55 protein-coding genes and 1 riboswitch (1 of these 56 only partly in view) are annotated in these 57,671 nt (G+C 37.7%); of the genes, 46 read left to right on the top strand and 9 right to left on the bottom strand.

The window, feature by feature from the left end; genetic code table 11:
- From phnC (BMSHG_RS15580) to BMSHG_RS15560, 5 genes are all read left to right on the top strand, one after another.
- On the top strand, positions 1-781 hold the 3' portion of the coding sequence (gene phnC / locus BMSHG_RS15580; protein ID WP_019155384.1) for a phosphonate ABC transporter ATP-binding protein. The gene continues 2 nt to the left of window position 1, outside the view; the window shows 781 of its 783 coding nt (coding positions 3-783); its start codon straddles the left edge of the window (only 1 of its three bases is visible, at position 1); the stop codon is at positions 779-781.
- Positions 774-1,589, top strand: coding sequence for a phosphonate ABC transporter, permease protein PhnE (phnE, locus tag BMSHG_RS15575; RefSeq protein ID WP_019155383.1), 816 nt, complete (start codon positions 774-776; stop codon positions 1,587-1,589). Before phnC (BMSHG_RS15580) ends, phnE (BMSHG_RS15575) begins: the two co-directional genes overlap by 8 nt.
- Positions 1,590-1,605: 16 nt before the next feature.
- Positions 1,606-2,409 carry a phosphonate ABC transporter, permease protein PhnE gene (gene phnE / locus BMSHG_RS15570; RefSeq protein WP_019155382.1) on the top strand — a complete coding sequence of 268 codons (804 nt, stop codon included), beginning with the start codon at positions 1,606-1,608 and terminating at the stop codon, positions 2,407-2,409.
- 254 nt (positions 2,410-2,663) lie between these two features.
- Entirely contained in the window at positions 2,664-3,311 is a 648-nt protein-coding gene (locus BMSHG_RS15565; protein ID WP_019155381.1) for an alpha/beta hydrolase, read from the top strand.
- Positions 3,312-3,343: 32 nt separating this feature from the next.
- A complete protein-coding gene (locus tag BMSHG_RS15560) occupies positions 3,344-4,114 on the top strand; it encodes a citryl-CoA lyase (RefSeq protein WP_019155380.1) in 771 nt (256 codons plus the stop codon).
- A 56-nt stretch (positions 4,115-4,170) separates the two neighbouring features.
- Here the strand turns inward: BMSHG_RS15560 and BMSHG_RS15555 are convergent, their stop codons facing one another.
- The 3 genes from BMSHG_RS15555 to BMSHG_RS15545 form a co-directional block, all read right to left on the bottom strand.
- Positions 4,171-4,836, bottom strand: coding sequence for a 3-oxoacid CoA-transferase subunit B (locus tag BMSHG_RS15555; RefSeq protein ID WP_019155379.1), 666 nt, complete (start codon positions 4,834-4,836; stop codon positions 4,171-4,173).
- Positions 4,836-5,504 carry a 3-oxoacid CoA-transferase subunit A gene (locus tag BMSHG_RS15550; protein ID WP_019155378.1) on the bottom strand — a complete coding sequence of 223 codons (669 nt, stop codon included), beginning with the start codon at positions 5,502-5,504 and terminating at the stop codon, positions 4,836-4,838. Before BMSHG_RS15550 ends, BMSHG_RS15555 begins: the two co-directional genes overlap by 1 nt.
- A 149-nt stretch (positions 5,505-5,653) precedes the next feature.
- Complete coding sequence (locus tag BMSHG_RS15545; protein WP_019155377.1) at positions 5,654-8,491, bottom strand: BTAD domain-containing putative transcriptional regulator; 2,838 nt, start codon at positions 8,489-8,491, stop codon at positions 5,654-5,656.
- Between the two features lie 429 nt (positions 8,492-8,920).
- On the opposite strand from BMSHG_RS15545, the gene BMSHG_RS15540 reads away from it, so the two are divergent.
- The 7 genes from BMSHG_RS15540 to BMSHG_RS15510 all read left to right on the top strand — a co-directional run bounded on the left by BMSHG_RS15540 (position 8,921) and on the right by BMSHG_RS15510 (position 14,651).
- On the top strand, positions 8,921-9,904 hold the full coding sequence (locus BMSHG_RS15540; RefSeq protein WP_019155376.1) for a VOC family protein: 984 nt from the start codon (positions 8,921-8,923) through the stop codon (positions 9,902-9,904).
- A gap of 44 nt (positions 9,905-9,948) precedes the next feature.
- The gene (locus tag BMSHG_RS15535; RefSeq protein WP_019155375.1) at positions 9,949-11,190 is read left to right on the top strand and encodes an LLM class flavin-dependent oxidoreductase; all 1,242 of its coding nucleotides are present in this window, start codon (positions 9,949-9,951) and stop codon (positions 11,188-11,190) included.
- A gap of 27 nt (positions 11,191-11,217) precedes the next feature.
- Positions 11,218-12,030, top strand: a complete 813-nt coding sequence (locus BMSHG_RS26315; protein ID WP_019155374.1) for an alpha/beta fold hydrolase — start codon at positions 11,218-11,220, stop codon at positions 12,028-12,030.
- A 94-nt stretch (positions 12,031-12,124) separates the two neighbouring features.
- Positions 12,125-12,688, top strand: a complete 564-nt coding sequence (locus BMSHG_RS15525; protein ID WP_019155373.1) for an NADPH-dependent FMN reductase — start codon at positions 12,125-12,127, stop codon at positions 12,686-12,688.
- A gap of 60 nt (positions 12,689-12,748) precedes the next feature.
- The gene (locus BMSHG_RS15520; RefSeq protein WP_019155372.1) at positions 12,749-13,045 is read left to right on the top strand and encodes a hypothetical protein; all 297 of its coding nucleotides are present in this window, start codon (positions 12,749-12,751) and stop codon (positions 13,043-13,045) included.
- A 64-nt stretch (positions 13,046-13,109) separates the two neighbouring features.
- Positions 13,110-13,520 (top strand): DoxX family protein, encoded by a 411-nt coding sequence (locus BMSHG_RS15515; protein WP_392397253.1) that lies wholly within the window; start codon positions 13,110-13,112, stop codon positions 13,518-13,520.
- Positions 13,521-13,574: 54 nt separating this feature from the next.
- The gene (locus tag BMSHG_RS15510; protein WP_019155370.1) at positions 13,575-14,651 is read left to right on the top strand and encodes a maleylacetate reductase; all 1,077 of its coding nucleotides are present in this window, start codon (positions 13,575-13,577) and stop codon (positions 14,649-14,651) included.
- 295 nt (positions 14,652-14,946) lie between these two features.
- On the opposite strand, the gene BMSHG_RS15505 is transcribed toward BMSHG_RS15510, so the two are convergent.
- A complete protein-coding gene (locus BMSHG_RS15505; RefSeq protein ID WP_019155369.1) occupies positions 14,947-16,038 on the bottom strand; it encodes a DUF1648 domain-containing protein in 1,092 nt (363 codons plus the stop codon).
- Positions 16,039-16,053: 15 nt separating this feature from the next.
- On the bottom strand, positions 16,054-16,446 hold the full coding sequence (locus BMSHG_RS15500; RefSeq protein ID WP_019155368.1) for a GntR family transcriptional regulator: 393 nt from the start codon (positions 16,444-16,446) through the stop codon (positions 16,054-16,056).
- Positions 16,447-16,641: 195 nt separating this feature from the next.
- Between BMSHG_RS15500 and BMSHG_RS15495 the strand changes: the two genes are divergently transcribed.
- On the top strand, positions 16,642-17,457 hold the full coding sequence (locus tag BMSHG_RS15495) for a class I SAM-dependent methyltransferase (protein WP_019155367.1): 816 nt from the start codon (positions 16,642-16,644) through the stop codon (positions 17,455-17,457).
- Positions 17,458-17,532: 75 nt separating this feature from the next.
- On the opposite strand, the gene BMSHG_RS26310 is transcribed toward BMSHG_RS15495, so the two are convergent.
- Together BMSHG_RS26310 and BMSHG_RS29295 are read right to left on the bottom strand one after the other, a co-directional pair.
- Positions 17,533-18,348, bottom strand: a complete 816-nt coding sequence (locus tag BMSHG_RS26310; protein WP_019155366.1) for a Ppx/GppA phosphatase family protein — start codon at positions 18,346-18,348, stop codon at positions 17,533-17,535.
- Positions 18,330-18,455 (bottom strand): hypothetical protein, encoded by a 126-nt coding sequence (locus BMSHG_RS29295; RefSeq protein WP_262362276.1) that lies wholly within the window; start codon positions 18,453-18,455, stop codon positions 18,330-18,332. The genes BMSHG_RS26310 and BMSHG_RS29295 overlap by 19 nt, the downstream gene beginning before the upstream one ends.
- A gap of 169 nt (positions 18,456-18,624) precedes the next feature.
- On the opposite strand from BMSHG_RS29295, the gene BMSHG_RS15485 reads away from it, so the two are divergent.
- Complete coding sequence (locus BMSHG_RS15485; protein WP_019155365.1) at positions 18,625-20,811, top strand: RNA degradosome polyphosphate kinase; 2,187 nt, start codon at positions 18,625-18,627, stop codon at positions 20,809-20,811.
- A gap of 205 nt (positions 20,812-21,016) precedes the next feature.
- The gene (locus BMSHG_RS15480) at positions 21,017-22,147 is read left to right on the top strand and encodes an MGDG synthase family glycosyltransferase (RefSeq protein WP_034658951.1); all 1,131 of its coding nucleotides are present in this window, start codon (positions 21,017-21,019) and stop codon (positions 22,145-22,147) included.
- Positions 22,148-22,362: 215 nt separating this feature from the next.
- On the opposite strand, the gene BMSHG_RS28280 is transcribed toward BMSHG_RS15480, so the two are convergent.
- Positions 22,363-22,512, bottom strand: coding sequence for a hypothetical protein (locus tag BMSHG_RS28280; RefSeq protein WP_019155363.1), 150 nt, complete (start codon positions 22,510-22,512; stop codon positions 22,363-22,365).
- A 321-nt stretch (positions 22,513-22,833) separates the two neighbouring features.
- Here BMSHG_RS28280 and BMSHG_RS15470 point away from each other — a divergent pair, with 321 nt between their 5' ends.
- From BMSHG_RS15470 to BMSHG_RS15455, 4 genes are all read left to right on the top strand, one after another.
- Positions 22,834-23,679 carry a PHP domain-containing protein gene (locus BMSHG_RS15470; protein ID WP_019155362.1) on the top strand — a complete coding sequence of 282 codons (846 nt, stop codon included), beginning with the start codon at positions 22,834-22,836 and terminating at the stop codon, positions 23,677-23,679.
- Between the two features lie 3 nt (positions 23,680-23,682).
- Positions 23,683-24,315, top strand: a complete 633-nt coding sequence (locus tag BMSHG_RS15465; protein ID WP_019155361.1) for a DapH/DapD/GlmU-related protein — start codon at positions 23,683-23,685, stop codon at positions 24,313-24,315.
- A gap of 90 nt (positions 24,316-24,405) precedes the next feature.
- Positions 24,406-25,026, top strand: a complete 621-nt coding sequence (locus BMSHG_RS15460; RefSeq protein ID WP_019155360.1) for a class I SAM-dependent methyltransferase — start codon at positions 24,406-24,408, stop codon at positions 25,024-25,026.
- A 123-nt stretch (positions 25,027-25,149) separates the two neighbouring features.
- A complete protein-coding gene (locus BMSHG_RS15455) occupies positions 25,150-25,851 on the top strand; it encodes a GntR family transcriptional regulator (RefSeq protein ID WP_019155359.1) in 702 nt (233 codons plus the stop codon).
- 464 nt (positions 25,852-26,315) lie between these two features.
- Here BMSHG_RS15455 and BMSHG_RS15445 read toward each other — a convergent pair whose 3' ends face one another.
- Entirely contained in the window at positions 26,316-26,960 is a 645-nt protein-coding gene (locus BMSHG_RS15445) for a GntR family transcriptional regulator (protein WP_235776385.1), read from the bottom strand.
- 460 nt (positions 26,961-27,420) lie between these two features.
- Between BMSHG_RS15445 and uxuA the strand changes: the two genes are divergently transcribed.
- The 27 genes from uxuA to BMSHG_RS15305 all read left to right on the top strand — a co-directional run bounded on the left by uxuA (position 27,421) and on the right by BMSHG_RS15305 (position 57,370).
- Positions 27,421-28,488, top strand: coding sequence for a mannonate dehydratase (uxuA, locus tag BMSHG_RS15440; RefSeq protein WP_019155356.1), 1,068 nt, complete (start codon positions 27,421-27,423; stop codon positions 28,486-28,488).
- Positions 28,489-28,498: 10 nt separating this feature from the next.
- Positions 28,499-30,109, top strand: coding sequence for a mannitol dehydrogenase family protein (locus BMSHG_RS15435; protein ID WP_019155355.1), 1,611 nt, complete (start codon positions 28,499-28,501; stop codon positions 30,107-30,109).
- Between the two features lie 182 nt (positions 30,110-30,291).
- A complete protein-coding gene (locus BMSHG_RS15430) occupies positions 30,292-30,984 on the top strand; it encodes a GntR family transcriptional regulator (protein ID WP_019155354.1) in 693 nt (230 codons plus the stop codon).
- A 212-nt stretch (positions 30,985-31,196) separates the two neighbouring features.
- On the top strand, positions 31,197-32,213 hold the full coding sequence (locus BMSHG_RS15425) for a C4-dicarboxylate TRAP transporter substrate-binding protein (protein WP_019155353.1): 1,017 nt from the start codon (positions 31,197-31,199) through the stop codon (positions 32,211-32,213).
- 20 nt (positions 32,214-32,233) lie between these two features.
- Entirely contained in the window at positions 32,234-32,701 is a 468-nt protein-coding gene (locus BMSHG_RS15420; protein WP_019155352.1) for a TRAP transporter small permease, read from the top strand.
- Positions 32,702-32,726: 25 nt separating this feature from the next.
- The gene (locus BMSHG_RS15415) at positions 32,727-34,007 is read left to right on the top strand and encodes a TRAP transporter large permease (protein ID WP_019155351.1); all 1,281 of its coding nucleotides are present in this window, start codon (positions 32,727-32,729) and stop codon (positions 34,005-34,007) included.
- A gap of 222 nt (positions 34,008-34,229) precedes the next feature.
- Positions 34,230-34,985 (top strand): SDR family NAD(P)-dependent oxidoreductase, encoded by a 756-nt coding sequence (locus tag BMSHG_RS15410; protein WP_019155350.1) that lies wholly within the window; start codon positions 34,230-34,232, stop codon positions 34,983-34,985.
- A 51-nt stretch (positions 34,986-35,036) separates the two neighbouring features.
- Complete coding sequence (gene uxaC, locus BMSHG_RS15405; protein ID WP_235776397.1) at positions 35,037-36,431, top strand: glucuronate isomerase; 1,395 nt, start codon at positions 35,037-35,039, stop codon at positions 36,429-36,431.
- A 93-nt stretch (positions 36,432-36,524) separates the two neighbouring features.
- A complete protein-coding gene (locus BMSHG_RS15400; RefSeq protein WP_019155348.1) occupies positions 36,525-37,472 on the top strand; it encodes a sugar kinase in 948 nt (315 codons plus the stop codon).
- 32 nt (positions 37,473-37,504) lie between these two features.
- On the top strand, positions 37,505-38,149 hold the full coding sequence (locus tag BMSHG_RS15395; protein WP_019155347.1) for a bifunctional 4-hydroxy-2-oxoglutarate aldolase/2-dehydro-3-deoxy-phosphogluconate aldolase: 645 nt from the start codon (positions 37,505-37,507) through the stop codon (positions 38,147-38,149).
- Between the two features lie 296 nt (positions 38,150-38,445).
- Positions 38,446-39,807 carry a hypothetical protein gene (locus BMSHG_RS15390; protein WP_148346949.1) on the top strand — a complete coding sequence of 454 codons (1,362 nt, stop codon included), beginning with the start codon at positions 38,446-38,448 and terminating at the stop codon, positions 39,805-39,807.
- 151 nt (positions 39,808-39,958) lie between these two features.
- Entirely contained in the window at positions 39,959-40,384 is a 426-nt protein-coding gene (phnG, locus tag BMSHG_RS15385) for a phosphonate C-P lyase system protein PhnG (protein WP_019155345.1), read from the top strand.
- A 13-nt stretch (positions 40,385-40,397) separates the two neighbouring features.
- Positions 40,398-40,991, top strand: coding sequence for a phosphonate C-P lyase system protein PhnH (gene phnH / locus BMSHG_RS15380; protein ID WP_019155344.1), 594 nt, complete (start codon positions 40,398-40,400; stop codon positions 40,989-40,991).
- The gene (locus BMSHG_RS15375; RefSeq protein ID WP_019155343.1) at positions 40,991-42,109 is read left to right on the top strand and encodes a carbon-phosphorus lyase complex subunit PhnI; all 1,119 of its coding nucleotides are present in this window, start codon (positions 40,991-40,993) and stop codon (positions 42,107-42,109) included. The genes phnH and BMSHG_RS15375 overlap by 1 nt, the downstream gene beginning before the upstream one ends.
- Positions 42,106-42,951 (top strand): alpha-D-ribose 1-methylphosphonate 5-phosphate C-P-lyase PhnJ, encoded by an 846-nt coding sequence (locus tag BMSHG_RS15370; RefSeq protein WP_019155342.1) that lies wholly within the window; start codon positions 42,106-42,108, stop codon positions 42,949-42,951. Before BMSHG_RS15375 ends, BMSHG_RS15370 begins: the two co-directional genes overlap by 4 nt.
- Positions 42,952-43,797 carry an ATP-binding cassette domain-containing protein gene (locus tag BMSHG_RS15365; protein ID WP_019155341.1) on the top strand — a complete coding sequence of 282 codons (846 nt, stop codon included), beginning with the start codon at positions 42,952-42,954 and terminating at the stop codon, positions 43,795-43,797.
- Positions 43,798-43,832: 35 nt separating this feature from the next.
- Complete coding sequence (phnM, locus tag BMSHG_RS15360) at positions 43,833-45,011, top strand: phosphonate metabolism protein PhnM (RefSeq protein ID WP_019155340.1); 1,179 nt, start codon at positions 43,833-43,835, stop codon at positions 45,009-45,011.
- Positions 45,012-45,165: 154 nt separating this feature from the next.
- Positions 45,166-45,864 (top strand): phosphonate C-P lyase system protein PhnL, encoded by a 699-nt coding sequence (locus tag BMSHG_RS15355; protein WP_019155339.1) that lies wholly within the window; start codon positions 45,166-45,168, stop codon positions 45,862-45,864.
- A gap of 259 nt (positions 45,865-46,123) precedes the next feature.
- On the top strand, positions 46,124-47,158 hold the full coding sequence (gene phnD, locus BMSHG_RS15350) for a phosphate/phosphite/phosphonate ABC transporter substrate-binding protein (RefSeq protein WP_019155338.1): 1,035 nt from the start codon (positions 46,124-46,126) through the stop codon (positions 47,156-47,158).
- A 26-nt stretch (positions 47,159-47,184) separates the two neighbouring features.
- The gene (phnC, locus tag BMSHG_RS15345; RefSeq protein WP_019155337.1) at positions 47,185-47,973 is read left to right on the top strand and encodes a phosphonate ABC transporter ATP-binding protein; all 789 of its coding nucleotides are present in this window, start codon (positions 47,185-47,187) and stop codon (positions 47,971-47,973) included.
- Positions 47,963-48,748, top strand: coding sequence for a PhnE/PtxC family ABC transporter permease (locus BMSHG_RS15340; RefSeq protein WP_019155336.1), 786 nt, complete (start codon positions 47,963-47,965; stop codon positions 48,746-48,748). Before phnC (BMSHG_RS15345) ends, BMSHG_RS15340 begins: the two co-directional genes overlap by 11 nt.
- On the top strand, positions 48,748-49,608 hold the full coding sequence (locus BMSHG_RS15335; RefSeq protein ID WP_019155335.1) for a PhnE/PtxC family ABC transporter permease: 861 nt from the start codon (positions 48,748-48,750) through the stop codon (positions 49,606-49,608). Before BMSHG_RS15340 ends, BMSHG_RS15335 begins: the two co-directional genes overlap by 1 nt.
- A gap of 795 nt (positions 49,609-50,403) precedes the next feature.
- Complete coding sequence (nhaC, locus tag BMSHG_RS15325; RefSeq protein WP_019155333.1) at positions 50,404-51,828, top strand: Na+/H+ antiporter NhaC; 1,425 nt, start codon at positions 50,404-50,406, stop codon at positions 51,826-51,828.
- Positions 51,829-51,972: 144 nt separating this feature from the next.
- A complete protein-coding gene (locus tag BMSHG_RS15320) occupies positions 51,973-53,448 on the top strand; it encodes a protein adenylyltransferase SelO (RefSeq protein WP_019155332.1) in 1,476 nt (491 codons plus the stop codon).
- A 115-nt stretch (positions 53,449-53,563) separates the two neighbouring features.
- Positions 53,564-53,651, top strand: a riboswitch (cyclic di-GMP riboswitch).
- Positions 53,652-53,700: 49 nt separating this feature from the next.
- On the top strand, positions 53,701-54,210 hold the full coding sequence (locus BMSHG_RS15315; RefSeq protein WP_019155331.1) for a hypothetical protein: 510 nt from the start codon (positions 53,701-53,703) through the stop codon (positions 54,208-54,210).
- Between the two features lie 158 nt (positions 54,211-54,368).
- Positions 54,369-56,732 (top strand): polyprenyl synthetase family protein, encoded by a 2,364-nt coding sequence (locus tag BMSHG_RS15310; protein WP_019155330.1) that lies wholly within the window; start codon positions 54,369-54,371, stop codon positions 56,730-56,732.
- Positions 56,733-56,749: 17 nt separating this feature from the next.
- On the top strand, positions 56,750-57,370 hold the full coding sequence (locus tag BMSHG_RS15305; protein WP_019155329.1) for a pyroglutamyl-peptidase I: 621 nt from the start codon (positions 56,750-56,752) through the stop codon (positions 57,368-57,370).
- The last annotated feature ends 301 nt before the right edge of the window (positions 57,371-57,671 follow it).

Here is a 57,671-nt window from a genome sequence, read left to right as displayed (position 1 = left end):
GATAGAGTTTATTAATGTTGAAAAAGTCTACCCGAATGGAACAAAAGCATTACAAAATATCAACTTGAAAATTGAGCAAGGTGAATTCGTTGCGGTCATTGGTCTATCAGGTGCGGGAAAATCAACGTTAATTCGTTGTGTTAATCGGATGCATGATATTACAGGCGGTGAACTGCTTGTTGATGACATCAATGTTTCTAATCTGAAAGGAAAACAAGTCCGTCGTTTCCGTAGAAGAATTGGGATGATATTTCAATCCTTCAATCTTGTCACAAGAACAACCGTTTTAAAGAATGTGCTTGTATCATTTGTTCCCGATAATCCATTATGGAGAAAAATTACAGGTCTATATACAAAGGAACAGAAAAGAAAAGCACTAGAAGCTTTAGATAAAGTTGGAATTCTTGATAAAGCTTATGTTCGTGTTGATCAATTATCAGGTGGGCAACAGCAACGTGTGGCATTGGCCCGTACACTTGCCCAAAATCCCGATATCATTTTAGCGGATGAGCCGATTGCATCCTTAGATCCTGTGACGTCAAAATTAGTTATGGATGACTTTAAGAGAATTAATAAAGAGCTGAATATCTCTGTTATCATGAATATTCACCATGTTGAAGTAGCGTTAGAGTATGCGGATCGAATCATTGGAATTCGTAAAGGGGAAGTGGTCTTTGATGGTGAGGCATCCAAGGTCTCAGACGACATTCTTCATGACATTTATAGCGGTAATATTGAAGAATTGAAGGCGGCATTAGAGGAGAGTCATGCACATGTATGATAAAATTTTTCCTCCGAAAAAAATCGAATTATCGAACGGTAAGGTCGTATTAGAAAAAAGATCTCGTACCCCGCTTATTCTGTTGCTAGTCATTATTGCTGTCTATTATGCTGCTCAAATTACAGGTTTTAGTTTTGAGATTCTTTTTAAGAGAATTTATCAGTTTTTTATTATTATTTCAGAAATGCTTAAACCAAACTGGGGCTATATTGATGGCATTTGGCCAGAGTTGATGTCAACGCTCAAGATGTCGTTATTCGGTTCTGTTGCGGGAGCAATCATTGCTTTACCAGCAGCATTACTTGCTTCTGCCAATATTATCAAAAATAAAGTGATCGTATCAATTTGTAAGACGGTACTTAGTCTACTTAGAACGATGCCAACGCTTGTAACAGCATTAATCGCAACATATGTCTTTTCTTTACCTGCAACAGCAGGAACGATCGCAATTTTTCTTTTTACAATTTCCTATGTTGGGAAGTTAATGTACGAAGCAATTGAAAATGTCGACATGGGTGCCTTTGAAGCGATGGAGTCCATTGGGATGACACGAATTGAAGCATTCCGCTATGCGATCATTCCTCAAATACTACCTGGATACCTTTCTACATCATTGTTCTGTTTTGAAGGAAATGTCCGTTATGCGGCCATTCTTGGTTATGTAGGAGCAGGTGGAATTGGAAAATTGATTAATGAAACGATTGGCTGGCGTGATTATTCAAGTCTTGGAATGATCGTATTAATGTTGGTCATTACGGTATATACAATTGAGACCATTAGTGAACACTTTAGGAAAAAGTTAATTTAAAGGAGTAGTTCGGGGTATGACGACAATAGAAAAGCAGTTACTACAAGCACCTCGCAATCATCGATATGTCCTAACAGTTGTAGCCATCGTTCTTATTCTTTTAGCATGGTCTGTAACTGAATTAAGTCTTAAATTGGACAGCAATGGAATGAAGATTGCGTCAAATATAATAGGTGGACTCTTTAACCCAGATTTAGAATTTTTGTTCGACCTTTCAAATAAAGGTGTTTTATATTTACTATGGGAAACCCTTGCTATTGCTTTATTGGGAACATTAGTGGGTGCTGTTTTGGCGGTACCATTGGCCTTTTTATCCGCTTCTAACATTGTCCCAAAGCCAGTTGCTTGGATCATTCGCTTAGTATTAATTTTTATCCGTACCATTCCTGCTCTTGTTTATGGCTTGATGTTTATCCGCGTAACAGGACCAGGACCCTTTGCTGGTGTGTTAACGATCGGAATTACCTCCATCGGAATGTTATCTAAATTGTATGTGGATGCAATCGAAGAGTTGGATGTAAAAGTGTTGGAATCCATGACCTCCATCGGTTGTACAACCTTTGAAAAAATTCGTTACGGGATTATTCCTCAGTTGGCATCGATCTTTCTTTCGGTTATGATCTATCGTTTTGATATGAATATGCGTGAAGCATCAATCTTAGGTTTAGTAGGTGCTGGTGGAATTGGTGCCCCGCTCATTTTCGCAATGCAGGGCTATAAGTGGGAACAAGTTGGTTCGATCTTAATCGGATTAGTCGTTCTTATTTTAATCATCGAATTTATTTCAAATAAACTTCGTGCGAAACTAGTAAATGGATAAGATTCTTTATAAAGACATTTGGGGTTATACATATCCCAAGTGTCTTTTTTATTGTCTTCTTTTCACTATAACTAGTGATCTTTAAAGATAAAATATTGAAATGAATAAATATCGATACGATTTTATGTTTGTGATGTAGCAGATATCCAATTTTAATAGAAATACATAAACCGTGTAAGAAATTTGTTAGCTCAGTTGCGTAAACTTAAATTAACTGTTGGAATGTATGAGAGAAATTTATAGAGGTGATTTACATGAATGTCCACATGCAAGAGCCAATTCATTATTTCGGGGAAGATTTTTCAAAGGCAAAGACACATGTGCTCTCTCTTCATGGAAGAGACCAATCTCCGGAAACCATGATTGAAATTGCTAAGCGAATTGCACTTGACAGGGTACACTACGCCGTTCCAAAGGCTTTTCAAAATAGTTGGTATCCAGGAAGGTTTATGGATCCATTAGAAAAAAATGAACCATTTTTATCTTATGCGTTGGATGTATGTAGTTCAATTATAGATCAATGGATAAAACAAGGTGTTCCTTCAGAGAGAATTGTGTTGATGGGTTTTTCCCAAGGAGCGTGCTTAGTATCGGAATATGCCATTAGAAACCCTAAACGGTACGGTGGTGTATTGATTTTTACTGGTGGGCTGATTGGACCAGAAGGTACAGAATGGTCAGCTAAAGGAAAGTTTAATGGTACTCCTATTTTCTTAGGGACAAGTGATGTAGATGAATGGGTACCGATAGAGCGTGTTCATGAATCGGAAGCTATCTTCGCTAAGTTAGGGGCAAAGACGGATAAACGGATTTACCAAGGGATGGGGCATTTAGTAAATGACGAAGAAATTGCTGCTGCTCGTATCATTATGAAAGAGACTTTGCTGACAAAGGAACAATAGAATTTAATCATTAGACAGGGGGAAATAAAAAAATGAAATTTCAAACAAAAATTGGTAAATCAACAGAAGATACTATTCGAGTACATGGTTATGATCTTGCAGACGATTTGATAGGAAAAATCACACTTGCTGATATGGCATTTCTAGGGGCAAAACATCGTATTCCCACTGAACAGGAATCGAAGATGTTGAATGCCATTTTAGTTGCTATTTGTGAACACGGTTTTACTCCTAGCTCTCTATCGACAAGATTGACCTATCTTGGGGCACCAGAAGCTGTTCAAGCGGCAGTGGCAGCAGGCCTATTAGGTGCAGGGACCGTATATTTAGGAGCGATGGAATATGTAGCTGAAATGCTACAAAAAACCTTTGTAGAGTATGGTGATGATAAAAGTATAGAAGAGCTAGCTTCAATTATCATTCATGATAGAAAAGAAAAAGGGCTTCTATTACCTGGCTTCGGGCACCATATTCATAAAGTAGAAGATCCTAGAACAGAAAAATTACTCGAAATTGCTAAGGAAACGAGGTTCCTCGGTCGACATTCCCTACTATTACTAGAAATTCACAAACAATTTTGTGAATCAAAAGGCAAAAAAATCACGCTAAATGCTGTGGGTGTGATTGGTTCCATTATGTCTGATATGGGAATTGACTACCGTGTTGTAAAGTCATTTGCTGTAGCCTCACGTGCCGTGGGATTAGTCGCCCATTTGGTCGAAGAAATGGAAAGAGGTAGAAAAGACAGTATTGGTCAGCAAGTATTTAAGTATGTGGAGGATAACACGGATTATCGAGATTGAAAAAAATAATAAGGTCGTTCACGCTTTAAGGTGAACGACCTTATTCATTAATTCTACTAAACTTCCATTCGCTTCAGATTTTTATCTATCATCAATATTGGTTCCGTAACATTTTGTATTTCTTCTACCGTAAAACCAGGGGCAATTTCCTTTAGCAAAAGCCCGTTAGGAGTAACATCAATAACAGCCAAATCGGTATAAATCCGATCTACACATCGAAGAGCTGTAACAGGATAATCTAATTGATTGACGATTTTAATATCTCCATTTTTACTAGTATGTGTCATGGCAATGAAGATTTTCTTAGCTCCAATGGCAATATCCATAGCACCGCCAATGCTGCCAAGCTTTACACCTTTTATTTTCCAGTTGGCTAGGTCGCCTTTTTCTGACACTTGCATACCACCTAAAATAGCTACATCAATATGCTTTCCTCGTGCCATGGCAAAAGAATCAGCAGAATGGGAGTAACTGCCACCGGGAACCAGGGTGACAGGTTCCTTTGAGGCATTCACTAAATCCGGATCTTCCTCACCAGGTTTTGCTTTTTCCCCCATGCCAAGTACACCTTGTTCACTGTGGTAGATAATTTCGGCATCAGAGGCGACGTAATTACTGACTAAAACGGGAATTCCTATGCCAATATTCACGATGTCTCCTGTCTGAAGATCCTTGGCAATCCTTTGGGCAATTTGCTCTCTCGTCAATTTGCATTTTTCCATCATAACCCACTCCTTTTGACCACGCGCTGAACAAAAATTCCAGGAGTCACGATCGTCTCCGGATCCAACTCTCCAACTTCGACGATCTCATCGACTTCTGCGATCGTTATTTTGCCTGCCATGGCCATAACTGGATTAAAGTTACGGCCTGATTTGTTATAAACCAGATTGCCCCAACGGTCTGCTTTCTTTGCCTTAATGAACGCATAGTCCCCTCGAATTGCCTGTTCCAAAATACAAGAAATACCGTTAATTTCTCGTTCCTCCTTCCCAACTGCAACATCTGTTCCAACCCCAGTTGGCGTAAAAAAAGCCTCAATACCAGCTCCGCCAGCTCTGATTCGTTCAGCAAATGTTCCTTGAGGAATCAATTCGAGACCAATTTTGCCCTGATTGTATTTTTCGATAAAAACATAGCTTTGTTTGTTATTAGGAAATGAGCATGTTAGTTTTGATAGACGGTCGTGTAAGATTAGCTTCGCAATGCCTTCATGCTCATACCCAGGATTGTTACTGACTCCGAAGATATCCTTTGCACCTTGTCTGTAGAGGGCAAGTATCAATTCGTATGCTACTCCCGCTCCACCAAAACCACCAAATAATATCGTGCTGCCATCAGCTATATCGGCTACTGCATCATCGATCGATTCATATATTTTATTAATCAATAGGATTCTCCTCCATCCATCGCTTGTTTATAATCTCAATATTAAGGAATGATTCTTACAAAATACTTACAAATGATGATGGGTGGAGTGAAGTGAAAATAAAAAAAGGTAGAACACTTCGTACTACTTAATAATATCTTTTGCTAATTTCACGATGAATGCGTATATTTCCGAAAAAGGGATTGAACTTTCTCGCCAACCGGTATTCCAAGTTCGTTTTCTATAAAATTTTTATACTGCTCGGATACTTTTTTTGCCTGTAAAGGAAAATTCTTTATTAGTAAACGCTCCATATACTCTACATAGATGGTTTCATTATATGGATCTTTTTTGATGAGTTTCTCATAATACTCGATTCCAGCCTTAAACTCGCCATTTTTCCAATGAAAATCTGCGAGTTCCTGAAGGATGGATAAAAATAGGGAACGTAGTTTATGTCTCTCTTCCTCTAAAAAATCATGATAAGGATATCCTTCAAAGAAATCTCCTTGATAGAGCGCTTCAGCTCTTTTCAATTGTTTTAATCGATCGTTTTCTGTAAAGACATTCCTTTGTTCAACCAGTTGAGTGAATTCATCAACATCTAAATACACCTCATCGAGGCAAAAAGAGTAATGTTCCATATGGCGTTTAATAAAAGAGGAATCCCTTCTGGCTTTGATAGTGGGTTCTAACGATTTTCGTAGATCAGATAAAGACACGTAGAATTGGTTTTTTACAGACTCAAAAGTGCCATCTGGAAAAACTTGATCGATAAGGCTGTCTTTACTAATCTTTTTGTTACGGTTAGCAATAAAATATTGTAAAATCTGTAAGCTTGATTTTCTCTTTATCGAAATAATTTTATCCTCATATTTTATTTCAAAATTCCCAAGTGTATGAAGAGAAAGTTTGTACTCACCAGACCTTTTCTCGCTGACCTTTATTTTATTATCGACCTCTGAGCTCGTTTCAAATTTCAACCAATAATAATTCTTTTCTTCGGTGGTAAGGTCAACTTCTTTTTGCAATTTTGCAGCAAGAATTGAATTTCCTAATTCTTGATATACTTGAATTTGTAAGGCTTTCACCAGATATTTTAAGAAGTCAGAATAAGTTAGGTATAAAAGAGATCTAGATAAAGAACTTTCCGCTTCATGAAAATTTTTTAATTTCATATAAGTGAGCGCAAGTTGATAATAGATCCATCCAAGATCATATTCAATATTAAATTCTAGAGCGATAGACTCTGCCTTTCTTATCCAATTTAAGGATTCTTGATAATCTCCCTTTAAACGATAATACTTTCCCATTGAACAATAAGGGTAAATAATCGAACAATCATAGCGCTGACCAGACAGTTTTAATGTCTCTGTCAATAAATGTTCCCCTTTTGATAGCTCGTTTTGTTCTAGAAATACTTCTGAAAGAATCCATGTTGCCATATGGTGAGGATGAAAGTTTCCGTTTTTGTCTGGGTATGATAAAGCTTGTTTTGAGAACTGGATCGCTTTATCCAATTGACCTTTGTACAAAGATATTAGTGCCCTAAGTGAAAGATTAATCGAAATTAATTCATGATCCTTATTTTTTATAGAGTGTAAAAGAGAATCGCTACAAAGCTGTTCCGACCTTTCGATATCTCCTGTATAAAAGTTTAATCCCGCCAATAGATGTTGAAGATCTGCGAGCAATAGTGAATTTATTTGTTTCGTATCATCAATTTTCTTTTGTAATAGTGGAATTAAATCTTTACTTATTTCTAAGGGCATACATCTTATTAGGTAAAGCATGATGCTTGAAGCAGAAAAGCCTTCTGATGAAATCTCCTCTAATAATCCATCTATCAAGGTTAAAAACTGTGAAGATTCGTACTGTCTTCTCATATTGGTCATTAGTTTTGCCCCGAGTAAGTAATCCATGCCTGCAAGAGCGTGGGTAAAAGCAAGAAAATGCTCTCTCTTTTGTTCGTAAATATGCGAAATACGGCGATGAAAACCAATTATATCTGATTTTATAAAATATTCAGATAATTTATTGTGTAAAAAAGCACGAAAAATCGTATGGTACTTAATTGTTCCAACATCATTTTTATAGATAAATAGATGGTTTTCTAATAGGTGGTTAAGTATCTGTTCTGAATTGGTAATATTGAGGTATTGATTGATCGTATCAGCATTCAGTTCGGTAAATAAGCAAGTCTTATAAAGAAATGTTTTAATTTCTTCTGTTTGAGAAGCAAGGATTTCTGATGCTAAGTAATCATAAATATCAGGTGTGCCCCTAAACTTAATCCAAAAAAAAGGACGTTCTGAAGTATTCACATCTTTAATTAAATCTTTTAGAAGCTGTAGACTCGCAGCCCATCCTCCCGTTTTATTGTAAATCAACTCGATTTCATCATTTTGTAGACTGATATGGTGTAACTGGACAAAGAACTGTTCAATTTCTTCTTTTGTAAAAGACAATTGGCAAGTTCCTAATTCAAGCAAGCGATTTTGGAGCTTTAATTGGACCAGCTTTAAATTTGGCCTAATCCGACTTGTAATGATAAATGTTACATGGGGAGATGCGTGCTTAATAAGCACAGTTAAAATACCTTCAATTTCTTCACATTCATTAATAGACTGATAGTTATCCAAAACAATAATCAATTTTTTTGGCCAGGTAGAGAGAATCGTAGATATGTTTCTGAGTTCCATGTCAACATTTTCTATTGGAGCATCATATACGTTATAGTCGACTGAAATATGCCTTAATATGGCGGTTTTAAAATAGGATATAAAAATTTGAGGGTCGCTGTCCAGGTGAGATAGCTGGTACCATATTGCTGGAATATCATTTTCTACGATAAAGCTTGATATCAAGGTTGTTTTCCCATACCCACCCTCACTTGTTAGACATATTAGAGAACGGTCTAAGTTGTTTTCCAGTAAGTAAAATAGTCGTTCTCTTACTAGATATGGTGTGTAATAAGGGACTCTTAGTTTGGATTCGAGAAATTCCACATTTTATTCCTCCCTCTTAACGTAAGTCAAAACATTGTATCAAATTACATGATCATTCAACTCATTTTAAGTTCTTAGATTTATTTCAATAGGGATAACAAAAATAGGAGAGATGTTTTATCGATAGGAGGTTAGTTGTAAGTATAAAAAATTTAGTTGATTAGTGCTCTTTATCCTAAATTTGAATGCGCTTACATGTCACTATAAATAGTATAAGTAAGTTGGTTAGATGTCAATAGAAATGGATAAGACTTACAATCAATTTGGCTTATACATGGTGAAATCAATTCAGTTGAGATAATAATTTAAAAATTCGGATAATTGTAAGTTGCATGTAATATTTTAGTTAGCTCAGTTCTTTATAGTGTTTTTAATGGATTTATTGGACACGAGTAAATCCAGTTAAACCTAAATCATAGGAGGAGAAAAATGGAAAATTTAAGTGGGATTATTCGAGGTATTCATCACGTGACTGCTGGAGTGGAAGGTGCACAGGAAGACGTTGATTTCTTTGCAACCATTGTAGGACAGCGCTTAGTCAAGCAAACCGTATTAATGGATGGCGACGTACCAATTTATCATTTCTATTATGGGAACCAAAAAGCTGAAATTGGAACAATTATGACATCGTTTCCATTTAAACAATCTGGGGTTTATGGAAGAAGAGGCTCAGGACAAATTAGTATAACAGGTTTCACGGTACCAGAGGGATCATTAGATTTTTGGAAGAATCGTTTTGAGCAAAAGAATGTTGAACATGGAGAAATCGAAGAAAGATTTGGACAAAAACGTCTATCATTTTTCCATCCATGTGGATTAGGTTTTGAACTGGTAGAAGATCCAAATGATCAAAGAGAAGCATATATATCAGAGGAAATATCAGAAGAGTATGCTGTCAAAGGATTCCATAGTGTAACCATGTCTATTCGTGAAGTGGATGAACAAATGCGATTCTTCACGGGACCTATGGGATTCAGGCTAACAGGGCAGGATGGTCAATACTATCAATTAGAAATAAATGAGGGCGGAGCAGCGAAAACTATCAATTTTAAACATGAGCCAGATCTTCCACAAGGGAGTTGGATTAATGGTGCAGGTATTGTCCATCACGTTGCCTTCGCTGTTGCGGATGATGAAGAAATGAATAAAGTAAGACATTTTATTGAAGGCCTTGGGTACACAGATATTTCGGAAATTAAAGACCGTCATTACTTTCACTCCTGTTATGTAAGATCACCTGGTGGTATTTTATGTGAGTTTTCCACCTCAGATATTGGCCTAGCAATCGATGAATCTATCGAAGACTTAGGTTCTACTTTATTGTTACCACCTTGGAAACTAGATGAAAAGGAAGAAATTTTTGATTATCTTGAACCAGTGGTAAATCCTCAAATTCAGAAGATTAATAAATAGAATATTTATATTTAATGGTATGTAAAGCTGAGGAGGGAAATCTAGTGAAATTTATCTTTATGAACCTAATGCCATATCGTGATTTACCTGAGAATTTTGAAAAGGATTATGAAAGCGTATACATCTCTATACCAAGAACATTATATGATCCTGTAAAGGGCCATGAAATGTATAACGATTATATTGAACAGTATGAACTGGCCATCGATTTAGGTTTTGATGCAGTTGGAGTGAATGAGCATCATAGTAATGGATATGGGATGATGCCATCGCCGAATATCATTGCAGGAACACTTGCTAGAAAGGTGAAAGATTCTGAGAAGGCATGTCTTCTTATATTGGGAAATAGTTTGGCGCTTTATAATCCTCCAATTCGTGTGGCAGAAGAATTTGGGATGTTAGATGTGATTACGGGTGGGCGCTTAATTGCAGGTTTTCCTGTTGGAACGTCGATGGATACCAACTATGCATACGGCGTTTCCCCGGCAGAGTTAAGGCCACGATATTATGAGGCACATGATCTAATTAAAAAAGCATGGACAACGGATGAGGTGTTCCATTTCAACGGGAAATACAACCAACTCCGTTATGTAAATGTTTGGCCACGTACGCACCAAAGTCCACATCCACCCATCTGGATTCCAGGTGGTGGGGCGAGCATTGAGACTTGGGATTGGGTTGCAGAAAATGATTATAACTATTCTTATCTAAGCTTTTATGGGCATAAGTTTGCCCAAGACAAATTTGATAAATTTTGGGCGAGACGCTTAGAAAAAGGCTACGATATGAATCCATATAAAACCTCCTTTGTTCAATTAATTTGTATCTCAGAGACAGACGCAAAGGCTCAGGAAGAGTATGAGGAGCACATCAATTACTTCTTTGAAAAATCATTTCATGTATCGCCAAGATATGCAGAGGCTCCAGGTTATCGTTCTCCAAGAAGCGTTGCAGCTGGGATGAGGAGTCAGTATGGTTCAGAAGGAGCCGGAGCACAGTTAAGAAAAGGATTAAATTGGCAACAGCTAATTGAGCAAGGATTTATTATAGCTGGTTCGCCAGAGAGTGTGCGTGACCAACTTAAAGAGGCTTCTAAAAAACTGCATGTGGGGAACATCATTGCTTTATTGAATCATGGATCAATGCCACATGAATTAGCTTGTAAAAATATTGAATTAATGGCGAAAGAAGTTATGCCTCATTTACGTGATATGTGGGATGAGCAATGGCCTGTTACGAATTGGCCAGAAATTCAATTGAATAAAAACAAAGAGGTAATGAAATAAAAGCTTTGACTAAGGAGGAGTGAAAGTATGTCTTCACCAAAAATAGAGACGATCACGGTAAGAGATAACATAACTGCCAAGGTTCTTATAAAGGGCGAAGGGCAACCTGTAGTATTTCTTCATGGAGCAGGTGGAAATGTTTGGGATCCATATTTAGAAGAGTTATCTAAGCATTACAAAGTGTATGCTCCTTTTATTCCTGGTCACGGTGGATCTACAGGAAATGACCAGTTGCAAGGTTGGTGGGATTTAGTCCTTTATTATTATGAGCTATTTGACGTACTTGGACTTGAGTCGGTGAATGTGATTGGGCATTCTTTTGGGGGGATGCTTGCTGCAGAACTGGCATCAACTGATCCAAAGAGGGTTAAAAACCTAGTTCTTATTTGTCCGGTAGGCCTATGGATTGACGAAACTCCGGTGACAGACGTGTTCTCATTAGTTAATACACCGGATGTATTATTAACTAAAATGTTTGCTGATGTTAATTGTGAAGCTGCTAAAGCCTTTTCAACTTTGCCAGAGGATGAAGAACAAAGAATTGAAGCGATCGTAGAGAACCTTATAGCTTTAACGGAAGCTGGTCGGTATATGTGGCCAATCCCTGAAAAAGGACTAAAGCGTAGAATTCATAGACTTACTGCGAACACATGCATTATTTGGGGAGACAAAGATGGGCTTGTTCCTGTTGATTATGCGTATGAGTTTCATAAAAAAATCCCAGGCTCAAGAGTAGAAATTATAGAGAATACTTCTCATTACCCGCAGGCCGAAAAATTAGAAGACGTATTAAATACAACAATTAAGTTCCTTTCTTCAACACCTGTAGCAAATAAATAACTTTGTTTAGAAAAAAGAAGGTTGGTTCATTCGTGAGTGAAATGTACTTGAACGAGTCTACCTTCTTTTTAATATCGATTCGGAGTGGATATACATGAGATTACTCGGCATTTCGGGAACCATAACTGGATCAAAAACACTTACGATTGTAAAAAAAACACTTGAAGAAATACAGTGTAATCATCCAGATATTAAGGTAGAGTTACTGGATATGAAAAAGTTTGATGTGCAGTTCTGTGATGGTCGTGTTCCGGCTGCTTATACTGGGGATACAAAAAAAGTCATAGACTTAATTGCAGCAGCTGATTTTTATATTATCGGAACACCTATTTTCCAAGGATCTATCACAGGCGTGCTGAAAAATTTATTTGATTTAGTGGAGCCAAGTGTCTTTCGTAATAAAGTAATGGGATTTGTTGCAACTGGGGGCACATATCAACATTATTTAGTCATAGAAAATCAATTAAAACCGATCGCAGGATATTTACGAGCATATACAGCACCAAGCTATGTTTATGCTCATAAAAATCATTTTTTTGAAAATAATTTGGTCGATGTGGATGTATTAAAGCGTATCTCAAAGTTAGCAAATGAAGTTGTGTTCATGCAGAAATCTTTAAAGACAACGTCTGAAACAATAGCAGAAGGAAGGAACTAACCTCATCATTTATTTTCAAATGTGAATTGAAAACGTTTATCCGGTGAAGGGGGGAGTTAAATGGTTTCAATCACGAATGACATCATTCATTTAGCGGATTTTTCCTTTATTCAATTCTGTATTCGTAAATATGGGGTGAATAGAGGTGTTTATAATACGATTGATCTTTGGTTTTACAAAAATGGGCTCGTGGATATTCTAGTGCGCCGTAGAAATATATTAATTTTTCTCGAATCTCTTACAGAGCCCAAAAATCCACGTTTGAAGTTTGGAAGTGGAGGTTTAACGATAAAACTACAACAATACTGCTATACAGCAGTGATGAAAAATGCCTCTAGCTATGAGGGGAATATTTAATTAAGGCTCTTTTTTCAAACATTGTTGCTATTGATCTATAAAATCAAATAGAACATTGAAAGGAATGAGTAGTAAGGTGGTAGATATAGGGATATTAATCATTCGTTTGGTCATTGGAATTTTGTTTATTGGACATGGTTCTCAAAAGTTGTTTGGCTGGTTTGGTGGCAATGGCTTAACTGGAACAGGTGGTTGGTTTGATTCGATTGGTATAAAGCCTGGTGTAACGATGGCCCTACTCGCAGGATTAGCAGAATTTGTTGGAGGAATAATGTTTGCTATCGGGCTTTTAACCCCCTTATCAGGGATCTTGATTGCTGGAACTATGATTGTTTCGGTGGTGAAGGTACATGGTGCAAATGGATTATGGGCTCAAGCAAATGGATATGAGTATAACTTAACGTTAATAGCCGTTTCCGTTGGTATTGCTTTAATTGGACCAGGTCAATATGCCCTTGACTCATTATTTTTCTAAATAGATTGGAGCTAGTTAAATGATCTTGAGTGCCTGTTGAAGGAGGGAAGAGAATTGGAGAGTTTCGTATATGAAGTTCAGGCAAATAGAGTCATATTTGGGACCGGAAAAATAAAAAAGGTTCAATTTGAATTAAAGAAATTAGGTCGGAAAAGGGGATTAGTTATTTCGACGCAAGAACAGAGTGAACTAGCAGAAAAAGTGCAAAGCTTACTTAGCAATTTATGTGGCGGAGTATATACGAAAGCCCGTCAACATGTTCCTTTGGACACAGTTGAAGAGGCACTGAAACTTGTGAGGAAACAGAATGTAGATAGTCTTATTCCTGTAGGAGGTGGTTCATCAATCGGTCTCGCTAAAGCAATTGCATTACATACTTCCTTTCCTATAGTGGCCATTCCGACAACCTATGCTGGATCAGAAATGACACCTATTTGGGGGATTACAGAGAATGGACTGAAAAAAACAGGAAAAAATTTAGTGGTGAAGCCGAAGTCGGTTATTTACGACCCTGAACTCACCTATACACTTCCTTCACGTTTGACTGTAACGAGTGGTATGAATGCAATAGCACACTGTGTTGAAGGGCTGTATGCAGAAAACGCAAACCCGATCATGTCCCTTTTAGCGGAAGAAGGCATACGCACACTAAGTTTGAGCCTTCCGAAAATATTAGCTGATCCACTCGACACAAATGCTCGCTCCAAAGCACTATATGGATGTTGGTTAGGAGGGACTGTTTTAGGGTCTGTAGGGATGGCTCTCCATCACAAGTTATGTCATGTCCTTGGCGGAAGTTATAATCTCCCCCACGCAGAAACGCATACAGTCATACTACCACACGTTATTTCGTATAATGCAAATGGAGCCCCTGAAGCGATTAAAGTGATTGCAAGGGCAATCGGGTGTGATGAAAATGATGCACCAGGTGCGTTATTTGATTTAATGAATTCTCTCGAAGTTCCCATTTCATTGAAAGAGATTGGTATGAAAGAAAGCGATCTAGACGTTGCAGCGAAAATAGCAACAGAAACCCCATACTATAATCCAAGTCCGATTAATGAACGAGCGATCCGGCAATTACTAGAGCGAGCATATAAAGGCATACGACCACAACTAGTGAACATATGAAAGATATAACCATCTATACAAAATAGGAATGAAAACTTCAATTTTTTTTACAGAAAGGCTCTTTTCGCAAACATTGCTGTTTTTGGAAAATAATAAGTTCATAAAATGCCTATATCTTCTCGTAAAGACTAAAAAGAGAGGAAGCGAAAAGTGCCGTCGCACATTTAATGTATAGCAGTAACAGTGACATATGGGTAAAAACCGGCTTCTGGGTTTTTACGAGAAAAACCACAACCTATACGAAAACAGCGTACTGAAAAGATGCTCTCCAATTAGAGAACATCTTTTCTAGATTTTATAAAAATGAAAACAGAAGAATCACAATAAGTGGTACAAGAACAATGAGATATCCAAGCGGATTAGCAAAATTGATCGTCCAACCAACGCCAAAACGCTTTTCCACAAAGATCGATGGATCATTTTTATTGAAATAAAAGAGTCCGCCTTTCCAATAGGAATCTTCATTGGCATCCATGATTTTTTCTTCTATTTGTGGTGAATGGTTTTTATCAGAAAATCCAACTTTGACCGCAAATACAATCGTTCCCATTAGAACAAGGAATAGAAATCCAAGTGGGATTAAAAACATAGCTGTTGATGAAACGAGATCAGGGTGAATCGTTTGTAGTTGAAAAAAGCTTAACATCATCGAGAGAAGAAAGCTAACAAAAAACATGAGCCAGCTAGAGTATTTCCGTAAACTAAGTTGTCTTTGTCTCGACATTACAGTACTTTCTGCGCTTAGTTTAATCCCCGACTTTTTGGTTCCTAAATGAATTCCTAAAAACATGATCTGCATCATAAAAAGAGTGAGGGGAAGAGTGAGAACTGACATGAAAGTTTTATCTGTAAAAGCATCTGCTTCCCCGTTAATTCCCCAATGTGTTGGAATTTGCTGTGGCAATAAATCGTATTGAAGAAAGGTATAAACCATTACTCCGATTGTGATCACCATCGGTAGTAAATATACTGGCCACGGCAGCATTTCATCCTTGGCGCGTGCTGATAAATCAGCGATTTTAATGCTCTTTATGTTTTCCAACCATTGCTTATCTCTTTTTAGACGAAGCGCTTTTCCATGAAAGTAAAAATAGAGAGAAAAGCTAAATAGAATAATCGTAAACTCAAGAATGGTTCCAATGATGACAATTTGTTCTTGGGTAACGGGCTGTAGTAGAGCCCAAAGAGCATATCCCCCTAGAAGAATCGCTGATACACCCCCAACCATCAGCGAGTATTTCTTCTTATACGATAACAGCGTTTTGTTTTGTAAGTGTTGTTCTGGAATCGTGACTCCGAAAATGATGGAACGGTTTACTAAGAAAGGAATTGTTGTTTGAATAGCTGCGATAATAATCGCTATAAAAAGAAAGATGGCTAAAGTCATTCTGGTTCCTCCTTGTTAGTTGATTTCTTTATTGCTTTTTTTAAATTCCTCAATCACCGTTGCAACTAGCTCTTTTATTTGTAAGGTCGTCATGCCTGTAACGATGGATTCTGCAATAAGATGTTTATATTCATCTTTGAGCTTTATGTGTACGTTTTCATTGAAGTCTTGTGGTGAAGAAATGATGGCACCGGATTTCGGTACGATTTGAATAATGCCTTTTTGTTCTAAATAATGATAGCTCTTATTGACGGTGTGCATATTAATACCAAGATCTGCCGCAAAGTTCCTGACAGACGGAAGTGATTGTCCAGATTGAATATTACCTCGTGCAATACCATCAATAATTTGATTGGATATCTGTAAATAAATAGGGATTTCTGAATCCGACTCGATCCGAATAATCATATAACTCCTCCAATCTGTTCTATATATATTATAACAGAATTGTTCTATAATGTATAGATCAGTTCTGTGAAGGGAATGTCAGTTTCATTAAATAAAAGAGTTGCAATTGAAACTTGTTATTTGCGTCTTTTGTAAAATACAATGGTGATACAACCATTACAACATTCACATTTTTGGTTCGAGAGGAGTAAGTCTATGTCAGAAGCAAACCTTCATAATATCGAACGATTTACTGGTTTTGGAAATCTATACGATCAAAATCGTCCAAGTGCGCCAAAAGAGGTCATAAAAATTTTAACCAATTATTTAAAGGATAAACCGAACCTAGTTGCTGATGTCGGTTGTGGTACAGGGTTATCTTCTTTTATTTGGTTGGGGATTGCTGACAAGATAATAGGAGTAGAACCTAATGATGATATGCGTCAAGTAGCTGAAGAGCGTTGGGAAGAATCAGGGAAGCCAATGAACCTACAATTCATTAAGGGATTATCTCATGAACTAGGGTTAGCAGATGGCAGTGCAGATATCATTACATGTTCCCAGTCTTTTCATTGGATGGATCCGCAGTCTACTCTAAAGGAGTTTGCGCGAGTGCTTCGTCCAAACGGGATATTTGCAGCATATGATTGTGATTGGCCGCCAACATGTGATTGGCGTTTGGAAGAACATTACCTGAAATTATATGCTTATGTTGAGGAGCGGCTTGCCGAATTGCTTCCGAACGAAAGTCGGGCCCATCGATGGAGCAAAGAAAAACATTTGCAACAAATTCAGCAATCTGGCTTATTTTCATTTGCAAAGGAGATCGTCTTTCATAACTGGGAGCAATGTGATGCAGAGCGTTATGCCAATATCGCCCTTAGCCAAGGTGGATTGCAAACTGGATTGAAACTAGGTGAAAAAGATCTTAAGGTTGCATTCGAAGATTTTCGTCATCATGTGAAAGAGGTATTCTGCGGAGAAACGAGAAAGATCCTATTTAGCTATCGCATGCGGGTAGGATTTAAGTAAGTGTTGTTGATAAAAAAAGGGTGCGTAAACATTCTTACGCACCTCTTTCAAGTCCTTATAACTGCGATCCATTCCTCATCCTATCTTATGCTCGTCACATGCTACATTCAATCTTTCTTTCAAAATTCCATCTCGAATCGATCTATCGTTGAAAATAAAATGAGGGGTTTGAACAACTTCCATTAAAGTTAAAAATGTCATGATGCCAGGGATTATAATGTCTTTTCGTTTCTTTGATAGCCCCTTGATTTTGGTGCGTTCTTCAACGGATAATGAAGATAATTCCAAAATGATTTTATTTATATCATCAAATGTAAGTGTGTATTCATTTGTGTCCTGTGCTTTCTGATAAATTCTTCCTAGATTCCGTGCAGTTCCACCAATTCCGATAATCGGGTAATGGACATTACGTAACCAAGGGAGACTTTGAAATTGGGCCAGAAGATAAGCACGAAGTTCCGCAAGTTGTTTCGTTGTAACTTGATCCCCGAAATTAAATTTAGAATTCAAAGATACAGCACCGAATGGAAAACTATAATATTCTACTAAGTTTCGTTTGTGGAAGAGTGTGATTTCGGTACTTCCACCACCTATATCAATGGTAATACCATCATTTAAATCGATGGAATCGATGACACCTAGATACCCGTAATAAGCTTCTTCATACTCACTTAACACTTTCATTGAGATATCGGTTTCTTTTTTTATTTCGGATAAAATCTCTTCACGGTTAGAAGATTGTCTAATCGCTGCAGTGGCAAATCCAATCACTTCATATATGTCAAAAGTTTTCATTACATCATGAAAATCCTTTAAGGTGGAAATAATAAGCCGGATTCCTTCTTCGGATAATTCTCCGTCTTTCATATAATTTATAAGTCGAGCTGCCATTTTTTCTTTTTTATTTCTTTATAATGACCGACACTGTCGATTTGATATATCGCTAATCGAATAGAGTTGGAGCCCATATCAATTAATGCCACAACTTTATTTTTCAATGTATAGAACACTTCCTTTAGAAAATGATTATCTAACTATTATAACTATATAAATGCTAGAAAAAACATATTGTCAAAAATTAAATAAAAAAAACACACATAATTTACAATTTTTTTACATTAATAGTGTAGTGTAATGTTGTTAGAAAGAAAAAAGGGGATGGGATTAATGCAAAAAGCAGACGAAAGCTCTGTAGCAGTTAACTTAAATAATCCTGATCATTATAATAATAGGGAGATAAGTTGGTTAAATTTCAATTATAGAGTATTAGAAGAAGCTCTTGATGAGCGCAATGCTTTATTAGAAAGATTTAAATTTTTATCGATATTTAGCTCTAATTTGGACGAGTTCTTTATGGTCCGTGTCGCTGGCTTACTTGACCAAGTGAAGGCTGGCTATAATAAGCCTGAAAATAAAGCGGGGCTAACACCTAAGGAACAATTAAGTGCCATTTCAGATATAGCACATGCTCTAGTAAGGGAGCAAGACCAGGCCTTTTTGTATCAGCTAACACCATTATTAGCAGGAGAAAATGTGAAATTTGTATCGATTGATGAGGTCTCTCCTCAATGCTTGTCGTTTTTAGAGGAATTATTTGATGAGCAAATTTTTCCCGTATTAACTCCTATGGCAGTCGATGCCTATCGACCCTTCCCAATGCTTTTAAATAAATCACTTAATTTAGCAGTGGTGATTGAAGAAACCATTGCTGAGAAAAAGAAGCATTTCCCTTTTGATGGGAATTTGGTCATTGTCCAAGTTCCTGCAGTTATTAATCGTTATATTGAACTTCCCTCAGAGAATGATGAAAGAGTTTTTATTCTTTTAGAAGAAGTGATTTCCCAATTCATGAATAAGCTGTTATTAGGTTATGAAGTCAAATCTGTAACGCCTTTTCGTATTACACGTAATGCGGATCTAAATATTCATGAGGACGAAGCAGAAGATTTGCTACATGAAATTGAAGAAGAATTAAAAAAACGCAAGTGGGGTGCGGCAGTCCGCCTAGAAGTACAATATCAACGTAGTGATGAAAAAGTGATCGACTATTTAATAGAAGAATTAGAGATTCATAGAAATGACGTATACTTTATACAAGCACCGCTTGATTTAACGTTCTTATTTTCATTTATAAAAACCATTGAGGCGACTCATGAACATTTATGTGCAACATCGTTTATCCCTCAACCGTCACTTGATTTAGAAGGAGATGGAAGCATTTTTCAAATTATTCAACAGCGTGATGTATTGCTTCATCATCCTTATGACTCATTTGAACATGTTGTTGATTTTATTTCGCAGGCTGCAGATGATAAAGATGTTCTCGCTATTAAGCAGACGCTTTATCGAGTCAGTGGTGATTCGCCTATTATTAACAGTCTTAAACGTGCGGCCGAGAATGGAAAGCAAGTTACCGTTTTAGTGGAGTTAAAAGCACGTTTTGATGAGGAAAATAATGTTCAATGGGCGAAGGAACTAGAAATGGCAGGATGTCATGTAATTTATGGAATGACTCATTTAAAAACACATAGTAAAATTACACTAATTGTAAGACGTGAAAATGGAGTCATTCAAAGATACGTTCATTTAGGAACAGGAAATTATAATGATGCTACTGCTAAAATATATACTGATTTAGGTTTGCTTACCGTAAATCATAAAATTGGAATTGATGCGACGAATTTCTTCAATTTCCTTAGTGGATATATGGTTAAGCCAACGTTTCATCATATCGCTGTTGCTCCTTTTGGAATACGGGATACTTTTATTCAACTGATTGATGAAGAAATCGACTACCATAAACAGTTTGGCAATGGTCGAATCATCTTAAAGATGAATTCACTATCAGATAAAAAAATTATCATGAAATTATATGAAGCGTCAATTGCTGGAGTGAAAATCGATTTAATTGTTAGAGGCATTTGTTGCTTACGACCAGGAATTAAAGGTGTTAGTGAGAATATTAAGGTTCGTAGTATTGTGGGAGCATTCTTAGAACATACAAGGATTTATTGCTTCCATCACAACGGTGCAAATCGAGTATTCTTATCTTCCGCCGATTTGATGACGCGCAATATGGAGAATCGTGTCGAGATTTTATTCCCTATTTTAGAAGATCATCTGAAAGAACGTGTACATGATATGCTGGATCTTATGCTAAAAGATAATTGCAAGGCACGTGAACAAGACTCCACTGGTGTTTATCATTATGCAAAAAGAGCAGAAGGTGAACTGGAAATAGATAGCCAGCAAATCCTCTGTGAAAGAGCCTATAAGAATAAAAAACAAATTGAAAGTAAAGAATCAAGTTGGTCTTTTAAGAGCTTTTTGTCTACGTTGTTTCCAAAAAATTAATAAGAGAAGGCAGCCCTGAATAGTAGAATGGCTGCCTTTTTTCCTATCTTCATTTCCTGTGCATTTCTTAATTTAACAATTTCTTAAAATGGCCTCCATATTTTTTTGCTACATTAAAAGTAGTTATTTACTTAGCTAAACGCTAATTATCCCATTTTTCTTAACATTAATCCGATAGAACAAGAAAGGGGAGTTATATAGATTGATGAGAAAGCCAAAAGTGTTAATTTTGACTGCTAATTATGGTAATGGGCATCTTCAAGTGGCACATGCACTTCAAGAACAATTTGCACTTAAAGATCGTGCGGATGTCAGTGTGAGGAATATTTATCAAGAAACGAATCCTCGCTTAAATGAATGGACAAGAAAATTATATTTAAAAAGTTTTACAAAGAGTGGCAAACATCTTTATCGACTTTTTTACTATAGCAGCCAGGAAATTACTAAACGCCCAAATATCCTATTGTTTCCTTATGGATATTCGACTTTGAATAAGATCGTAGAGGAAGAGCAGCCGGATGCCATTATTAATACTTATCCATCCTATGCAGTTGAATACTTTTCAAAGAAAACAAATAAGATGATCCCCACTTTCACTGTTGTCACAGATTATTGCCTCCATCATGCGTGGATCCAACCTTCAATTGAGAAATATTACGTTGCAACACAGCATCTTCAAACCATTTTAACGAACAATGGTGTTGAACGACGCAAAATAGCCATTACTGGAATCCCAGTTGGAAAACAATTTGAAGAATCGTTGTCTCGTCCTTTTCTTTTCAATAAATATCAATTAAACCCCCATTTAAAAACGGTCCTCATTGTCGCAGGTGCCTACGGTGTATCAAAGGAAATAAAATATATTTGTGAAGAATTGCAGCAAAACAAGCATCTGCAAGTTTTAGTTGTATGTGGGAAAAATGAGCAATTATATGCTCAGCTCCGGGAGAAATATCAATTGGAAAGTAATGTTCGTCTTTTCAAATATGTTACCAATATGGATGAATTATTTGATGTGGCCACATGTGTGATCACAAAACCAGGTGGAATTATTTTATCAGAGGCTACTGTCAAAAATGTCCCTATTGTCTTACTTGGAGCAACCCCAGGTCAGGAAAAAGAAAATGCTTTGTTTTTTCAAAATGCAGGTGCAGCTATATTTTGTGAAAAATGGGGTCAAATTGCAGAAGAAACAGAGAATCTTGTCATGAATGAGGAAAGACTCAAGGAAATGAAATCATCATTAGCAGAAATTGCGGTTCCAGATGCTGCGAATACGATTGTTGAAGATGTTTTGGATTGCTACTTGTGGAAAAAAGAGAAAATCATGCGATAGAAATGTGAGGGAGGAATCAAAAGGTGGATACGTCAACACATATCATGACAGGAGTAGGCTTAACCTATTGGTGATAATTGCGCCGGTTTTTCGTTTTATTGCGCCCCTTTCGGGAATAATTGCGCTCTTTTTTAGCGTAATTGCGGACCCAATCGGATTCTAACGAAATGAAAGACCTTCACAAAAAAAATGTGAAGGTCTCTCAATATATGAAATTACTCGTTTGTTTCTTCTGTTTCAGTTTCTGCAGGTGTTTCTGTTTCATTCTCCTCTGTATCTACCTCATTTTGGTCTGCGCATGCTGTTAGAACTCCAGTCAAAAGGAATGCTGCCAGCAATGATAAAGAAAGTTTCTTGAATTTCAAAAGAATCACCTCATTAAGTAAGTTTTTTGGTACTTCCTTATTGTAAAACCGAATTATTAATTGAATTTTAAATGAATTCGAATTTCTGTAAATTATTTCCGGTAACTACGTCCTAAATTATAAATAAACTCACGTATGACTTAGCGCCTATAAGCGGCTCAGGTTCTAGTTATAAGAAGCAAATTTTGGACAATGGGTTGAAATCTTTCTTAACAATCCCTTAAAAAGAAATTAACCTCCGCTTAACCATCCGTACTTGGCACCAAGTTATTCTTGAATTAAGTATCGTACGAGTTTTTTATATAAGAGGAGGTAATCGTCATGAAGGTCGAATTCCATTGTCATACCAATATTTCTGATTGTCCATTGTCGATCGAAGAAGTTATGAAACTAGCACTTGAAGAAAACGTGAGTCATTTGGCCGTGACAAACCATGATACAACGAAAGGCCTTGAAGAAGCGATTGAAGTAGGAAAGAAGTTTGGAGTGGAAGTAATTCCTGGAATTGAAGTGTCAGGCTATGATTTTGAAAGGGAAAGAAGGGTTCATATATTAGGTTACTTCATTGAGCCTGGACATACGGCGATTGAAGAGGTTTGTGGTCCACTCGTGGAACAAAGGCATGAAGCGTCAAAGGAAATGGTCCAGAGACTTATTGAGGGAGGATATAACATCAGTTGGGAAAGATGTCTTGAAATTGCTCATGGTGGGACGGGAGTATATAAACAGCACATTATGCAAGCATTAATTGAAAAAGAATATACTGATTCGATATACGGTCCACTTTATCAGAAATTATTTAATCGAAAACCACCGGGAATGGCTTTTATCCCAATGAAATATATAGACGCTAAAGAAGCTGTACGAATGATTCGGCGGGCGGGTGGTGTTCCAGTACTAGCACATCCTGGACAATACGGAAACTTCGAACTGGTTCCAGATTTAGTGGAAGTAGGTTTGGAAGGAATGGAGGTGTGGCATCCACTACATAATGAGGAACATGAAGAGCAAGCAAAAGAGTTAGCGAGAGAATTTGATCTGGTCATGACAGGTGGTTCGGATTTTCACGGAGTATACGGAGAAAAACCTGTTCGAATTGGAAGTAAAAGTCCAGGACTTGAAACACTCCATGCTCTTAAATTACGAAAAGAAAGGTTAGGTGTTTAATAGATGCCGTTCATTTATCAGCCTAATGAAGAAAGAAGACTATCCACATCACCGAGTATTGAGCCATCGAGCCAAATCATTGATAGCTTTGCTGGGGAGTGGACCTCTATTGGTGCGAATAATAAGATTGTGGAATCTTCATTTGGTGATTATTCGTATACGATGGATGATGTTACTGTAAACTATTCCGACATTGGGAAGTTCTGTTCCATTGCCTCCCATGTTTGCATTAATCCAGTTCAGCACCCAATGGACCGAGTCACACAGCATCATCTGACCTATCGAAAAATTGCTTATTCCTTTGACGATAAGGATGATGAGGAACTTTTTGATTGGCGGCGCACCCAAAAGGTGAAAATTGGCCATGATGTTTGGGTTGGCCATGGCGCGATCATTATGAAGGGTGTAGAAATCGGAACAGGTGCAGTTATCGGATCGGGTGCTGTAGTAACAAAGGATGTTGAACCATATACGATTGTTGTTGGAACTCCAGCAAGACCAATAAAGCGAAGATTTTCGGAGGAAGTATCTGAGCAACTATTAAAAATCGCGTGGTGGGACTGGCCGAGAGAAAAGCTTGAAGCCCATTTTGAAGAACTCAATGATTTAGATGCTTTTATAAAAAATCATTGCTAAAATAAAAATAAGGTATCGTGTGCCCTAACTTTCTTAGGGCTTTTCCTATTTGGAATGAAACCATCATTACATATATGGGAGGGAAAGGAAATGCGGAAGGAAAAGCTCATTGAAAAGTATGATAAACAGGTTAAAATGTATGAAAATAACCGCAATAATCCAAAGCTTGCTCGTTGGAGAATGAAACTACTTGAAAATGCGTATGGACGAGTTTTAGAAGTTGGTGTCGGAGCTGGAGCGAACTTTCCCTACTATGACAGACAAAATGTGGAGATAACAGGAGTTGATTTTAGCCCAGAAATGATTAAAAGTGCGAAACGGGCAGCAAGCATTTTTCAAGTTAATGCAGAATTTATTGAATCAGATATTGATCAATTGATAATGGAAGATAATGCTTTTGATTGCATCGTTTCAACTCTTTCCCTTTGTAGTTATCCTAATCCAATCGCTATATTAAATAAATTTAATCATTGGTGCCGTAAAGACGGAAACATCTTGCTACTTGAACATGGCCTCAGTTCAAACCCATTGCTTTCCTTCACTCAAAAAATCATTGACCCACTACATCAAAAAATCTCTGGATGCCATTGTGACAGAAACTTCAATCTGATTTTGGAAGAATCAAATCTTCAAGTAAAACATATTGAACGGTATTGGTCTGATATCTTCTATTTGATAAAAGCAAAGCCTTCTAAGGAATCATTAGGCTAACGACATTTTACAGAACTTTTCAGCGAAGGTTTAACATTTACAAACTTTACATAGTCGTAACAGTTTATTTATTTTTGGACGGTATACTCTTAGTAGAATTGGTTCGAAGGGGGCAACGATAAATTGTCTGAAAAAGCATTATTAGTCGATCGGTTGATTTCGGAAATACGTGCAGGGAACTACAAACCCAATGACAAGCTACCTTCGGAAAACGAGTTAGCTGATTTTTACCAAGTGCCACGAATGGTTGTCCGCAAGGCCTATGAACGTTTACAGGAGCTTGGATATATTTTTTCGAAACAAGGCAAGGGAAGCTATGTGCAAAATCAGAAATTGCAAATTCCGCTTATCTTAACGGGGGATGTTAGTTTCAGTGAAAAAATGCGTGAGCTGAACTATCGATTTGAAACGAAGAATCTTACCTGTGAAAGAATTACATACGATTCTCTAGTGTATCATGCATTACAGGCGAGAAAAGACGATGCGGTATATAAAATTAGCCGTTTACGTATTGTAGAAGACTGTCCGATTGCTGTTCATACATCCTATTTATCTCAGTCCGTTTTTGAAAAGATTGATAGTGAAGGGGAGAGTATTTCCTCAATTTTTCATTTTTTTCGCCAACAAGGCTACTTTGATTTTGAACCGATGAAAACAGAGCTAAGTGTTACTTTTCCTAATAAAACGGAAAGAGAGATGTTAAAATGCCCTAGCCTTGTACCGCTGCTAAGTCTAGAGTCTGGATGTGTCGATCAAACCTCTGGAAAAGTACTAGAATACTCAAGAAATATTTATAGAAGTGATTGCTTTACCTATCTCATTTAATTGCTGGGGTTGTTGTATGCGTTAAAACCTAGAATCCAGTTCCATAAACAAGAAAGTCTGCGAATTGGAAAACTTATTTGAACCGAAAAAAGTGGAGAAAATCGATTTGATTTTCTCCACTTTTTTTCATTGGTTACCAGTAATTTTTAAATTCCCTCGACTTGTGGATAAATGTTCGTATAAACGGTAGGAGTATCGATATGAAAAAATAACAGGAAAAATTCCGCTTAATGAGCAACCATCATGAAAAAGAGCCAAAATAACAGGAAAAATTCCTGCTATTCCCTCGAAAAATGCCAAAATCAACGCTTTTGCCCTTCATAAGCGGAAAATCTTCCGTTATTTCTCCTAAAAGGGACTTCATTGAGGAGATAACAGGAAAAATTCCGCTTAAGGGTGAGAGATGGTTGGATCGAATGAGACAAACCGGAAGCTCCCTACATTTTGTAGGTGCTTTTTTTATTCTATAGATCATCAGAGCTTTTGATATACTCCCCAAAATTTTCTTGCAAATCAAGAGAATTGATATCTGCCTGAAGATGGTGACGAACGAGTTCATCGAGTGGCTCCGTTTCCCCTTGGACTAAAAGGGTTACCATTAGTTCATGTTCTTGCAAAATATTAGATAATTTGTCCTTTTTATGCATGTTAAGCCTTCTGAAACGGATATAGTGAACTTGAAATTGCTGAATTAAATTCCATAGAAACGATCTGCCAGCCAACTCATACAAGGATTTGTGAAAGGTATCGTCTAGCTGCAAAAAGGTTTCTAATCCATCTTTATCATTGATGCACTCTTTTTGCTTCGCAAGAATCGTTTTTAATTCATGTAGTCCCTTTAATGGAAGATGGCCGTTTAATTCTCTTAAGATTTCTTTTTCTAACGTGCTTCTTAAAAAGATAAGCTGTTCGACAGATTCTAAATCTATATAAGAAACAATGCTTCCTTTTTTTGGATAAATATTAATGTAATCTTCTAAAGATAGCTGTTTAAGAATATCTCGAATTGGAGTACGAGATATTTGATAACGCTCGGTCAGTGTCGTTTCACTAATAATTGTTCCAGGCTTTAACTGTAAGGAAAGGATATCCCTTTTTAAATCATTCATAATCTCCTCTTTTAAGGACATGTTAAAACCAACTTTCTCTTTTAAAATCGCTGTTTTCCTAATGATTGAGTTTTTTCGTGGGAAAATCAGGTTGCTGACCTTTGCACCTCGCATTGGGTTTTCAAGAAACACATTATTTTACGCAGCAATTTTTTGTAAGATTATTTTCACATAAAAAAGCAACAATGTTTACGAAAGAGCCTGTATAATTCTAAAACTAGTATACATGTTTAAGATTGTAAAATCTATATAAAACTCAATTCACATAGTAATAATTAGGGTTTAACAATGTTTTTAAAGATAACAATTGACAGTGGAATAAACTCTAGATTATGATGAATCTATCTTGTATACAAGATTTGTTGTCTGCAAGTTTCCTTGATTTTTATTATTTTGGTTAGAATGGCACAGTTTCTATGAAGATATGGAATTTTCTAAACTAGACGAAGGAGTGTTCACGATGAAAATGACGTGGAGATGGTACGGAGATGGGAACGATTCAATAACTCTTGATCATATTCGCCAAATACCAGGTGTAATGGGAATTGTTTGGTCTCTGCATGATAAGGTTGCAGGGGAAGAATGGGAAATGGAAAGAATTCAAGAGGTAGCCGACCAAATTAGAAGCAAAGGCTTTAGTCCTGAAGTTGTAGAAAGCGTTAACATTCACGACGACATTAAAATCGGTTTACCGACAAGAGATAAGTATATTGATGTCTATATTGATACAATCAAAAAGCTTTCAAAAGTCGGTGTTAAAGTAATTTGCTATAACTTTATGCCTGTATTTGATTGGACAAGAACGGATCTATATAAAGAATTACCTGATGGTTCCAATGCATTGTTTTATGAAAAGGCTGCCATTACAGATGACCCGAATGATATGGTCAAAAAAATTCTTGATAGCTCTGGTGGATTCACGTTACCTGGTTGGGAGCCGGAGCGTTTAGCCAAATTAGATGAATTATTTAAAGCCTATGAGCCAGTCACGGAAGATATCCTTTTTGAAAACCTCAAATACTTTTTAGAAAGAGTAATTCCTGTTTGTGAAGAGTACGATGTGAAAATGGCGATTCATCCAGATGATCCAGCATGGCCTATCTTTGGCTTACCACGTATCATTCGCAACAGAGATTATATTAGAAGATTCCTAGATTTGGTTGATAGTCCATACAATGGTTTAACTTTTTGTACAGGTTCACTCGGATCTAACCCGGAGAACGATTTACCTGCGATGATTCGAGAGTTTCATGATCGAATCCACTTTGCCCATATTCGAAACGTAAAAGTTTTTGAAAATGGTGATTTCATAGAAGTTTCTCATCGTGGTCAAGATGGAAGTGTTGACGTCCCTGAAGTTATTAAAGCTTATCATGAAAACGGATTTAGCGGTTTTGTCCGACCAGATCATGGACGTCATTTATGGGGTGAAGAAAAGAATTGTCGACCTGGATATGGATTGTACGACCGAGCAATGGGAATTATGTACATGCTTGGTGTATGGGACACTCTTGAAAAGGGAAAGTGAGGGATAATAGATGTTAACGCTTAAAAGAGAAAGTATTGTCAATGAAGCAGCAGCTTGGAAAGAAATTGGCGTAGAACTTCCTCAATTTGATTTTGCAACGGTAGTTGAAAGCACGAAAGTAAATCCTCAGTGGGTTCATTTTGGAGCCGGAAATATCTTTAGAGGCTTTGTTGCAAATGCTCATCAAAAACTATTAAACCTAAAGCTTGCTGAAACAGGGATCATTGCGGCTGAGACATTTGATTTTGAAATGATTGATAAAGTATATAAGCCCTTTGACAATTTGACATTACTAGTGAAAATGAAAGCAAATGGCGAATTTGAGAAAAATGTTATAAGCAGTATCGTTGAAGGCATTGCTGTTGAACCTAGCAGAGAAGAAGATTATGCTCGTTTAATTGAAATTTTTGAAAATCCAACTCTACAACTTGCGAGCTTTACGATTACGGAAAAAGGTTATTCCTTAACCGACCCAAGTGGAGAATACCTCGGAATAGTGAAAAAGGATATTGAAAATGGATTGGAAAATCCAATTCATGCGATGAGTGTCGTTACATCATTAGCTCATCGAAGATATGTAAAAGGCCAGTTTCCGATGACTTTTGTCAGTATGGATAACTGTTCACATAACGGCGACAAATTAAGAAATGCAATTTTAACGATTGCAAAGGAATGGCAAAAGAGAGGGTTTGTGGAAGAAGGATTTGTAGCGTATTTAACAGACGAAAGCAAAATGACATTCCCTCTTTCGATGATTGATAAAATTACGCCAAGACCGTCAGAAACGGTTCAAAAAGCGTTATTGGATTTAGGAATTGCTGAAATGGATGTCATCGTTACCTCGAAAAATACGTATACGGCACCGTTCGTAAATGCAGAGGTGAGTGAGTATCTAGTGATTGAGGATAAGTTCACCAATGGTCGTCCTCGATTAGAAGAAGCAGGCATTATTTTTACAGACCGAGATACGGTGAATAATATTGAAACGATGAAAGTAACAACTTGTTTAAATCCACTTCATACTGCCTTGGCTGTTTCTGGATGTCTATTAGGCTATACGTTGATTGCTGATGAAATGAAGGATGCTACATTAAAGAAATTCGTTGAAACGATTGGTTATGAAGAAGGATTAAAAGTAGTGGTTGATCCGAAGATTATTAGTCCAAAGGCATTTCTGGACGAAGTATTGAATGAACGTTTTGCCAATCCGTTTATTCCGGATACACCGCAGCGGATTGCTACTGATACTTCTCAAAAGGTAGGAATTCGTTTCGGGGAAACACTTAAATCCTATCAAAGAAGAGAAGATTTGAATCCAGCTGATTTAACGGCTATTCCGTTAGCAATTGCGACATGGTGTCGTTATTTACTAGGAATTAATGATGAGGGTCAGTCATTTACCCTTAGTCCAGATCCGTTGCTTGAACGCCTACAATCTACACTACAAGGTGTGGCATTAGGGGATCAAACATCTAATGTGAAAATCATTTTATCGAATGAATCGATTTTTGGGATCAATCTATATGAAATGGGTTTAGGAGAAAAGATTGAAATCATGTTCCATGAAATGCTTTCAGGAACTGGTGCGGTTCGACAAACACTAGAAAAATATATCGGATAATCGGGAGTAATGAGTTTAAAAAAATGGCCAGTCTATGATCGAGATTTTTCAAAGACAGTATGATTTTGTCGAAATTGAGAAAAATATAAAATTTTTTGGGAATTTTCTTTCTTGTACACTACCATACAAGTATAGTAGTGTGGTAGTATATGAAATATAGAAGGGAGGTTCTCTAAAATAAAATGTTAGACATAGACTTAGCAAAAAAAGTAATGGTTAACAAATACTCAACTCGAGATTATGTTTATCAACAATTAAAAGAAAACATTGTAAATTTAAAGCTGGAGCCGGGCTTGAGTATATCTGAAAAGGACATTGCCGAGTGGCTTAATGTGAGCCGAACACCGGTGAGAGAAGCTTTTGTAAGATTAAATCAAGAGCAGTTATTAGAAGTATATCCACAAAGAGGTACTTTCGTATCGTTAATAGACCGCAACCATGTTGATGATGCGAGATTTATCAGGGAGCATTTGGAAGTAGCAACTGTAAGAGAGGCATGTAAAAGCTTTCCTGAAAGCAAAATTGCTTTGTTAGAGAAAAATATCGAGACTCAACACCGTTGTGTGCAAGAAAAAGATTATGAACAGTTATTCGAATTAGATGAAGAGTTTCATAGCACGATTGCAATAGGTTCGCAGAAAAGTAGAGTTTGGGCCGTCATCCAAGAGATGAACAGTCACTTAAATCGAGTTCGACTCCTTAGTCTTGCTTCGAAGTTTAATTGGGAGACTCTTTTGCTCCAACATAGTGAGATATTGAAAGCGATCAAAGAAAAAGATTCAGAAACGGCCGCAAACGTTATGGCTAGGCATTTACAATTAGTATCTGTTGATCAGGATGAGCTAAAGAAAGCATATCCGAGTTACTTTAAATAATGCTGTTTCGTATAGAATGTGGTGATTTGTAAAAATCGAGGAGCTGATTTTTACTTAAACATCACAGCAGTGGTTATATATGAAAAGTGTCAGTGTAGATTCGTCTACATGGAGAATTATGCGGTTAACTGTGGCGTTTTCGATGAAAGCGGTATCTTTTGTTAAATGTCTTAAAACAATCTATTATTTATATTTTAAGGAGGACCTTAACGATGAAAGGGAAAATCTTAGCATTATTATTAATTTTTGCAATGGTAATTGTAAGCGCTTGTGGGAATAAAGAAGAGGCTAGCAATGGTGAAAAAGAGGGCTCGAATGACAACGTTTACACATTGAAATTAGGAACTGCTTTAACTCCAACGGATCCAATCTATCAAGGTTTGGAAGCATTCAAAGCTGCTGTTGAAGAAAAGACAGAAGGAAAAGTAGTTATAGAAATTTATGGTAGTGGTGCTTTAGGAGAAGACAAGGATATTGTTGAACAAGCGATTATGGGGGCAAATGTTGGAGTAATCGTTGATACGGGTCGTCTAGCAGAAATGGTTCCGGAAATTGGCATTTTATCAGCACCATATATTGTTGACAGCTATGAAGAAGCAAGAGAAGTAGTTATGTCCGACTTATTTAAAGGTTGGGAAGAGAAGTTAGTTAATGATTTTGATGTGGAAATTCTTTCATTTAACTGGTATCAAGGAGATCGTCACCTATTAACGAATAAGGCAATTAATAAGCCAGAAGATTTACAAGGGTTAAAACTACGTACGCCTGGTGCTGCAATTTGGACTGAAACAATCACGGCAATGGGTGCAAGTCCTGCTGGTATGCCTTGGTCTGAAGTGTATCCTGGAGTGCAGCAAGGTGTAATTGATGGAGCAGAAGCACAGCATCCAGCTACTTATGGAGCAAAATTACAAGAAGTAATTTCGAACATCTCTAAAACTTCACACTTCCAATTATTAACAGGTTTAGTCGTTGGTTCACAATGGATGGAAACACTTCCAGCTGAATATCAAGAAATTTTAAAAGAAGAAGCCTTTATTGCAGGTGATGAAGCTTCTACAAACACGGTTAATATGTTAGATGAGTTCGAACAAAAAATGATTGATGAAGGCGTAGAAGTAATTGAAGTAGATAAAGCGTTATTCAAAGAAAAAACAGATGCTGTATACGATAAATTTGAAGGGTACCAAGAGCTTCGTCAGCAAATCAACGAGCTACTTGGAAAATAATATAAAGGTGAGTGGCTAGAATGAAAAATATTACTCACGGACTACTAAAATTAGAAACAATCCTAACAAGCGGTTTAATGGTTGGTGTGGTTCTATTTGTATTCGTAGCTGCGGTCATGAGATGGGTCGGAGCACCCCTCTCATGGTCTGTAGAATTTGCCCAATTACTATTTGTGTGGGTTATCTTCTTAGGAGCGAATAAAGCATTAAGAGAAGGAAAGCATATCGGCGTTGACTTTATTACAAGTAGATTACCAGAAAAGCTTTCTAATCTCATTGCGATTATCATGAATCTTTTAATGATCTCATTTTTAGTATTCGTTGGCTACCATGGAACGTTACTGAGCATTGAGAATTCAGTACGGTTAATTAATAACCTACCACTTAGCTATTCGTTTGTAACGATGGCTGTTCCAGTTGGAGCTGCTTTAATGATCATTACACTTCTTATTCACACTTCAAAACTAATAAAAAAACAATTCGCATAGAAATTGAAGAAAGGAGGAAGATCAGATGATACTGTTAGCAGTTATCTTTTTCATACTGCTTTTCCTTAATATGCCTGTTGCTTTTGCAATAGGAATTGCTAGTTTATCTTATTTCTTATTTGAACCGAATTTGCCGATTTCGATTACGGTTCAGCGCATGGTTTCCGGGACGCAATCTTTTCCATTGTTAGCTGTTCCGTTTTTTATATTAGCTGGTAACTTAATGAATTCAGCGGGTATTACTTCAAGATTAATTCGTTTTTCAAACGCATTGACAGGTCATATTCAAGGTAGTTTAGCCCATGTCTCAATTGTACTCAGTACAATCATGGGAGGGATATCAGGATCTGCCAATGCGGATGCGGCCATGCAAAGTAGAATACTTGGACGCAAAATGATTGATCGAGGATATTCTGGTGGTTATTCAGTAGGTGTTATTGCATTTAGTTCATTAATTACAGCTACAATTCCACCAAGTATTGGACTTATCTTATACGGATATGTAGGGGAAGTTTCGATTGGAAAGCTATTTTTAGCTGGTATTATTCCTGGAATATTAATGATGACCTTCTTGATGATTGTTGCCTATACAATTGCGAAAAAGAGAGGCTATGACTCTATCGACCGTCCAAAGCGAGCTACTTTTAAAGAAGTAATGAGTGCGTTGAAGGCGAGTATTTGGGCGCTTTTATTCCCAGTCATTCTAATTGTTGGAATTCGTTTCGGTGTATTTACGGCATCTGAAGCAGGTTCATTCGCTGTTGTCTATGCATTAGTAATAGGTTTCTTTATTCATAAAGAATTAGATTGGAAGAAATTTAAGGATGCAGTAAAACAGTCAGTAATGGATAATGCGATGATTTTACTAATCATTTCAACATCTGCGATTCTCGGCTATTTAATTACGTATAATCAACTACCGAGGACGGCTGCAGAATTTATTATTGGTCTCACTTCAAGCCCAACATTAATTTTATTATTAGTGTTATTGTTCTTACTAATAATCGGAATGTTTATCGAATCTACGGTTATCGTTTTATTATTAACACCGATTTTCTTACCTATTATCACTCAAATTGGAGTGGATCCAGTTCACTTCGGGATTCTCATGATGACTCTTGTAACAATGGGAGGTATGACTCCACCAGTAGGGGTGACGATGTATACGGTATGTTCCTTGACGGATGTATCGGTAGAAGAATACGTGAAAGAATCTTGGCCATTTATGGCAGGAGTTATTTTACTCGTAGCTATCCTGGCTTTGTTCCCGCAAATTGTTACATTCTTACCAAATCTATTGATGTAGTTCATGGGATAACTCTGAGAAAAATAAAGGCTCTTTCCACATCTATTGTTGTTTTGTAGAAGTAGCGAAAAGTGCCGTGCAAAAATATATGTGACTTCTGAAACTAGTACAAAGCGTAAATGTCGGCTCTAGATTTTTTAAAGAAAAAATTTGGACATTTATGAAAAAACATTCATTTCGAAAACAACGAATGTATTTTGAATAAATAAACGGAGTGATCGGATGTACTCATTTCAAGATAAAGTAGTATTTGTTACTGGTAGCAGTTCTGGGATCGGAAAATCAATTGTTTTAGGGTTTTCAGAGCAAGGCGCTTCTGTCATTGTACACGGGAATCGCAATATCTCAGAAGCGGAAAAGCTTGTACAAGAAATTATCGCTAAAGGAAATAAGGCGTTATTAGTGACTGGAGATGTCACAGATGCTCAGCAAATCAACGAAATGGTCGTAAAAATTGAAAAAGCATTCGGTAGAGTAGATATTTTAGTTAATAACGCCGGTTCCATGGTACAGCGCAGTAAAATTGAGGATATGGATGAAGAGTTATGGGATCGTGTCTTCAATGTGAATTTAAAGTCTGCCTTTCTAGTGACAAAGGCTGTATTGCCGCTGATGAAGAAACAGGAAACAGGCAAGATTATTAATGTCACTTCCATTGCTGCACGAAACGGCGGTGGAGGTGGTGCTGTCGCGTATGCCTCGGCAAAAGGTGGTTTAAGCACATTTACACGTGGATTAGCGAAAGAATTGATAGAAGATCATATTTATGTCAATGGAATTGCACCTGGTTTTATCGGCACCCCTTTTCATTCAAACACATCGGAAGAAATGAAGCAAAACATGGCAAAGCAAATTCCGATGGGTCGCGTTGGAGCGCCAGAGGAAATGGTTGGCGCTATTCTATTTCTAGCCTCTGATGCAGCAAGCTATATTACTGGTGAAGTAATCGAAGTCAATGGCGGACTACTAATGGACTAATTCCAAAATTTTAGCACAGCTTGTAGGAGGTAGATTTTTTTGAAGGCCTTTATGGATGAAGATTTTTTATTAGAAACAAAAAGCGCAAAAAAATTATTTCATGAATATGCGAAGGATATGCCTATTTATGATTATCACTGTCACTTATCAGCACAAGAAATCGCTGAAAATAAGAGATTTAGAAATATTACAGATGTGTGGCTTGACGGGGACCATTACAAATGGAGAGCACTTCGAGCGAATGGAATCAATGAAGAGTATATCACTGGCAGTAAATCAGATAAGGAAAAATTTAAAAGATGGGCAGAAACGATCCCTCATTGTATCGGAAATCCACTCTATCACTGGACTCATCTAGAGCTTCAAAGATGCTTTGATTTGTTTGATATTCTTAATGAAAAAACAGCAGAAAAGATTTGGGAAAAGAGTAATGCTGTTATTGAGCTAGAGTCATTTTCCGCACGGGAGCTCTTAAATAAATTCAATGTTAAAGCGTTGTGTACAACCGATGATCCGCTAGATAGTTTAGAATATCATCAACAATTAAAAAATGATCCGAACTTTGATGTTGAGGTATTGCCTACTTTTCGTCCTGATGGTGCCTTGAATGTTGAGTTAGATAGTTTTACAGATTGGGTTGAAAAGCTTCAAACCCTTACTGGAATTACTATTGATAACTTTGGAAGCTTTTTAAATGCATTAAAAGAACGTGTTCGTTTTTTTCATGAAGTCGGTGGTCGATTATCGGATCATGGATTAGATGCTTCATTCTTTTTAAAAGGGACAGAAACTGAGGTGCAAGAAATCTTTCAAAAAAGATTAACAGGGTCTGAGCTTTCGCATGAAGAAATCGTCAAGTTAAAAACAGAAATTCTAATCCATTTAGGAAAAATGTATAAAGAGCATGGTTGGGCTATGCAGCTCCATATTGGTGGCTTAAGAAATAACAATACGAAAATGTTAAATTCAGTGGGTCGGAATACTGGATTTGACTCCATCGCTGACTTCACTTATGGGGAAGAACTTTCTGCACTTTTAGATGAGTTGGAAAAGGATTCATCTTTACCAAAAACAATTATTTACAATTTAAATCCTCGTGATAATTATATGATTGGTTCAATGGTTGGGAATTTTCAAGCCGATATTCCAGGCAAAATCCAATTTGGTACAGCATGGTGGTTTAACGATAATCGAGACGGGATGGAAGAGCAAATCAAAGCACTTGCCAATTTAGGAGTTCTTTCAAGATTTGTAGGAATGGTCACTGATTCGAGAAGCTTTCTTTCCTATCCGAGACATGAGTATTTTAGAAGAATCCTCTGTAATGTGATTGGAAACTGGGTCGAAAATGGTGAATACCCAGCCGACTTTGATTACTTGGGTAACATGATTGAAAATATTTGCTACAACAATATTAAAAATTACATGGAAGTTTCCACCGTTTAAAATGAAAGCATGACGCAAGGTTGACTGAATAGGAGTATCCCATCTTTGTCGTTAACCTCGTGAAAGAATAAATACATGTTCGGAGGAATGATGATGGACGTTGTAACGATAGGAGAATCAATGGTTGTCTTCACTCCTACCTCTCCGCTAATGAGATATGCTCATACGTATTCGCGAAAATTTGGTGGTGCCGAAACCAATGTGGCGATTGGTTTAACACGTTTAGGACATGATGTTGGTTGGATTAGTAAGGTTGGAGACGATGAATTCGGGAAATCATTACTTTCATTTATCCGTGGAGAAGGTGTCGATGTATCTCAGGTGAAATATGATGAGAATGCCTCTACTGGAATCTATTTTAAAGAGATTCGTCATGGCGGGGATGTACGTGTGCAATATTATAGAAAAAACTCGGCAGCGAGTCATCTTTCTCTAAAGGATATAAATCCAGATTATATAAAAAGGGCGAAGTTTTTGCATCTCACAGGTATAACGCCCGCATTAAGTAAAAGCTGTTACGAAGCCGTTTTGCGTGCCATCCATATCGCAAAAGAACATGGGGTAAAGATAATCTTTGATCCTAATCTTCGAAAAAAACTATGGTCGGAAGAAGAAGCAAGAAGAGTGTTACTTGAACTGTCTGGTTTAGCAGACATTGTTCTTCCTGGTGTTGATGAAGGGAAATTTATGTTCGGTGAAGAGGATCCTAATAAGCTTTGTCAGCTCTTTTTAAATCAAGGTGCTACCGTTGTCATCCTAAAAGTAGGAGCAAAGGGTGCATATTATGGTACAAAAGATGAAGTAAAGCTCGTCCATGGTTTTCCAGTCAAAACAGTCATTGATCCAGTTGGTGCTGGCGATGGTTTTGCTGCTGGAATTATTTCAGGATTACTCGATGGCATGGAACTTGAAAAGGTTGTTGAACGTGGAAATGCAGTCGGAGCGATTGCGACACAAGTAGAAGGTGACTTTGAAAGTTTACCAGATCGAGATGAGTTGTTCCGTTTTTTCCATTCAACTGGAGACGATATTAACCGATAATATTTTTGAAAAAAAGGCTTGGTGGAGGTACTATGAATCTTATTGATCAGATTAAAGATAGTGGAATTGTTGCAGTTATTCGTGGAGCTAATAAGGATAATATCATTCCAGTTGCAAGAGCATTGAGCGCTGGCGGCGTTAAAGCACTTGAATTAACAGTGGAAACTCCCAAAATCTTATCATTAGTCGAGATGGTTGCTGATGAGTTAAAAGACGAGGTAATCGTAGGTGTTGGAACCGTCCTAGATCCAGAGACGGCAAGAGCATCGATCATGGCTGGGGCAAAATTTGTTTTTTCACCGGTCGTTAATGTTGAGACCATTAAGATGACAAAAAGATACGGTGTCGTGAGTGTTCCTGGTGCGTTTACACCAACAGAAATTTTAACTGCTTATGAAAACGGAGCTGACTTAATCAAAGTATTCCCTGCTAATTTACTAGGACCCCGTTTCTTTAAGGATATGCGAGGACCACTTCCGCATATCCCATTAATGCCAACTGGTGGAATTGATGTTTCCAATGTTGGAGAGTATATCCGTGCAGGTGCTGTGGCTGCTGGCGCTGGTAGTACACTTGTTGATATGAAACAAGATATTAATGAGGAATACTGTAAAAAAGTTACATTAAAAGCAAGTCAGTTTGTTGAAGAAGTAAAACGGGCTAGAGAATCAAAGTGATAAAAATTAGGGGCGCATAATGCGCCCTTTCGCTATATCTAGAAAATGGAGTCTTATTTTGATTCGGACATGAGCAAGGGTGTAGCGTAGAAAGAAGTCCGATTACAAGTTCTATTCGGACTGGAACGAAGAAGAAAAGCAAAATAGAGTCCGAATTCCAGTCGCGATTTGGATTCACGCCCTGCTCCGATACCCATTCCGGCGATTAATCGATAATAATGAACGGGACATTACTCCATAAAGCTCATACCATTAAATATACGTTTGAATCGAGGTTAGACAAAGTGAAAATAAAGGTGAATTCTACATATTCATCCTTGGTGATTTCCCTTTTTAGTTTTGTGATTGCGTTAAACCTAGTTAACTTATTTCTCCAAAATAATGTACTAACGTACGTTATCGGAATACTAGCCATTATGTGTATCGGGATATCTTTTCATAGAACGGATAAATTTATTAAATATACGGGCAGCATTTTTTTATTGATTGGGATAGCAATTATCATCATAACAGACGAATCTTTCTTGACGATTCCTACTAAAATGCTCTCCATGTTAGACCTATTAGGATTGATCATCGTTCTTCCTTTTATCACAAGTATTATTAAAGTTGGGAAGTATGAACACAATGTAAATAAATTATTGAAAGCAAATATTCATCATCTCGGTCAAGTGTACAATCGTGGTTCTTTGTCTTCTTTTTTAGTGGGATCGTTTCTAAATTTGGCTACATTGCCACTATTAATCAACTCCTTATTAAGAAATTTAAGCAATGTCAGTAGCCGCGTAAAAAACAAATTGATTAGTCAGTCCGTTTTAAGAGGGTATAGTCTTTGTTTAATTTGGAGTCCAATGGAGTTACTAGTTGCGATGACGGTTGACGTGACAGGTGTTGGGTATACGACCTACCTCCCATGGCTCTTATTGCTTTCATTTTTACTCTTATTATTGGATTGGTTAACAGGCTTAAAATACAAGAAATACTTATATGAAAAAGGAGATAGTGGCCATGAGCCATTATCAATGTATAATTATAAAAAAATGGCGATCATGATTTTTGCTTTAGCTCTCTTTATTACAAGCGTCAATTTGTTCCGAAACGGGACCAATATCGGTTTTATTACATCAGTCACACTCGTCATTATCCCTTTTTCGATCGCTTGGTCCCTATTGATAAAACGATTTAGGGCATATTTGAGTTATAGTGTAAAAAGTTGGCAAAGAAGCACAAGTAAACTACAAAACTATTTCTTTTTGTTTTTAAGTGCAGGATTTTTTATTACGATGCTAAAAGAAACATCGATTTTTTCATATATGCAACATCCGTTTTTACTAGCAGCAGAATATCCTATTCTTCTTTTTGTCATGATTCAAGTGATTTTTTTACTGTTCGCTATGGTCGGCTTCCACCCATTGGTTACTTTCAGTATACTAGGTGAAATCTTAAAGCCGCTTATGGCAACTATTTCACCAATTAGCATCGGTTTTGTTTTAATTATGTCAAGCTTATCGACGGCTGTAGCTGGACCATATAATTTGAGCGTTTCTTTAACGGGTTCGATGCTGAAAACAAATCCATATTTTGTATCACTATGGAATTTATTTTTTGCCCTTTTATTTGGTAGTGCTGGAACCATTCTAGCCTTGTTTTTTCTATAATTTTACTCAGATGAAAAGTCACCAATTATGGTGGCTTTTTTTGCATCCTCTTTACAAAACCCAAACAAACTTCACGATTCTTTAACGTTCACTCACTTGGCAACAAGATAGATTAGAGTTGTAAAACAAATACATACACGGAGGCCCTTAGATGAAAAGAAGAAGAAGAACGGAAATCTTAATCAATGGCTCTCGAACTTTAGTAGAACAATTGGCAAACACTATTAGTGACAACTATGAGGTGAAGGTCATTCAGGAACCAGACCATGGTTTAGTGATGATGAAAGTACGTGAAACCTCTAAGAAAACCTTGTTTTATCCAGGGGAAGTTTTTGTGACGGAATGTAAGGTTCAGGTAGAAGGAGCGATAGGGATGGGGATCGTCATTGGTGACCATCTTGATTTTGCCTATAAATTGGCGATCATTGACGCTGCCTTTGAAGCAAATCTAATAGAAACGTACGCTTGGATAGAGCTATTAGAAAATGAAGAAAATCAAATTGTGCAGTCTAGAAGATTAGAAGAACAGTCTGTCTTGAAAACAAAGGTTCAATTTGAAACGATGGATGTTTCATGAGGAGGAATAATAAGTGAAGCTAGATATGGTTCACGATATTCAAACAGTGTATCGAAAGATTGTTAATTCAATGGCAAGACCTGGACAATTAGCAGATTTGTCAAAGGAAGCAGACTTGATTGAGGAAAATGAGGCGAAGCCATTCTTTTTGTTAGCCTTTACCTTATTTGATCAAGAAGTCACGTTTAAAGTACTTTCAAAAAATGAAGCAGCCATTTCTAAATTGATGAATCAATACACATATGCGAAGCCTGTTGAAATGGAGGAAGCAGATTATATTTTTGTCTTAAAGGATGCCGAAGAAGCGGCGCTTAAGGAAGCAATTGAAAAGGCGAAGCCTGGAACTTTAAAAAACCCACATGATTCAGCAACGATTTTTGTTGAAACGGATGAAATCACAAATGCTTCGACCTTGAAGTTAGAGGGTCCTGGCATTCAGTTTGAAGAGTATGTCCATGTGGAGACGAAAAGAAAGTGGGTAGAGTATCGTCAAATGAAAAACCAGGAATTTCCACTTGGAGTCGATCTGATGTTTATTGATCAAAAACATCAGCTTTTATCATTGCCACGTACAACACAAATTTCGGTTAATAGGGTGATGGATTAATGGGATATGTAGCGGTTAAAGGGGGAACGCTTGCGATTGAAGAATCGATAAAGCGTCTGAAATATGAAAGAGTGCAACAAGGACAAACGATTGAAGTGGAAAAAATACAAGCGGGCATGCGGGGGCTTATTGATCAAGTGATGTCTGAAAGTAGTCTTTTTGACGAATCGCTTGCCGCTTTAGCGATTAAACAAGCAGAAGGAAATCCAGAAGAAGCGGTCTTTTTATTAAGGGCATTCCGTTCGACCGTTCCGAGAAAGCATTATTCAAGTGTAATTGAATCACATGATATGAAGGTGGAGCGTCGTATTTCCGCAAGCTTTAAGGATATACCAGGTGGACAAATCCTTGGAGCAACAACCGATTACACACACCGATTACTCGACTTTCAATTAATGTCTGAAACAGATAATAGTGTCCAAGAGTGGTTAGACGATTATTTGTACGAAAAATCAGGGCAAGTGTCATCTGGAGACCTAACCTTACCAAAAGTGCTCGATTACTTGCGAAAAGAAGGCCTGATTTCACCATGCGAGAATAATGACGAAGAGCCAGATGATGTGACGAGAGAGAGTTTGGAGTTTCCTTCGACTAGAAGTCAAAGACTACAGGTTTTAACGAGAGGGCAAACAGGGGCGGTCACTTCGTTGGCTTATGCGGTCATCCGTGGATACGGCAATCTCCATCCAACCGTTGGAGAGCTCCGAGTCGGCAAATTGCCTATAACGATTTCTTCTCCAACCGCTCCAGCAAATGGTAAAGAAGATGATTACTATCTTGGTGATGTCAAGGTGACAGAAGTGGAAATGCTTATGCCGATCACCATTGAAAAGGAATTAGGAAAAAAAGAGATGGAATTTGAAATCGGTTATGGTCTTTGCTTTGGTCAAAATGAGACAAAAGCAATTGCGATGGGGATTTTGGACAATTGCCTTGAACATCCAAATCCGGATTATCCGAGTCATAATGAGGAGTTTGTCCTCTATCATATTGATTCCGTCGAATCTACAGGTTTCATTTCACACTTAAAAATGCCTCATTACGTTACCTTCCAATCGAAATTGGACAGTGTACGGAAGACGAAAAAAAAGCAAAGAGAAGAGGTGAAAAACGGATGAATACTGCCTATAACTTCGCTTTTTTTGATGAAGGTTCAAAACGTGAGATACGAAGAGCGACTCTTAAAGCAATCGCCATTCCTGGCTATCAAGTTCCGTTTGCCTCAAGAGAAATGCCGATTGGTAGAGGATGGGGGACAGGCGGCCTCCAACTTACACTCTCTTTAATCGGTAAAAAAGATGTACTAAAGGTAATCGATCAAGGTTCAGATGAGTCGGTGAACGCGGTCAATATTAAAAAGCTCGTATCTAATACGACAGGAGTAGAAGTAACAGACTACACATCTGAGGCGACGATCATTCAATCAAGGCACAGAATCCCGGAAGTACCGTTAACGAAAGAGCAAATACTTGTGTTGCAAGTACCGATACCAGAACCACTTCGCTATTATGAGTCAAGTGAAACCGAAACAAAGAAGCTTCATGCGGAAAAAGAGTATAGTGGAGCCTGGCTGATGTTATTCGAGCAGATTATGAAGTATGGAAGTATGACAACAGGGGCTGATCATCCCGTTCTCGTTCATGATCGTTATGTGATGGCACCTAGTCCGATTCCTCGCTTTGATAATTCCAAAATGAATGAAAGTGAAGCTCTCATATTGCTTGGAGCAGGACGGGAAAAAAAAGTATATGCGGTTCCACCTTTTACAAAAGTAGTCTCACTAGATTTTGAGGATTATCCATTTCAGGTGGAAACGTTTGAGGGTAAACATTGCCGCTTATGTGGGCAGACAGGTGTATTTTTAGATGAGCTTGTTGATGAATTAACGGATGAAACAGTTTACCAATGCAATGATACGAGCTATTGTCTCGAAAAATTAAATTCCGTTGGAGTGAAATAAATGACTGAATTTGAAGTTCCAGTTTTAGCAGTAAAGAACTTAAATAAGCAATATGGTCCAGGCTGTTCTCATTGTCGCGGTGGAGAATCATCAAGCCTTATCAAGAATTATTGTCCAGTTTGTGGAACGGTCTATGCTTGTCGGAATGTTTCCTTTGACGTTTTTCCAGGGGAAGTTCTTGGAATAGTCGGCGAAAGCGGCAGTGGGAAATCGACGTTAATGCAATGCCTTTATTTCGACCAAGACGTGACAAGTGGGGAAGCTTATGTGAGTGATTATCAAAATGGAAAGAAAAATTTATTTCAAGAATCTTCCCAGCAACAGCGCTACATTCGAAATCATATTATGGGAAAAGTTTATCAAAATCCGTTACTGGGTTTACGAATGAATTTTTCCTCGATTGGCAATATCGCAGAGAAATTAATTGCTGCAGGGAATAACCATGTGGGCATGATGGAGAGTAGAGGAACTGAGCTATTAAATAAAGTTCATATTCCTGTCCATCGTAGAAAAGAAGTACCGAAGAATTTTTCCGGTGGTATGCAACAGCGCGTTCAAATTGCGAAGGCCCTATCCAATCATCCACCCTTACTTTTATTGGATGAAGTCACAACAGGTCTTGATCTCTCTGTGCAAGCAAGTGTGCTTGATTTAATAAAAAGTTTGCAACGAGAACTTGGCATCAGCATTGTACTCGTTTCTCATGATTTAGGCGTGATTCGAATGCTCGCTGACCGCACGCTGGTGATGCTAGAAGGAAAGGTGATCGAGCAAGGCCTGACGGATCAGATTCTGGAAGATCCACAGCATCCATATACACAGCAATTGGTACATTCCTTGCTATAGCTTTATCTAAATTCAGTTGTTTAGGAGGAAACATTTTGTACGTCATAACTAACGGTAGATTGATCACCGAAGATACAGTTCTTTATGGATATGATTTATTAATAGAAGAAGATCGGATCAAAAAGATAGCTCCAAGAGGAGAAATTAAATTTCAAGAAGGGATGGAAGTCATCGATGCCGATGGTGGCTATGTTTCCCCAGGTTTTATTGATATCCATTCGGACTATATTGAACATATGGCAGCTCCTCGTCCAACTTCGTTGATGAATTTTGATTTGAGTTTAAGAGAATCAGAAAAGGAACTGATTACACATGGGATTACAACAATGTTTCATTCTCTTTCACTTTTTAAAGGAAGTGAGTATGACTATAAGCCCATTCGTGAACCAGGAAATGTACGCAAATTTATCGATTTAATCGATCAGAGTCACCATACGAAGCACTTAGTTCGTCATCGTTTTCATGCAAGATTTGAGATTGATAATGTGGAAGAGATCGAGAATTTAAAACGCTATATTACTGATAAAAAGGTTCACTTAGTGTCATTTATGGATCATACCCCAGGACAAGGTCAATATCGTCATCTTGAAATATATCGGAAAACGGTGAAGAGCTATAACAATCTTAGTGATTCATCGATTGATGTCCTGATTCGCAACCATCAAACAAAAGAAAAACTTTCGATTGAAGATATTAAAGAGATTGCAGAGCTGGCACACCAGCATCAGATTGCAGTTGCCTCACATGATGATGATACGATTGAAAAAATCGATCTCGTTCATAGCTTTGGCACAACGATCAGCGAATTTCCGATTACCCTAGAGGTGGCAAAACATGCTAAGGAGCTTGGGATGTATACGATTGCTGGAGCTCCAAATGTCCTTCTTGGGGGATCGCATAGCGGAAATCTCGGCGCTGCTGAAGCGATACAGGAGGAAGCGATCGATATCCTGTGTAGTGATTATTATCCAGCCGCGATGCTCCATTCTATCTTCTCTTTAGTAGATAAATATGGAATGAAATTGGCAGATATGATTAGACTAGTCACGATTAATCCTGCGAAAGCAGTAAAAATGGACCATGACATCGGTTCAGTGTGTGAAGGGAAAAAAGCGGATCTATTAATCATTGAGAAAATTGCCGGGGGTTTCCCTGTTATTACAAGTGTCTTTGTCGATGGAAAGCTAATTCAAAAAACCAATTATCGAATTTAATATGAAGGTTCTTTTCGTAGACATTGTTACTTTTTAATCCTTAGCTGATAAATTCAAAAAAATCAAGAAGGGTGTCTGCAAAATATGCCGTGCAGACATAAAAAATGATTGGATCGTTACGAAAAAAACTATCAATGTGAAAGCAGGTGAGTAGATGGAGCCTATTTTAGAAATTCAAGGTTTATCGAAATCATTCGAACTTCATAATCTTGGTAAACATATACGGGCGGTTAGCGATGTGGATATTGCCTTAAATGAAGGAGAATTTGTTGGAATTACGGGAAAAAGCGGCAGTGGGAAGTCAACCATTTTAAAATGTATTTATGGTACTTATCGAATCCAGGAAGGTTGCATTTGGTATCATTCGAAAAAGTTTGGACGGCTCAATTTAGCTAGTGCTTCAGAGCGGCAAATGCTTTATTTGCGGAAGCATGAAATAGGGTATGTTTCTCAATTTTTAAATGTGATGCCAAGAACGACTGCAAGGCAACTTGTCACGCACGCAATACTAGAAATGAATGAAAATGAGAAACTTGCTGAGGAAGAGACTGAAAAAATTCTCTCTCATTTTGAACTTGCTGAAGAATTATGGGATAGCTACCCGACAACTTTTTCTGGTGGAGAAAAATTGAGGTTGAATATTGCTAGAGCAATGGTCAAAAAACCACGCCTGCTATTATTGGATGAACCAACGGCAAGTCTGGACCATGATTCAAAGTTAAAGGTAAAGCAACTTATTGAACAGTTAATGAATGAAGGTACGACAATGCTCGGTATTTTCCATGATCTCGAGTTTATGAACAATCTATGTGACCGAGAGTACAATATGCAAAACGGAGTCTTTTCAATGTAGGAAAGCATATCTCTTATTTTGCTTTTTTGAGAATAATCTAGCGAAGAGCCGTTGCCAAGCAAAGCGCAAGCGCTCTCCCTTGCACCGTAAATTTCCTTTATCGAAATAAGGGCAGTTCAAATTTATACGGCGATGATCTGACCCTGTCACTTTTAAGTTTACTAACTCTTAACAATTCTAAATATTGCATTAATAGTAGATTGATATTTACTAGATATAGTAATAAAGGGTAATAAATTAAAAGGTGAGGAGATTTATAATGAAGAAATCGATCTTGTTATTACTATCTTTAGTCGTACTATTCGTTGCAGGCTGTTCTTCCTCAACAAATTCAGGAGGAGCGGATAAAGACGAAATAACCATTGCTTGGCTTCCAAACGAATCTGGAGCTGATTTAACTGAAGCGCGTGATGAAATTGGTAAAGTTATTGAAGAGAAGACAGGGAAAACAGTTAAGCACCAAACAACAACCGATTATATTGTGGCAATTGAAGCAGTTGCCAATGGAAATGCAGATATGGCTTTCTTAGGAGCTCAAGGTTACATAGAGGCTAATAACAAAAATGATAAGGTTCAACCACTAGTAGTTCCAACGGGTGCTTCTGGTACATTAGATGACGCAGTATATTATAGCTGGTTAGCAGTAGAAAAGGATAACGCAGATCAATATAAAGATGGCGACAACTTCGCTATCGATAATATTCAAGGAAAGAAATTTTCGTTCGTTTCGAATAGTTCAACATCAGGATTCAAAGTACCTTCAACAGGAATTGTTGATTATTTTAGTGAAAAATCAGAGTTTAGTGATTTAGTTGCTGAGGATTTATTAGAAGGCGGCTCAGACAAATTCTTTACTGAAGTATTATACGGTGGGTCTCACCAAGGTTCTGCCGTTAATCTTTTATCTGGAAAAGTTGATGTCGCTGCTTTCTGTGATACTTGTGTAAACAACTATGTGGAACTTGTTGAAGGTGAAGAAAATCGTCCAGGTGCAATTTATCGAGTAAAAGATGATGCTGCTGAGCCGTTTAACACAGTAACGGGTAAAGAATTCATTCTTATCTCTGTAACACCAGTATTGAACGCTCCATTTGTTATTAACACAGAGAACATTGGGGAAGACTTGCAAAAACAACTTCTAGAAGTCATGACATCTGATGATATTGTCAATAATGAAAAAGTATTCGTTCCAGAGGATTCTGAGTTCTCAGGATTATTTAGCAAAACAGCTGACGAGCGTTTAGTAGAAGTAGAGGATTCGTGGTTCGACCCGATTCGTGAGCTTTCAAAATAATCATCTTTAATAAGGAGAGTTAACCGATGACACCCCTTTTAGAAGTCAATCATGTATCCAAACAATTTGGAAATGAGACGCAGGCGTTATCAGATGTTAGCTTCTCCGTCAATGAAGGAGAGTTTGTATCAATCATCGGTCCATCTGGAGCGGGGAAATCAACTCTCCTTCGTTGCATCAATCGTATGATTGATGCATCAAGCGGGGAAATCAACTTCGATAACATGAATGTGATGAGTTTAAAGAAGAAAGAGCTGAAAATGGCACGGACAAGAATTGGGATGATTTTTCAACACTATAATTTAGTCAATCGATTAAGTGTGATTGAAAATACGCTACACGGGATTTTAGGAAAAAAATCAACGATTGCTGGAGTTCTCGGTATTTATAACCAGAAAGAGAAGGAGCAGGCCGTTCATATTTTATCAATGCTTGGATTAGACGAGCATATTTACAAGCGTGCAGACCAATTAAGTGGTGGACAAAAGCAACGAGTCGGAATTGCCCGAGCTCTTATTCAAAATCCACGGATGTTATTGTGTGATGAGCCGATTGCCTCATTAGATCCGAGCTCAGCGAAAACGATCATGGATCATCTTCGTATGATTTCTACAACAATGGGAATCACGGTTATCGTCAATCTGCATCAAGTAGATGTGGCCTTAAAGTACTCAGATAAAATCATCGGCATTAATCAAGGTCAGGTCGTCTTTAACGGAAGCCCGCAAGATATTACAAAAGAGGATATTCAGCGCATTTACGGGTCGGAAGCTGAAGATCTAATTTTTGACATAGGAGGCATCCATGCAAGCTGATTTTTTTGCCAAAAAGAGACGAAATTCGCTCGGGTTCCTTCTTATTCTAAGTGTGATCACGTTCGGTGCAATTGTTATTACAGAGTATAACGTGGTTAAAGGCTTTGAATCACTGCCGCGAGCAGTCACATGGGCTTTAGGTAATTTTTATCCAACACAGGAATCGTTATCAAGGCTTCCTGCCATTTTAAAAAGTTTGATGGAAACATTGCTAGTATCGATTGCTGCCACGACGATTGGAGCAATATTTGCTTTGTTTTTTGCCGTGATGGGCTCCAATACGACTCGTGTAAATGCCTTTTTCGGAAGTATAAGTCGTGGAATTGCCACGGTTTTTCGTAATATTGATGTTGCGGCTTGGGCAATGATTTTGCTCTTCTCTTTTGGGCAAAGCTCTTTAACCGGGTATTTTGCTCTATTCTTCGGTTCATTTGGCTTTTTGACGAGAGCCTTTGTAGAGACGATTGATGAGGCAAGCAGTGGCTCAGTTGAAGCATTAAGAGCAACGGGTGCAAGTTACTTCACGATTATTTCTCAATCTGTAATTCCATCAAGTGTTCCTCAGATGATTAGCTGGATCCTTTTTATGATTGAGACGAATATACGAAGTGCGACATTAATAGGACTCCTAACTGGTTCGGGGATTGGCTTTACCTTCAATTTATATTATAAGAGTTTAAATTACGATATAGCCTCGCTTGTCGTCGTCACCATTATCATCGCCATTCTCTTCATTGAATCCATATCTAATTACGTAAGGAGGGTGATTTTATAATGGAAGTGAATGAGCAAGTCGTTACAGGAGAGCAGCTACTCAAGTCAAAATCGATGAAACGAATCAAACTAAAGTCGTTGACGAAATCAACCATTGTTATCCGCATCACCCTGTTTGCGTTACTGTTTTTAACGGTGTTTGCCTTTTTTAATTTTGACTATAAAGAACTTGATTTTGCTGAGGCCATGTTTGCGACATTTGCGAACTTAAAAGCAATGTTTTTTGAACCACATTTTAACCATTTCACCTTTGCACATGCCTTCCAGCAAGTTTTTGTTACACTAGGACTGGCGTTCTTAACCACATTATTCGGTGCTATTATAGCGGTTTTTCTTGGCTTACTGGCAGCTGAAAATTTAACTTCTAAGAAAGTGTCTGTCGTTATTAAAGGAGCGGTTGCCTTTATCAGAGCAGTTCCAACCGTTCTTTGGGTGTTAATATTTGCTGTTGCAGCTGGACTTGGAAGTGTCGCTGCCGTCATCGGAATGACGTTTCACTCTGTTAGTTATTTAGTAAAAGCCTACTCAGAGTCTTTTGAGGAATTGGACAAGGGAGTTATTGAGGCTTTACAAGCAAGTGGAGCAAATTTTTGGCAAATCATTTTTCAAGCAGTCATACCTTCGTCTCTCACTTATATGATTTCTTGGACATTCTTACGTTTTGAAATCAATTTTGCTGTTGCTGTCGCAATGGGAGCTGCTGCAGGTGCAGGTGGAATTGGTTTTGATATGTTCATGGCAAGTAACTTTTACTTAGATATTCGGGAAATTGGAACGATCACCTTCTTTATTTTAGCTGTGGCCATTTTATTAGAAGTATTTGCAACACAGTTAAAAAAGAAACTTAAAGTGAATGGATAAATATGATTACTCGATCCTCTTATCAGAAGGGATCGAGTTTTTTTAGTATATAAAAAGTATGATTCAACAATATCAAGCTACTGAAGCCGGATATACGGCTCTTACGATTGAGATCCGCAATAATGTGTTAAACCCCCGCAATTCTCACTGATTTACCCGCAATAAATGGAAAAACCCCCGCAATAAATCAAAAAACCCTACCAATAACGCCGAAATCACCCGCAATTGCACTCTTTAGAGCTTTAGTTTGAGCAGCCATAGTTGGAAAAATAGCCGCATTTACGAGCATATGCTCTTTATTTCCAGTGTGTAGCAATCCAAATCGATATGGTAAGTACATCTAACAGTGAATATCTTGATCACCGAGGATTTGGGAGCATTATGGAGGATATCTACCCAAAATATAAGAACGAGTTAGATATAGGTACTCTCAAACGTTTATATACATAGATATCGTACATGATTGGAGCAGAGCCGATTTTATAAAAGTAGAATAATTTGATAAAATATCAGTATATTTCGAAAATTAAACCATTGGTAGCTACCTCGAAAGTATCCTTTCGATTTCCCGCGGAAATCTCTCACAATACCTTTTCTATTTTAAAAAAAGGATCATTGTTGTCAATCATGTTTCTTTTCAATAAGAACGGGTACATTTAATTACCTATTTTCCTCAAAAATTATAACGGGGAAGCAAAAAGTTCTAGATAGAAGGTCGTAATAGCACCTTCTTCCGAATATTTTTCGAAAAATGATTGGTTACAAAACCAGTGTAAATTAAAAAGGAGTGTTTTGATGCAATATGATATAAAAAAACCTTCAATTGGTTATTCAATTTTTATTTTATTAATGGTAGTTACGATTATTGCAGTCGGGATGATTGCCTTTGCAGCTTCCATTCAGATGATGTTATTTATTGCTATATTAACGGTTATTCCGTTTGTACTCAGGTTAGGGTATAAATATGAAACCGTGGAGGAAGAGATATTCGCTTCCATGAAAAAAGCATTACAGCCTTCGATGATCCTTTTAGGTGTCGGAGTATTAATTGGCTCTTGGATTATTTCTGGAACGGTTCCGACAATTATTTATTACGGAATTCAATCCATTTCCCCTCAATTCTTTTTAGTCACAACCCTTCTTTTCTGTTCAATCGTCTCACTTGCGACAGGCTCATCATGGGCCACATTAGGAACGGCCGGAATTGCGATGATGGGCGTCGGCCATAGTTTGGGTATTCCAGTAGGCATGACAGCAGGTGCTGTCATTAGTGGAGCCTATTTTGGAGATAAAATGTCTCCTTTGTCAGACAGTACAAACCTATCAGCAGCCGTTGTTGGTGCTGATTTAATGGACCATATCAAACATATGTTATGGACAACAGTTCCAGCCTATATCATCACTGCGATTATTTTTACCGTGATGGGATTCCAATATGGAAATCAAGTAGCGAATTCAACTGAAGTTTCAGCATTGACAGGTTATTTAGCAGAGAACTTTAACCTAGGTCTCATTCCGATCATACCTGTGCTCATTCTCTTCGGATTATTAATTTCCAAACAACCAGCCATTACTTCCATTTTTATCGGTTCAATCGCTGGAGCCGTAGTGGCACTCCTTTACCAAGGGGCAAATATGAATGGGATTTTGGCCGTTTTATATGATGGATATGTAGTTGAATCAGGGATAGAAGTCGTAAACACCCTTTTACAAAGGGGCGGTCTAACGAGTATGCTGCCGTTAATTGCTCTATTCTTATTTGCACTCGGGTTGGGAGGCTTGCTGCAAAAATCAGGTGTGCTTGAAACCATTATTGTCTCGGTCACGAGTCGTATCAAAAGCAAAGGCATGCTGGTGTTTGTGACCATTATTATCTCCTACTTTACGATGGGAATTGGCGGAGCCTTCTCATTTGGAGCAGTCATGACGGGGACATTGATGAAACCGATCTATGAAAAATTTAATTTGAAACCAGAGAATCTCTCTAGGATTATTGAGGATTCTGCTACCCAAAGTTGCTCATTAATTCCTTGGACGGCAAGTGGGCTCTTTACAGCTGCAGCATTAGGTGTCTCACCATTTGTTTATATCCCATTCTGTTTTCTCGCTATGATCACACCAATTTTTAGTTTAATCTATGGTATTACTGGATTTACGATGGCGGAAAATGATGTCGATGAAAAGCACGGTGGTCTGCAAACAAACGAAATCAGTGCATAATATATTTGAAAACTCCTAAACAAAATGTTTAGGGGTTTTCTACGTATTTAATGTGAATATAGAGCAAAGTAAAGCAAACGAATAGCATAATGGCTCCATTTTGGGTAATCTAAATGTAAGACGTATTGAAGTAAAGGAGAAGCGATGAACAAAGGAAAAGAGATAAAAGATGCAGGGTGGAATTTTGATAATAGCTATGCTCGTTTACCTGAACTAACCTTTACAAGAACACAGCCTGTTCCGGTTAGCTCGCCTGAAATCATAGTGTTCAATGATTCGTTGGCAGAAAAGCTAGGACTTGATCCTGCTAGGTTAAGTAGTGAAGAAGGTGCGGCCATTTTTGCAGGAAATGAGATTCCAGAAGGAGCAGAGCCTTTAGCGCAAGCCTATGCTGGCCATCAATTCGGTCATTTTAATCGGCTTGGGGACGGTCGAGCTGTGTTACTTGGAGAACAACTTATTCCAAGCGGAGAACGTGTAGATATTCAGTTAAAAGGATCAGGACGAACACCTTATTCTCGTGGCGGTGATGGAAGAGCGGCACTAGGACCGATGCTTCGAGAGTACATCATAAGTGAGGCGATGCATGGATTGGGAATTCCAACAACTCGCAGTCTTGCTGTTGTGGCAACGGGGGAAAGCATTTTGCGGGAAAAGAATTTGCCTGGTGCGATTTTAACGCGGGTAGCGTCGAGTCATATTCGGGTTGGAACGTTCCAATTTGTTGCAGCGTGGGGCAGTCTTGAGGAGCTACGTACTTTAGCTGATTACACGATACAACGCCATTATCCAAATATTGATCTGGAAAAAACGCCTTATCTGTCTCTTCTTCAGGAAACAATAAAGCGTCAGGCGAAGCTAATTGCCAAGTGGCAACTAGTCGGTTTTATCCATGGAGTCATGAATACAGATAATATGACGATCAGTGGTGAGACGATTGATTATGGACCATGTGCCTTTATGGATGCATATGATCCAACAACTGTGTTTAGTTCGATTGATCGGGAAGGACGTTATGCCTATGGAAACCAACCCTATATTGGTGGATGGAATCTGGCGAGGTTCGCTGAATCTTTAATTCCCCTTCTTCACGAAGATCCGGATGAAGCGGTCAGCATTGCTCAGCATGAAATTTCCAGATATTCCAAGCTATTTCAAAAGTATTGGGGAACGGGAATGAGGGCTAAATTAGGCCTCTTTAACGAAGAAGAGGATGATGAATCACTAATTGATACTTTACTTGGGATGATGCAAAAACATAAAGCTGATTTTACCAATACATTTCGTTACTTAACAAATGAGAAGCCAGAAGAAACGGTATTATTTGGGAAAGAGGAATTTACAAAATGGTATGAAGGGTGGCAAGGACGGCTTGAGCGCCAAGAGGAATCAAAAGGTTCTGCCATCCAACTAATGAAAAGAAGTAATCCCGTCGTTATTCCTCGAAATCATCGAGTTGAAGAAGCGTTGAAAGCTGCTGAGGAACAAGGTGATTTTACACTGATGAACAAGTTTTTAAAAGTGTTAGAAAAACCGTATGAACACACACCGGAACATGAAGCATATTGCACAGTACCAGAACCGTCTGGCGCACCTTATCGAACTTATTGCGGCACTTAAATGCTTCTGGGAAAAACTGTTATATGGATTGAAAGCTTTGCTACAAATGGGGTAGCGAGCTTTTTTTATTTTTAGCCAAAATTTGCTTGTGTAACTTCGGGATTATTCATGATTAAATACGTATAGGCAAACCTGTTGAAAAGCAGGGACGCAAAACTATAAGGGCTAAGGTGGAAAATTCACTATGCTAGCTAGTTGCCACTTTGGACCTAAAGTGGGGATTAAAATATCTCAAAAAAAGGGGAAATGAAGATGGAAATTACTTCATCAAGAAAAGAAAAATTCTCACAACCAAAGAAAAGTAGCTTGAAGAAAAAAGTAGCTACTATCGCTCTTGGTTTTTCTATATTTGTTGGCGGAACAGTAGCACTCGGAGCAGCATATCCAGATTTAATGGCAAAGATTACGGCGTTTGCTACTGGTTTATTTAATAGCAAGAGTGCAGAAGTAACAGCAACAGGTTCTTCAGCTAAACAGACTGCTGTAGGTGAGCTAGATCCTGTTTTAGAAAAAGCTAAGTCAGATATTCAATCATCTATTACGAGTCATGCAGATTCAGAAAAAGCTCGTATTAACTCAGAAGTAACGACGTATGTAGGTGCTTTAAAAGATGAAGCAACTACGCAAGCTGGTTCAGAAATCTCTACATTGAATGGACAGTTAACGGATGCAGCAAACGCAGAGATTCAGGCTGCTAAGGACGCCCTTAATGCTAAATTTGATGAGTACTTTACAACAACTCCAGCAACTCCGGTAGAATAATGGGATATGATAGCTAGACCAGCATTTAGTTGCTGGTCTATTTTTATCATCTAAAAAAGTTAATTTCATTTACGATATGGTTGAAAAGATGTTATTTTTAAAATAGTGAAGCAATAAGATAACATAGGAAATTTAAAAAAGTAGAGGTTACATCATTTATGAGAGAAGAGTTACGTATGAAGGCAGAACAATCCTATCGAAAGGCTGAGGATAGAGGAGCACTCTATTTCCGGTTACTGCTTGAACGAGTTCAACAAAAGTCCTATGTTTCTACATTAATGATTGATTTCAGAACATGGAAACAAAATCATATTCGTCATAATCCATTCCTTGCTTTTTTAGCAAAGGATAAAAAGAAGGATGTTACCGGGGAGTACAACCCTTATATAAAATGGCTTAATGAAACAGGAAAGTTAGATGCCTATCTGGATCGGAGTATTTCCTATCTTTATATGCGTGATTTAGGAAAGTCGCTCAATTCACCAGAAACGAAGGAAAAGATTCAACACACGGTCAAGCATGTAAAAGAGCGTTTAACTCGGGATGAAAAAGACGAGGAAGTACTTTTTAGTATGAAAGGCTTATACAGATGGGCACAAAAAGAAAAGGTAGAATTAACGGTTATTTGGCTAATTGAAAAGCTGAAGGATGTTTCTACCCATCTACCTGAGGGGATGGATGCAGAGCATGCCCAACGTAAATTATTAAAGATTATTGCTGGTGTCTTGATGCATGAAATAGACGATATGGAAGACTTTATCCCTGCCAATGAACGAACAAAAAGACTGAGCCAGGCACTTAAAATGGGATATGCCTACGGTTTAACTTATCCTTTTATCGATGATCTGCTCGATTCCCATGTCCTCACCCCAAGTGAGAAGAAACAATATTCTCATATGATCCGAACGACGTTAATCACTGGTTCTGTCCCAGAACTAGGGAAATGGACGAGTAAAACCGAGCCGTTGATGCGATATATTCATTCTGAACTTCGAGATGCATATGAGTCTATAAAGGATTATCAAAAGAAAGAGATGGTTGACTACTTTTTCGAGCAATCATATGTATTTTTTCAATCTCAAGAAGTCGATCGAAATAAAGATATACATAATGCGAACTACACGAACGAGGAGCTGTTTATCCCGATTATATTAAAATCTTCTTCGTCGAGATTAATTGTCCGCACGGTTCTCAGTGCGACTTTTGATGAAGGATTTGACGAACGGACCTTTTACTATGGGATCTATAATCAATTGGCAGATGATTTCTCAGATATGTTTGACGATTGGGAGGCAGGTTCTGTCACACCATACACCTATTATATGAAATATCATCATATTCGCCCTGACTTAGTTAACCCGTTTGAATTGTATTGGACGGTTATCTCCTACTTAATTCACGATGTATACGATTCTGATGAGAAGACACGCGAAGTCATTCTTGATCGAGCAATTAATAGTTTAAAGCGATTTAAAGAAAGAATAGGGTCAACAAAGTATGACGAGGTCATGAAGCTATTTTCTTCGTCCCACCGTGAGTTCAATCGTTTGATTCAAAAAATGGTTCGACGTGCAGATGATGTCGATTTTTTTGATAAGTTGCTACGAGATGAAACGATCAAATCGTTAAGAACAGAACGACAGGAACAGGACGAATTCCAAACAACGATTGAGGAAATCAGGGAACGTCTGAATCAAACTTTATCGATACCGGATCAGTCATTAACAGAGGAACCGATACATGAAGCAGCGAATTATAGTTTAATAGGAGATGGAAAAAGACTGAGACCAGTGATGGCCTGGTTTATTGGTGTAAAAGAATATGGATTAAAGGAATCAGCGCTTATGCCACTCTTAAAATCATTAGAGTACATGCATACGGCATCATTGATCTTTGATGATTTACCTGCTCAAGATAATGCCCCTATGCGTAGAGGCAGAGCAACCCTACATGAAGTATACAACGTGGCAATCGCAGAACTAACAGGTCTATTTTTAACACAAAAAGCGATTGTGGAACAATCATTATTAGAACAATTTGATTCTAATACAGTGTTAAAATTAATTCGCTATGCTTCAGAAATGACGGCAAGCATGTGCAATGGACAGGCGATGGATTTGGAATCGAAAGGGAAAAAACTTTCGATGGAACAATTAAATACTTTATGCCTCTATAAAACAGGACTGGCATTTGAAGCATCTCTTGTGATGCCTGCTATATTAGCTAACGTTGATGAAGAGGAAATTTTGGCATTGAAAAAGTTTGCTGCTCATGCGGGAATTGCCTTTCAAATTAAAGATGACCTTCTTGATGTGGAAGGAGACTCAAGCATACTAGGAAAAGGAATAGGAAAAGACGTTGCGAATGACAATGCCACTTTTGTAACTGTACTTGGTATATCAGAGGCCAGAAAAGCAATGTGGGAACACTATTGTCTAGCGATGGAAGTATTGGAGAGCATGCCACGAAATATATCTTTTCTAAAGCATTTCATGAATTATATTGTCAATCGAGATTACTAATGAAGGGGCAAGAGTAGATGAAAACACTTTTACTTACAGGGTTTGAACCATTTTTAAGTTATACGATCAATCCAACAATGCGCATTGTGGAGGAATTGCATGGACAAGTTGTGGGAAACTACAAAATTCATAGCGAAGTACTTCCAGTCGATTTCCGGAAGGCGGGAGAGAACCTTCTCGAACAGATTGATAAAGTGAAACCAGATGCCCTTATCTCATTAGGGTTAGCAGCTGGTCGTTACAAGCTTACACCCGAACGGATTGCCATTAATGTAAATGATGGGGAATCAGATAATAGTGGAAATGTGTTGGAAGATGAAGTGATTCAAGCTGAAGGGCAAGATGCTTATATGTCGACATTGCCAATTAGGGATATGGTCAATCGGTTAAAAGAAGTGGGATTACCAGCTGAAATCTCGAACACAGCAGGTACTTATCTTTGTAATCATGTGATGTACCAAGGATTACATTATGCAAAGACTCATCAAACCCACATGCCTTCAGGTTTTATCCATATGCCCGCTTCCCATGAATTAGCGCTCCAGCATGGAAGGATTCCAAGTTGGTCTCACGATGATTTAAAAAGAGGAATGATTACTTGCATAAAGGTTTTATCAAAAACGTTAGGAATTTCCTAGCGTTTTTTTTACGCTTTAGCAGGAATTTATAAATTCCCTCGACTTGTGGATAACATGTTCGTATATAAACAGTTGGCGTATCGGCATGAAAAAATAACAGGAAAAATTCCGCTTAATGAGCAAGCATCATGAAAAAAAGCCCAAATAACAGGAAAAATTCCTGCTATTCCAGTCAAGCCCATTATTATGTGTAAATTCATTCCTAATCAAAACAATGTTAAGCAGCTGATTTGTTTTTTGGTGTACTGGAAGGGGGGGCCCCCCTTCCAGTACACCAAAAAATTGCGCTTCGCGTTCCTAC

It is taken from the genome of Robertmurraya massiliosenegalensis JC6, assembly GCF_000311725.1.
GTDB classification, from domain to species: domain Bacteria; phylum Bacillota; class Bacilli; order Bacillales; family Cytobacillaceae; genus Robertmurraya; species Robertmurraya massiliosenegalensis.
Note: the sequence above shows the minus strand (reverse complement) of the source record. Positions and strands in the feature narration are given on the sequence as shown.

Excerpts from the sequence above, each read along its gene's own strand:
- phnE (WP_019155383.1), top strand. The coding sequence starts at position 774 with ATGTATGATAAAATTTTTCCTCCGAAAAAAATCGAATTATCGAACGGT.
- phnE (WP_019155382.1), top strand. The coding sequence starts at position 1,606 with ATGACGACAATAGAAAAGCAGTTACTACAAGCACCTCGCAATCATCGA.
- BMSHG_RS15565 (WP_019155381.1), top strand. The coding sequence starts at position 2,664 with ATGAATGTCCACATGCAAGAGCCAATTCATTATTTCGGGGAAGATTTT.
- BMSHG_RS15560 (WP_019155380.1), top strand. The coding sequence starts at position 3,344 with ATGAAATTTCAAACAAAAATTGGTAAATCAACAGAAGATACTATTCGA.
- BMSHG_RS15555 (WP_019155379.1), bottom strand. The coding sequence starts at position 4,836 with ATGGAAAAATGCAAATTGACGAGAGAGCAAATTGCCCAAAGGATTGCC.
- BMSHG_RS15540 (WP_019155376.1), top strand. The coding sequence starts at position 8,921 with ATGGAAAATTTAAGTGGGATTATTCGAGGTATTCATCACGTGACTGCT.
- BMSHG_RS26315 (WP_019155374.1), top strand. The coding sequence starts at position 11,218 with ATGTCTTCACCAAAAATAGAGACGATCACGGTAAGAGATAACATAACT.
- BMSHG_RS15525 (WP_019155373.1), top strand. The coding sequence starts at position 12,125 with ATGAGATTACTCGGCATTTCGGGAACCATAACTGGATCAAAAACACTT.
- BMSHG_RS15520 (WP_019155372.1), top strand. The coding sequence starts at position 12,749 with ATGGTTTCAATCACGAATGACATCATTCATTTAGCGGATTTTTCCTTT.
- BMSHG_RS15515 (WP_392397253.1), top strand. The coding sequence starts at position 13,110 with ATGAGTAGTAAGGTGGTAGATATAGGGATATTAATCATTCGTTTGGTC.
- BMSHG_RS15505 (WP_019155369.1), bottom strand. The coding sequence starts at position 16,038 with ATGACTTTAGCCATCTTTCTTTTTATAGCGATTATTATCGCAGCTATT.
- BMSHG_RS15500 (WP_019155368.1), bottom strand. The coding sequence starts at position 16,446 with ATGATTATTCGGATCGAGTCGGATTCAGAAATCCCTATTTATTTACAG.
- BMSHG_RS15495 (WP_019155367.1), top strand. The coding sequence starts at position 16,642 with ATGTCAGAAGCAAACCTTCATAATATCGAACGATTTACTGGTTTTGGA.
- BMSHG_RS26310 (WP_019155366.1), bottom strand. The coding sequence starts at position 18,348 with ATGGCAGCTCGACTTATAAATTATATGAAAGACGGAGAATTATCCGAA.
- BMSHG_RS15485 (WP_019155365.1), top strand. The coding sequence starts at position 18,625 with ATGCAAAAAGCAGACGAAAGCTCTGTAGCAGTTAACTTAAATAATCCT.
- BMSHG_RS15480 (WP_034658951.1), top strand. The coding sequence starts at position 21,017 with ATGAGAAAGCCAAAAGTGTTAATTTTGACTGCTAATTATGGTAATGGG.
- BMSHG_RS15470 (WP_019155362.1), top strand. The coding sequence starts at position 22,834 with ATGAAGGTCGAATTCCATTGTCATACCAATATTTCTGATTGTCCATTG.
- BMSHG_RS15465 (WP_019155361.1), top strand. The coding sequence starts at position 23,683 with ATGCCGTTCATTTATCAGCCTAATGAAGAAAGAAGACTATCCACATCA.
- BMSHG_RS15460 (WP_019155360.1), top strand. The coding sequence starts at position 24,406 with ATGCGGAAGGAAAAGCTCATTGAAAAGTATGATAAACAGGTTAAAATG.
- BMSHG_RS15445 (WP_235776385.1), bottom strand. The coding sequence starts at position 26,960 with ATGAATGATTTAAAAAGGGATATCCTTTCCTTACAGTTAAAGCCTGGA.
- uxuA (WP_019155356.1), top strand. The coding sequence starts at position 27,421 with ATGAAAATGACGTGGAGATGGTACGGAGATGGGAACGATTCAATAACT.
- BMSHG_RS15435 (WP_019155355.1), top strand. The coding sequence starts at position 28,499 with ATGTTAACGCTTAAAAGAGAAAGTATTGTCAATGAAGCAGCAGCTTGG.
- BMSHG_RS15430 (WP_019155354.1), top strand. The coding sequence starts at position 30,292 with ATGTTAGACATAGACTTAGCAAAAAAAGTAATGGTTAACAAATACTCA.
- BMSHG_RS15425 (WP_019155353.1), top strand. The coding sequence starts at position 31,197 with ATGAAAGGGAAAATCTTAGCATTATTATTAATTTTTGCAATGGTAATT.
- BMSHG_RS15420 (WP_019155352.1), top strand. The coding sequence starts at position 32,234 with ATGAAAAATATTACTCACGGACTACTAAAATTAGAAACAATCCTAACA.
- BMSHG_RS15415 (WP_019155351.1), top strand. The coding sequence starts at position 32,727 with ATGATACTGTTAGCAGTTATCTTTTTCATACTGCTTTTCCTTAATATG.
- BMSHG_RS15410 (WP_019155350.1), top strand. The coding sequence starts at position 34,230 with ATGTACTCATTTCAAGATAAAGTAGTATTTGTTACTGGTAGCAGTTCT.
- uxaC (WP_235776397.1), top strand. The coding sequence starts at position 35,037 with ATGGATGAAGATTTTTTATTAGAAACAAAAAGCGCAAAAAAATTATTT.
- BMSHG_RS15400 (WP_019155348.1), top strand. The coding sequence starts at position 36,525 with ATGGACGTTGTAACGATAGGAGAATCAATGGTTGTCTTCACTCCTACC.
- BMSHG_RS15395 (WP_019155347.1), top strand. The coding sequence starts at position 37,505 with ATGAATCTTATTGATCAGATTAAAGATAGTGGAATTGTTGCAGTTATT.
- phnG (WP_019155345.1), top strand. The coding sequence starts at position 39,959 with ATGAAAAGAAGAAGAAGAACGGAAATCTTAATCAATGGCTCTCGAACT.
- BMSHG_RS15375 (WP_019155343.1), top strand. The coding sequence starts at position 40,991 with ATGGGATATGTAGCGGTTAAAGGGGGAACGCTTGCGATTGAAGAATCG.
- BMSHG_RS15370 (WP_019155342.1), top strand. The coding sequence starts at position 42,106 with ATGAATACTGCCTATAACTTCGCTTTTTTTGATGAAGGTTCAAAACGT.
- BMSHG_RS15365 (WP_019155341.1), top strand. The coding sequence starts at position 42,952 with ATGACTGAATTTGAAGTTCCAGTTTTAGCAGTAAAGAACTTAAATAAG.
- BMSHG_RS15355 (WP_019155339.1), top strand. The coding sequence starts at position 45,166 with ATGGAGCCTATTTTAGAAATTCAAGGTTTATCGAAATCATTCGAACTT.
- phnD (WP_019155338.1), top strand. The coding sequence starts at position 46,124 with ATGAAGAAATCGATCTTGTTATTACTATCTTTAGTCGTACTATTCGTT.
- phnC (WP_019155337.1), top strand. The coding sequence starts at position 47,185 with ATGACACCCCTTTTAGAAGTCAATCATGTATCCAAACAATTTGGAAAT.
- BMSHG_RS15340 (WP_019155336.1), top strand. The coding sequence starts at position 47,963 with ATGCAAGCTGATTTTTTTGCCAAAAAGAGACGAAATTCGCTCGGGTTC.
- BMSHG_RS15335 (WP_019155335.1), top strand. The coding sequence starts at position 48,748 with ATGGAAGTGAATGAGCAAGTCGTTACAGGAGAGCAGCTACTCAAGTCA.
- nhaC (WP_019155333.1), top strand. The coding sequence starts at position 50,404 with ATGCAATATGATATAAAAAAACCTTCAATTGGTTATTCAATTTTTATT.
- BMSHG_RS15320 (WP_019155332.1), top strand. The coding sequence starts at position 51,973 with ATGAACAAAGGAAAAGAGATAAAAGATGCAGGGTGGAATTTTGATAAT.
- BMSHG_RS15315 (WP_019155331.1), top strand. The coding sequence starts at position 53,701 with ATGGAAATTACTTCATCAAGAAAAGAAAAATTCTCACAACCAAAGAAA.
- BMSHG_RS15310 (WP_019155330.1), top strand. The coding sequence starts at position 54,369 with ATGAGAGAAGAGTTACGTATGAAGGCAGAACAATCCTATCGAAAGGCT.
- BMSHG_RS15305 (WP_019155329.1), top strand. The coding sequence starts at position 56,750 with ATGAAAACACTTTTACTTACAGGGTTTGAACCATTTTTAAGTTATACG.